At 72.8% G+C, this 57,671-nt stretch carries 47 protein-coding genes and 1 pseudogene (1 of these 48 running past the window's edge); 23 read left to right on the forward strand and 25 right to left on the reverse strand.

The genetic code is table 11. The features are described 5' to 3' along the window. Nucleotides 1–461 precede the first annotated feature (461 nt). From ABD52_RS08240 to ABD52_RS08290, 11 genes are all read right to left on the reverse strand, one after another. Nucleotides 462–938 carry a DNA starvation/stationary phase protection protein gene (locus tag ABD52_RS08240; RefSeq protein WP_347405037.1) on the reverse strand — a complete coding sequence of 159 codons (477 nt, stop codon included), beginning with the start codon at nucleotides 936–938 and terminating at the stop codon, nucleotides 462–464. A 28-nt stretch (nucleotides 939–966) separates the two neighbouring features. Next, on the reverse strand, nucleotides 967–3,606 hold the full coding sequence (clpB, locus tag ABD52_RS08245; RefSeq protein ID WP_047891403.1) for an ATP-dependent chaperone ClpB: 2,640 nt from the start codon (nucleotides 3,604–3,606) through the stop codon (nucleotides 967–969). A 3-nt stretch (nucleotides 3,607–3,609) separates the two neighbouring features. Continuing rightward, the gene (locus ABD52_RS08250; RefSeq protein WP_053065328.1) at nucleotides 3,610–3,924 is read right to left on the reverse strand and encodes a chaperone modulator CbpM; all 315 of its coding nucleotides are present in this window, start codon (nucleotides 3,922–3,924) and stop codon (nucleotides 3,610–3,612) included. Beyond that, nucleotides 3,924–4,919, reverse strand: coding sequence for a DnaJ C-terminal domain-containing protein (locus ABD52_RS08255; protein ID WP_047891404.1), 996 nt, complete (start codon nucleotides 4,917–4,919; stop codon nucleotides 3,924–3,926). The genes ABD52_RS08250 and ABD52_RS08255 overlap by 1 nt, the downstream gene beginning before the upstream one ends. A 12-nt stretch (nucleotides 4,920–4,931) precedes the next feature. After that, on the reverse strand, nucleotides 4,932–5,462 hold the full coding sequence (locus ABD52_RS08260; protein ID WP_047891405.1) for a nucleotide exchange factor GrpE: 531 nt from the start codon (nucleotides 5,460–5,462) through the stop codon (nucleotides 4,932–4,934). A gap of 24 nt (nucleotides 5,463–5,486) precedes the next feature. Continuing rightward, nucleotides 5,487–7,391, reverse strand: a complete 1,905-nt coding sequence (gene dnaK / locus ABD52_RS08265; RefSeq protein WP_047891406.1) for a molecular chaperone DnaK — start codon at nucleotides 7,389–7,391, stop codon at nucleotides 5,487–5,489. Nucleotides 7,392–7,522: 131 nt separating this feature from the next. Then, nucleotides 7,523–8,047: a thioredoxin gene (gene trxA, locus ABD52_RS08270; RefSeq protein ID WP_235437401.1), complete on the reverse strand. Its 525-nt coding sequence runs from the start codon at nucleotides 8,045–8,047 to the stop codon at nucleotides 7,523–7,525. A 202-nt stretch (nucleotides 8,048–8,249) separates the two neighbouring features. Then, nucleotides 8,250–9,320, reverse strand: a complete 1,071-nt coding sequence (locus ABD52_RS08275) for a hypothetical protein (RefSeq protein WP_047891408.1) — start codon at nucleotides 9,318–9,320, stop codon at nucleotides 8,250–8,252. A gap of 34 nt (nucleotides 9,321–9,354) precedes the next feature. Then, complete coding sequence (locus ABD52_RS08280; protein WP_082171248.1) at nucleotides 9,355–10,218, reverse strand: neutral zinc metallopeptidase; 864 nt, start codon at nucleotides 10,216–10,218, stop codon at nucleotides 9,355–9,357. A gap of 204 nt (nucleotides 10,219–10,422) precedes the next feature. Continuing rightward, nucleotides 10,423–11,067: a hypothetical protein gene (locus ABD52_RS40130; protein WP_047891409.1), complete on the reverse strand. Its 645-nt coding sequence runs from the start codon at nucleotides 11,065–11,067 to the stop codon at nucleotides 10,423–10,425. After that, complete coding sequence (locus ABD52_RS08290; protein WP_235437402.1) at nucleotides 11,064–14,054, reverse strand: Tn3 family transposase; 2,991 nt, start codon at nucleotides 14,052–14,054, stop codon at nucleotides 11,064–11,066. The genes ABD52_RS40130 and ABD52_RS08290 overlap by 4 nt, the downstream gene beginning before the upstream one ends. A gap of 413 nt (nucleotides 14,055–14,467) precedes the next feature. On the opposite strand from ABD52_RS08290, the gene ABD52_RS37400 reads away from it, so the two are divergent. The 3 genes from ABD52_RS37400 (at nucleotide 14,468) to ABD52_RS08315 (ending at nucleotide 23,073) form a co-directional block, all read left to right on the forward strand. Further along, nucleotides 14,468–15,268, forward strand: coding sequence for an RNA polymerase sigma factor (locus ABD52_RS37400; protein ID WP_053065330.1), 801 nt, complete (start codon nucleotides 14,468–14,470; stop codon nucleotides 15,266–15,268). Nucleotides 15,269–15,553: 285 nt separating this feature from the next. Then, entirely contained in the window at nucleotides 15,554–15,733 is a 180-nt protein-coding gene (locus tag ABD52_RS08300) for a hypothetical protein (protein WP_047891410.1), read from the forward strand. After that, entirely contained in the window at nucleotides 15,730–23,073 is a 7,344-nt protein-coding gene (locus ABD52_RS08315) for a hypothetical protein (RefSeq protein ID WP_082171250.1), read from the forward strand. Before ABD52_RS08300 ends, ABD52_RS08315 begins: the two co-directional genes overlap by 4 nt. 434 nt (nucleotides 23,074–23,507) lie before the next feature. Here ABD52_RS08315 and ABD52_RS08320 read toward each other — a convergent pair whose 3' ends face one another. Then, nucleotides 23,508–24,008 (reverse strand): hypothetical protein, encoded by a 501-nt coding sequence (locus ABD52_RS08320; RefSeq protein ID WP_047891412.1) that lies wholly within the window; start codon nucleotides 24,006–24,008, stop codon nucleotides 23,508–23,510. Beyond that, on the reverse strand, nucleotides 23,998–24,939 hold the full coding sequence (locus tag ABD52_RS08325) for a hypothetical protein (RefSeq protein WP_053065332.1): 942 nt from the start codon (nucleotides 24,937–24,939) through the stop codon (nucleotides 23,998–24,000). The genes ABD52_RS08320 and ABD52_RS08325 overlap by 11 nt, the downstream gene beginning before the upstream one ends. Before the next feature lie 148 nt (nucleotides 24,940–25,087). Between ABD52_RS08325 and ABD52_RS08330 the strand changes: the two genes are divergently transcribed. From ABD52_RS08330 to ABD52_RS08355, 6 genes are all read left to right on the forward strand, one after another. Next, complete coding sequence (locus ABD52_RS08330) at nucleotides 25,088–25,276, forward strand: hypothetical protein (protein WP_047891413.1); 189 nt, start codon at nucleotides 25,088–25,090, stop codon at nucleotides 25,274–25,276. A 202-nt stretch (nucleotides 25,277–25,478) separates the two neighbouring features. Beyond that, on the forward strand, nucleotides 25,479–26,174 hold the full coding sequence (locus tag ABD52_RS08335; RefSeq protein ID WP_235437403.1) for a hypothetical protein: 696 nt from the start codon (nucleotides 25,479–25,481) through the stop codon (nucleotides 26,172–26,174). 9 nt (nucleotides 26,175–26,183) lie between these two features. Next, entirely contained in the window at nucleotides 26,184–27,293 is a 1,110-nt protein-coding gene (locus ABD52_RS08340; RefSeq protein ID WP_047891414.1) for a Xaa-Pro peptidase family protein, read from the forward strand. Further along, nucleotides 27,290–28,432, forward strand: coding sequence for an acyl-CoA dehydrogenase family protein (locus tag ABD52_RS08345; RefSeq protein WP_013286268.1), 1,143 nt, complete (start codon nucleotides 27,290–27,292; stop codon nucleotides 28,430–28,432). Before ABD52_RS08340 ends, ABD52_RS08345 begins: the two co-directional genes overlap by 4 nt. A 9-nt stretch (nucleotides 28,433–28,441) precedes the next feature. After that, nucleotides 28,442–28,657, forward strand: a complete 216-nt coding sequence (locus tag ABD52_RS08350) for a DUF433 domain-containing protein (protein WP_013286269.1) — start codon at nucleotides 28,442–28,444, stop codon at nucleotides 28,655–28,657. Nucleotides 28,658–28,716: 59 nt separating this feature from the next. Next, complete coding sequence (locus tag ABD52_RS08355; protein WP_013286270.1) at nucleotides 28,717–29,220, forward strand: Lrp/AsnC family transcriptional regulator; 504 nt, start codon at nucleotides 28,717–28,719, stop codon at nucleotides 29,218–29,220. Here the strand turns inward: ABD52_RS08355 and ABD52_RS08360 are convergent. Together ABD52_RS08360 and ABD52_RS08365 are read right to left on the reverse strand one after the other, a co-directional pair. Further along, nucleotides 29,153–29,764 carry a histidine phosphatase family protein gene (locus ABD52_RS08360; RefSeq protein ID WP_047891415.1) on the reverse strand — a complete coding sequence of 204 codons (612 nt, stop codon included), beginning with the start codon at nucleotides 29,762–29,764 and terminating at the stop codon, nucleotides 29,153–29,155. The genes ABD52_RS08355 and ABD52_RS08360 overlap by 68 nt on opposite strands. A gap of 55 nt (nucleotides 29,765–29,819) precedes the next feature. Then, a complete protein-coding gene (locus tag ABD52_RS08365; protein ID WP_082171251.1) occupies nucleotides 29,820–30,788 on the reverse strand; it encodes a DMT family transporter in 969 nt (322 codons plus the stop codon). 73 nt (nucleotides 30,789–30,861) lie between these two features. Here ABD52_RS08365 and ABD52_RS08370 point away from each other — a divergent pair, with 73 nt between their 5' ends. Further along, a complete protein-coding gene (locus ABD52_RS08370) occupies nucleotides 30,862–31,779 on the forward strand; it encodes a LysR substrate-binding domain-containing protein (protein WP_047891417.1) in 918 nt (305 codons plus the stop codon). Between the two features lie 123 nt (nucleotides 31,780–31,902). Continuing rightward, nucleotides 31,903–32,097 carry a CsbD family protein gene (locus ABD52_RS08375; protein ID WP_013286274.1) on the forward strand — a complete coding sequence of 65 codons (195 nt, stop codon included), beginning with the start codon at nucleotides 31,903–31,905 and terminating at the stop codon, nucleotides 32,095–32,097. Between the two features lie 66 nt (nucleotides 32,098–32,163). Here ABD52_RS08375 and ABD52_RS08380 read toward each other — a convergent pair whose 3' ends face one another. Continuing rightward, nucleotides 32,164–33,570, reverse strand: a complete 1,407-nt coding sequence (locus tag ABD52_RS08380; protein WP_047891418.1) for a KamA family radical SAM protein — start codon at nucleotides 33,568–33,570, stop codon at nucleotides 32,164–32,166. A gap of 143 nt (nucleotides 33,571–33,713) precedes the next feature. Between ABD52_RS08380 and ABD52_RS08385 the strand changes: the two genes are divergently transcribed. From ABD52_RS08385 to ABD52_RS08410, 6 genes are read left to right on the forward strand one after another with little or no spacing between them, the layout of a single operon-like run. Next, nucleotides 33,714–34,775 carry a hypothetical protein gene (locus tag ABD52_RS08385; RefSeq protein ID WP_036311047.1) on the forward strand — a complete coding sequence of 354 codons (1,062 nt, stop codon included), beginning with the start codon at nucleotides 33,714–33,716 and terminating at the stop codon, nucleotides 34,773–34,775. A 4-nt stretch (nucleotides 34,776–34,779) separates the two neighbouring features. Then, nucleotides 34,780–36,351 carry an amidohydrolase gene (locus ABD52_RS08390; RefSeq protein WP_047891419.1) on the forward strand — a complete coding sequence of 524 codons (1,572 nt, stop codon included), beginning with the start codon at nucleotides 34,780–34,782 and terminating at the stop codon, nucleotides 36,349–36,351. Next, the gene (locus tag ABD52_RS08395) at nucleotides 36,348–37,907 is read left to right on the forward strand and encodes a lysine 5,6-aminomutase subunit alpha (protein WP_047891420.1); all 1,560 of its coding nucleotides are present in this window, start codon (nucleotides 36,348–36,350) and stop codon (nucleotides 37,905–37,907) included. Before ABD52_RS08390 ends, ABD52_RS08395 begins: the two co-directional genes overlap by 4 nt. Further along, on the forward strand, nucleotides 37,904–38,656 hold the full coding sequence (locus tag ABD52_RS08400; protein WP_047891421.1) for an OAM dimerization domain-containing protein: 753 nt from the start codon (nucleotides 37,904–37,906) through the stop codon (nucleotides 38,654–38,656). The genes ABD52_RS08395 and ABD52_RS08400 overlap by 4 nt, the downstream gene beginning before the upstream one ends. Continuing rightward, nucleotides 38,656–39,048, forward strand: coding sequence for a hotdog domain-containing protein (locus ABD52_RS08405; protein ID WP_013286280.1), 393 nt, complete (start codon nucleotides 38,656–38,658; stop codon nucleotides 39,046–39,048). The genes ABD52_RS08400 and ABD52_RS08405 overlap by 1 nt, the downstream gene beginning before the upstream one ends. Nucleotides 39,049–39,106: 58 nt before the next feature. Then, entirely contained in the window at nucleotides 39,107–40,450 is a 1,344-nt protein-coding gene (locus ABD52_RS08410) for a glutamate mutase L (RefSeq protein ID WP_047891422.1), read from the forward strand. 435 nt (nucleotides 40,451–40,885) lie between these two features. Here ABD52_RS08410 and ABD52_RS08415 read toward each other — a convergent pair whose 3' ends face one another. The 4 genes from ABD52_RS08415 to ABD52_RS08430 form a co-directional block, all read right to left on the reverse strand. Further along, complete coding sequence (locus ABD52_RS08415) at nucleotides 40,886–41,668, reverse strand: ABC transporter permease (RefSeq protein WP_013286282.1); 783 nt, start codon at nucleotides 41,666–41,668, stop codon at nucleotides 40,886–40,888. Beyond that, nucleotides 41,665–42,639 carry an ATP-binding cassette domain-containing protein gene (locus ABD52_RS08420; RefSeq protein ID WP_047891424.1) on the reverse strand — a complete coding sequence of 325 codons (975 nt, stop codon included), beginning with the start codon at nucleotides 42,637–42,639 and terminating at the stop codon, nucleotides 41,665–41,667. The genes ABD52_RS08415 and ABD52_RS08420 overlap by 4 nt, the downstream gene beginning before the upstream one ends. A 68-nt stretch (nucleotides 42,640–42,707) precedes the next feature. Then, entirely contained in the window at nucleotides 42,708–45,818 is a 3,111-nt protein-coding gene (locus ABD52_RS08425) for a BTAD domain-containing putative transcriptional regulator (RefSeq protein WP_047891425.1), read from the reverse strand. Nucleotides 45,819–45,869: 51 nt separating this feature from the next. After that, nucleotides 45,870–47,174 (reverse strand): low temperature requirement protein A, encoded by a 1,305-nt coding sequence (locus ABD52_RS08430; protein WP_235437404.1) that lies wholly within the window; start codon nucleotides 47,172–47,174, stop codon nucleotides 45,870–45,872. Nucleotides 47,175–47,298: 124 nt separating this feature from the next. On the opposite strand from ABD52_RS08430, the gene lnt reads away from it, so the two are divergent. Genes lnt through ABD52_RS08445 form a run of 3 tightly spaced genes read left to right on the forward strand, consistent with a single transcriptional unit; the run spans nucleotide 47,299 to nucleotide 50,310 of the window. Next, the gene (lnt, locus tag ABD52_RS08435) at nucleotides 47,299–48,903 is read left to right on the forward strand and encodes an apolipoprotein N-acyltransferase (protein WP_047891427.1); all 1,605 of its coding nucleotides are present in this window, start codon (nucleotides 47,299–47,301) and stop codon (nucleotides 48,901–48,903) included. Between the two features lie 22 nt (nucleotides 48,904–48,925). Further along, nucleotides 48,926–49,717, forward strand: coding sequence for a polyprenol monophosphomannose synthase (locus ABD52_RS08440; RefSeq protein ID WP_047891448.1), 792 nt, complete (start codon nucleotides 48,926–48,928; stop codon nucleotides 49,715–49,717). Between the two features lie 53 nt (nucleotides 49,718–49,770). Beyond that, nucleotides 49,771–50,310 (forward strand): FxsA family protein, encoded by a 540-nt coding sequence (locus ABD52_RS08445; protein ID WP_013286288.1) that lies wholly within the window; start codon nucleotides 49,771–49,773, stop codon nucleotides 50,308–50,310. 316 nt (nucleotides 50,311–50,626) lie between these two features. On the opposite strand, the gene ABD52_RS08450 is transcribed toward ABD52_RS08445, so the two are convergent. Beyond that, a complete protein-coding gene (locus tag ABD52_RS08450; protein ID WP_007070998.1) occupies nucleotides 50,627–50,968 on the reverse strand; it encodes an RNA polymerase-binding protein RbpA in 342 nt (113 codons plus the stop codon). A gap of 225 nt (nucleotides 50,969–51,193) precedes the next feature. Here ABD52_RS08450 and ABD52_RS08455 point away from each other — a divergent pair, with 225 nt between their 5' ends. Continuing rightward, complete coding sequence (locus ABD52_RS08455) at nucleotides 51,194–52,675, forward strand: peptide MFS transporter (protein WP_013476827.1); 1,482 nt, start codon at nucleotides 51,194–51,196, stop codon at nucleotides 52,673–52,675. 6 nt (nucleotides 52,676–52,681) lie between these two features. On the opposite strand, the gene ABD52_RS08460 is transcribed toward ABD52_RS08455, so the two are convergent. The 4 genes and pseudogenes from ABD52_RS08460 to ABD52_RS08470 form a co-directional block, all read right to left on the reverse strand. After that, on the reverse strand, nucleotides 52,682–53,272 hold the full coding sequence (locus tag ABD52_RS08460; RefSeq protein WP_030272309.1) for a pyridoxamine 5'-phosphate oxidase family protein: 591 nt from the start codon (nucleotides 53,270–53,272) through the stop codon (nucleotides 52,682–52,684). A gap of 60 nt (nucleotides 53,273–53,332) precedes the next feature. Continuing rightward, the coding region (locus ABD52_RS08465; protein WP_235437405.1) for a hypothetical protein at nucleotides 53,333–54,192 on the reverse strand (860 nt) is incomplete at its 5' end. Between the two features lies 1 nt (nucleotide 54,193). Next, nucleotides 54,194–54,535: pseudogene (locus ABD52_RS40685) on the reverse strand (hypothetical protein); the annotation flags it as partial. Nucleotides 54,536–54,547: 12 nt separating this feature from the next. After that, nucleotides 54,548–55,900, reverse strand: coding sequence for an MFS transporter (locus ABD52_RS08470; protein WP_047891429.1), 1,353 nt, complete (start codon nucleotides 55,898–55,900; stop codon nucleotides 54,548–54,550). Nucleotides 55,901–55,979: 79 nt separating this feature from the next. On the opposite strand from ABD52_RS08470, the gene ABD52_RS08475 reads away from it, so the two are divergent. Further along, nucleotides 55,980–56,636: a TetR/AcrR family transcriptional regulator gene (locus tag ABD52_RS08475; protein WP_013286293.1), complete on the forward strand. Its 657-nt coding sequence runs from the start codon at nucleotides 55,980–55,982 to the stop codon at nucleotides 56,634–56,636. Between the two features lie 54 nt (nucleotides 56,637–56,690). Then, nucleotides 56,691–57,671, forward strand: the 5' portion of a protein-coding gene (locus tag ABD52_RS08480) for an NAD(P)/FAD-dependent oxidoreductase (protein WP_047891430.1). The gene runs 327 nt beyond the window's last position; the window shows 981 of its 1,308 coding nt (coding positions 1–981); its start codon is at nucleotides 56,691–56,693; the stop codon falls past the right edge of the window.

A 57,671-nucleotide genomic window follows, 5' to 3' on the forward strand; every position in this document is an offset into this window, starting at 1 on the left:
GAGCACCGCCCGGCTCCGGTAGCAGCGGCGCGATCACCGCCCACGCCTCATCGGTCAACTCACCACGACGCACCACCGACACATCGTCAACGACCAACCCCTACAAGATCGGCAGGACACGCCCTAGCTGCCGGGCGCGATGACCGGAGCTATCGCCGCCGGGGGCACCTATAGTGACGCGCTGGCACTGGGCAGCAGCGCCGGTAGGGCAGGGTTATGTCGTTCCCTATCGCGTGCAGGGCCGTCATCGTCGTCGGTGCGATCGCCCGTACGCGGCGTTGTTCGTGCTCGCCGCGGCCCGGCCCGCCGCGCTGGTGGTGCCCAGCGTGTCCGCCATCGGTCTCGGCCGCCCGGCCATCGCCGGCGATCTCCTGCCGTCGGTGTGGTTAACCAGTCTCCTGGCCACGGTGGGCTGCGGCGGCCCGACCGTCGGCGCGGGCTCGGGCCGCCGCAGCATGGGGTTACTGTCGGCAGGCCTGGAACCGCCAGTGCTGCCGTTCCAGGTCGGCGATCACGGCGACCAGGACGTCACGCGTGACCGGGTCAGTGGCGGCCACGGCCGGGAGCCGGTCGCGGACCCCGGCGATGACGGTGGCGTGAGCGTCGATGATGTGGTCGATGACCAGGTCGTCGCGTTCCCAGCCGGGTGCCCACTGCGCGACGGCGCTGCCTGTCGCGACCGCCGCGGCGCGTCCGTCCGGCGCGACACCGACGGTGGCTGCGCGCTCCGCGACGATGTCGGCGTGCCGGCGAGCGACCTCGACCACCTCCTCAAGGTCCGGGCGCAGCACAGGAGACCGCGGCCCGATGATCGTCCAGCGAGCCTGCTGGCCGTCCAACGCCAGATCGATGAGGTCGACCAGGGTTTGCTGCAGCGCTTGCCCCGCGACTTGCCGCGCTTGGGTGTCCAGGACCGGTTCGATTCCCGTCACCTGCACAGCTGACCTCCTTCGTCGACGAGCACGGTCAGTCCGCCTGGGCGATCGGGTCGGGCGCCGTCCAGGTGACGGTGAGCCCTGCGTCGTCGGCGTAGTCGACCACCACGGTGGAGCCGTCGACGACGTCGCCGCTGAGCAGGGCGCGGCCGATGCGGGTCTCGACTTCGCGTTGCAGGTAGCGGCGCAGGGGTCGGGCCCCGTAGACGGGGTCGAAGCCTTCGGCGGCGACGTGCCGGCGCGCGGCTTCGGTCAGGTCCAGTTTGAGCTGCCGGTCGGCGAGCCGGTTGCGCAGGTCCTGCACGAGCAGGTCGACGACCCTCTCGATCTCCGGCAGGGTCAGCGGCTTGAACAGCACGATGTCGTCGACGCGGTTGAGGAACTCGGGCCGGAAATGGTTGCGGAGTTCCGCCATGACGGCGGTGCGGGCGTCGTCCTTGATCTCCCCGTCGCCGGTGACGCCGCCGAGCAGGTGCTGCGAACCGATGTTGGACGTCATGACGATGACGGTGTTGCGGAAGTCGACGGTGCGGCCCTGCGCGTCGGTGAGGCGGCCGTCGTCGAGCAGTTGCAGCAGGGTGTTGAACACGTCCGGGTGCGCCTTCTCGACCTCGTCGAAGAGCACCACCGAGTACGGCTTACGGCGGACGGCTTCGGTGAGCTGCCCGCCTTCGTCGTAGCCGATGTAGCCGGGCGGTGCGCCGACCAATCGGGAGACGGTGTGGCGTTCCTGGTACTCGCTCATGTCCAGGCGGACCATGTTATCCTCGGTGTCGAACAGCGCCGCAGCAAGCGTCTTGGCGAGTTCGGTCTTGCCGACGCCGGTGGGGCCCAGGAACAGAAACGAGCCGATCGGCCGGCGCGGGTCCTTCACTCCGGAACGGGCCCGGATGACCGCGTCCGCGACCAGTTGCACGGCCTCGTCCTGCCCGACGACGCGTTCGTGCAGAATCTCGTCCAGGCGCAGGAGTTTCTGCCGCTCTCCCTCGACGAGCCGGGAGACAGGGATGCCGGTCCAGCGGGCCACGATGCCGGCGATCTCGTCCTCGGTGACGACCTCGCGCAGCAGCCGGCGTTCGCCCTGCTTGCTGTTGAGCCGTTCCTGCTCCGCGGCCAGGCGTCGTTCGAGCTCGGGCAGCTTGCCGTGGCGCAGTTCGGCAGCGGTGTTCAGGTCGTAGTTGCGCTCGGCGGCCTCCGCCTCCAACCGAACCTGCTCGATCTCCTCGCGCAGGGCCTGCACGCGACGGATCGCCTGGCGTTCGGCCTGCCACTGCGCGCGCATCGCGTCGACCTCACCGCGCAGGTCCGCCAGTTCTTTGCGCAGCTGGTCCAGCCGCGCCTTCGACGCCGGGTCGTCCTCCTTGGCCAGGGCCGCTTCCTCGATCTCCAGGCGCATCAGCCGACGGCTGGCGGCGTCGAGTTCGGCGGGTTGCGAGTCGATCTCGGTGCGCAGCATCGCGCACGCCTCGTCGACCAGGTCGATGGCCTTGTCGGGCAGGAACCGGTCGGAGATGTAGCGGTGCGACAGCGTCACCGCGGCGACCAGGGCGGCGTCCTGGATGCGTACGCCGTGGAACACCTCGAGGCGTTCGCGCAGGCCGCGCAGGATGCTGATCGCGTCCTCCACGCTGGGCTCGTTCACGACCACTGGTTGGAAGCGGCGCTCCAGGGCGGCGTCCTTCTCGATGTGCTTGCGGTACTCGTCCAGGGTGGTGGCGCCGATCATGTGCAGCTCGCCGCGGGCGAGCATCGGCTTGAGCATGTTGCCGGCGTCCATCGCGCCCTCGGAACCGCCACCGGCACCGACGACGGTGTGCAGCTCGTCGACGAACAGCAGGATCCGGCCCTCCGCGGCGCGGACCTCGGACAGCACAGCCTTGAGGCGTTCCTCGAACTCGCCGCGGTACTTCGCCCCCGCCACCAGCGAGCCCATGTCCAGCGAGAACACCGTCTTGTCGCGCAGGCCCTCCGGGACGTCGCCGTTGGCGACGCGCTGCGCCAGGCCTTCGACGATGGCGGTCTTGCCGACGCCGGGGTCACCGATCAGCACCGGGTTGTTCTTCGTCTTGCGCGACAGGATCTGCACCACACGACGGATCTCGTCGTCGCGGCCGATCACCGGGTCCAGCTTGCCCGCGCGGGCGTCGGCCACCAGGTCGCGGCCGTACTTGTCGAGGGCCTCGTAGGCGACCTCCGGGTTGGCGGAGGTGACCCGCTGGTTGCCGCGGATGCCGGTCAACGCGCCCAGCAGCCGGTCGCGGGTCAGGCCCTGTTCCTTGAGGGCGCGCCCGGCCGGGCTGGAGCTGCCCTCTTCCACGAGGGCGAACAGCAGGTGTTCGACGGAGACGTACTCGTCCTTGAGCCGCTTGGCCTCCCGGTCGGCGGCGTCCAGCAGCCGCGACAGCCGTTGGGTGACGTACACCTGCCCGGGCTGCGCGCCCGGCCCGGACACCCGGGGCCGGCGGCCGAGTTCGCCTTCGACGCTGTTACGCAGCTGGTCCGGGTCGGCGCCGGCCTGCGACAGCAGCCGCGGGGTCAGGCCGTCGGGCTGGTCGAGCAGGGCGAGCAGCAGGTGTTCGCCGTCGACCTCGACGTGGCCGAAACGCAGCGCCTTGGTCTGCGCGTCGTGCAGGGCTTCCTGCGACTTCTGGGTCAGTCGGTTCGGGTCCATACGTCACCTCCGAGGAGCGCGGCCGGCCGCGCGAAGTTGCTGTTCCAGGTGATCGATGCGGGCGAGCAGGTCCAGGACGAGCCCGAGCGCGGTGTAGTTGAGGCCGAGACCGGCGCGTAGCCGCACGATCGCGGCGGCGCGGGTCAGTTGGGCGGCGGGCAGCCACATCTGCCCGGTGGGGTCGGTGGCGGCTTCCAGCAGGCCCAGGCGGACGAGCCGGAGCACCATGTGGGTGTCCATCCCGGCGGCCGTGGCGAACTGCGGCAGCGGCCACGCCCCGTCCGCGCGGGACACATGGGTGATCGGGTAGTGGCGCATCAGATCCTCCCGGTGCGCGCGCCGCGCGGGTCGAAGCTCGACGTGTCGGCCAGGCGCTGCCACAGCTCCCGTTCGGTGTCGGTGAGCCGATCCGGGACCATGACCTTGACCTCGGCGTACAGGTCACCGGCGCCGCCGCGCGGGTTCGGCATGCCGCGCCCACGCAGCCGTAACCGGCGCCCGGACGACGACCCGGCCGGGACCTTCACATCGACGCGGCCGGCGGGGGTGTCGACCGGCACGCCGGCGCCCAGCGCGGCCTCCCACGCCGCGACGGGCAGCTCGACGGTGATGTCGCGGCCGTCCATCCGGTAGCGCGGATGCGCCGCCAGGCGCACCACCAGATACAGGTCACCGCGTTGCCCGTCGCCGAGCCCCGCCGCGCCCTGCCCGGCCAGCCGGATGCGTTGCCCGTCGGTGACGCCGGCCGGGATGGTCACGTCGTAGCTGCGTGACCCGCTGGAGGTCTGCAGGGTGATGCTGCGCCGACCGCCGCGGTAGGCGTCCTCGACGGACAGTTCGATCTCGGCTTCGGTGTCCGCGCCGGGCGCGGACATCCGGGCGCCGAAGCCGCCGGAACGGCCGGCGCCGAACAGGCCGCCGAGCAGGTCCTCGACATTCACCCCGCCCACAGCGGGGTCGTCGACCCCGTCGGCGTCGACGTACACCCGCCGGCCGTTGAACGGTCCACCGCCCGCACCGGGCCACGCACCGGCGCCGCGGAACGGGCCGGCGCCGGGCATCGGGCCGTCGTAGTCCTCCGGGACCTGCCGCCACGCCTCGCCGAACCGGTCGTAGCGGGACCGCTTCTTCGGGTCCGACAGGGCGTCGTACGCCTCGTTGATCTGCTTGAAGGTGTCCTCGGCGCCGGGGTCGGAGTTGATGTCGGGGTGGTAGCGGCGGGCCAGCTTGCGGTACGCGCGTTGGATCTCGTCCTGGCTGGCCGACCGGTCCACACCCAGGATCTGGTAGTAGTCACCTGTCGTCGTGGCCACCGGTTCTCGCTCCTAGTCGTCGTTGCGGGCGACCGCCACCACCGCCGGGCGCAGCAGGGTCCCGTCCCGGTCGGTGTAGCCGGGGCGCAGCACCGCCGCCACGGTGCCGGGCTGCACCCCGTCGCCGGCCGGTACGGCTTGGGCGGCCTCGTGCCGGGCGGGGTCGAAGCGTTCCCCGACGGCGTCGATGCGCTGGTATCCGAGCCCGGCCAGAGTGTGCACGGCCTGTTCCCGCACGGCCTGCACACCGGCGACGATGCTCGCCGGGTCCGCGGCGGCGTGCTGCAACGCCAGCTCGAGGTTGTCGAGCACCGGCAGGAACGCCGCCGCGGTGCGGGCCCGCTCCGTACGGGCCTGCTCGGCCAGCTGCCGCTCGTAGCGCTTGCGCAGGTTGTCGAGGTCCGCGACGGCGCGGCGCCACCGGTCCTGCAGCTCGGCCGCGGTGGGGCCGGCATCGGCCGGTGAGTCACCGGTCGTTGCCGTGGTCGGCTCGTCGCCGCGCCCGGTGTCGTGCTCCGGCGTGGTGTCCGAGGGGGTGCTCATGTGCTGTCACCTCATCCGCGGGGTTCAGCTGGTGGGGGTGTAGTCGGCGTCGATCACGTCGTCGTTGCCTCCCGACGTCCCGCCCGTGCTCGACGCACCGCCGCCCGCGGCCGGTCCGTACCCGCCCGACCCGGCGCCGCCGGAGGCGGTGAGGCCGTGCAGCATCTGCTGCAGGTCGGCGGTCAGGCCGCGGATGCGGTCCAGCGCCGCCTCGTCCTTGATTGCCTGTCGGGCCTCGCCGACGAGCATCTCGGCGCGGGCCTTGTCGTGCACCGCGACCCTGTCGCCGAGCTCCGACAGCTGGCGCTCGACCTGGTACGCGGCGGAGTCGAGGGTGTTGCGGGCCTCGACCGCCTCGCGCAGCCGGGTGTCATCGGCGCGGTGCCGTTCGGCGTCGGAGACCATGCGCTGCACCTCGGACTCGTCCAGGGTGCCGCTGCCGGAGATGGTGATCTGCTGCTCGGCGCCGCTGTCCTTGTCGCGGGCGGAGACGTTGAGGATGCCGTTGGCGTCGATGTCGAAGGTGACCTCGATCTGCGGCACCCCGCGCGGCGCGGGTCGGATGTCCTCCAGCCGCAGCCGGCCGAGCACCCGGTTGTCCGCCGCCTTCTCCCGTTCGCCCTGCAGCACCACCACGTCCACGGCGGGCTGGTTGTCCTCGGCGGTGGTGAACGTCTCGCTGCGCCGGGTCGGGATGGTGGTGTTGCGCTCGATCAGCTTGGTCATCAGCCCACCCATCGTCTCCACGCCGAGCGACAGCGGGGTGACATCGAGCAGTAGCACGTCCTTGACCTCGCCCTGCAGCACGCCGGCCTGCACCGCGGCGCCGAGCGCGACGACCTCGTCGGGGTTGACCGTCATGTTCGGGTCCTTGCCGCCGGTCAGCCGGCGCACCAGCTGCTGCACCGCCGGGATCCGGGTGGAGCCGCCGACCAGGATCACCTCGTCCAGGTCGTTCGCGCTGACCTGGGCGTCGGCCAGCGCCTGCCGGACCGGGCCCAGGCACCGCTCCACCAGGTCCGCGGTCAGCTGCTCGAACGTCGCCCGGGTGACCGTGGCGACCAGGTGCTTCGGGCCGGTGTTGTCCGCGGTGATGAACGGCAGGTTGATGCTGGTCTGCGCCACCGACGACAGCTCGACCTTGGCCTTCTCCGCCGCCTCGTACAGCCGCTGCAACGCCTGCGGGTCGTTACGCAGATCAATGCCGTGCTCACGCTGGAAACCCTCGGCCAGATGATCGACCAGCCGGCGGTCGAAGTCGTCACCGCCCAAGTGGGTGTCGCCGGCGGTGGAACGGACCTCCACCACCCCGTCGCCGACGTCCAGGATGCTCACGTCGAACGTGCCGCCACCCAGGTCGAACACGAGCACGGTCTCGTGGCCCTTGCGGTCCAACCCGTAGGCCAGTGCCGCGGCGGTCGGCTCGTTGATGATCCGCAACACGTTCAGCCCGGCGATGCGGCCCGCGTCCTTGGTGGCCTGCCGCTGCGCGTCGTTGAAGTACGCCGGCACCGTGATCACCGCGTCGGTGACCTTCTCCCCCAGGTGCTTCGCCGCGTCGTCGACGAGCTTGCGCAGCACCTGCGCACTGATTTCCTCCGGCGCGTACTGCTTACCGCGCACTGTGAACCGCACCGCGCCATCCGGCCCGGACGTCACGTCGAAAGAAACCTGGTCGGCCTCGGTCTTGATCTCGTCGAAGCGGCGGCCGATGAACCGCTTCGCCGAGGAGATGGTGCCCTTCGGGTTGAGCACGGCCTGCCGGCGGGCCAGCTGCCCGACGAGGCGCTCACCGGTATCGGTGAACGCCACCACCGACGGGGTGGTGCGCCCACCCTCGGTGTTGGCGATGACCGACGGCTGCCCACCCTCGTACACCGCCACGACGGAGTTGGTGGTTCCCAGATCGATACCTACGGCGCGTCCCATGTCCCGGTCCTCCTCGGTGTTCTGCGCGTTCGGCTATGGTAACCGGTGCAATCATCGATAAACATTCAGCGACTGCGCGGGTACAAATCGTTCCGGTTTTGCCTTCGTCCGGGTGATAGCCGCGGTGGCGGTCAGCGTGCGGCCGCGAGCGCCTGCTCGACCCAGCGGCGCAACGCGCCCGCCGGCGCGGCGCCGGACCGTCGGGCCAGCACCCGGCCCCCGCCGAGGATCATCAGCGTCGGCACCGCCTGCACCTGCAAGCGTTGCGACAGGGCAGGCGCCGTGTCCACGTTGACCTTGACAAGTTTCACCTTGCCTGCCAGGTCACGCGCCACCTGCTCCAATGCGGGAGCCACCGTGCGACACGGCCCGCACCACGGCGCCCACAGATCCACCACGACCGGCGTCTGCGACTGCTCGGCCACGGCAGCGAAGGTGTCGTCGGAAGCGGCGACGATCCACGGCAACGGTTGCCGGCACGTGCCGCACACGGGGGTACCCGACGCCACCGGCTGTACCCGGTTGCGCTGCCCGCAACCCGGGCAGGTGACGATCTCTGCTGTCATGGAGGGCCCTCCACCGTGCGATTTCGCCGCTTCGTCCGCCGGCCCGGCGGGGCTTGCCTTAGTACAGACGCTTTCCGGGACCGCCTCCATTCCCGGAGTTGAGCACTTTCCACTCGTCGGACCTCGATGCTCTACCCGCCAGCCTCGCGGTCATGCACCACCACCGGAAACTCCGGCAGGCCGAACTGGTGAGCGCCACGGTGGCGGCGGCGGCCGCTCCTGTTGGTTCGTGTCCCGTCATCGGTGTGCGCGCGCCGGCACGGCACGGTGAGTCGGTCGCCGTGGCGTGAACTCAGTCGGCGGAGCCGTGGTAGGTGTAGGCGGCCTCTCGTACTGCTTCGTCCGTTTCCAGTCCGGCGCCCAGTGCGCCTCCTACTGTCGCCAGTGAGCTGGTGAACCAGGCCAGCTCCAGGTAGTCGACCGGGTGGACCGGGTGCTCGAGGGTGCCGGCGAGCAGGTCGGGGACGACCAGCGCCGCGGCCAGGACGGCGGCGAGCAGGAACAGCGCCGCGTACAGGGTGGCGACGCCGATGACGACGGTAGCGGTGGTGGCGAGGTTGAACAGGGCGATCTGTCGGCGCTGGCTGGGCTGCTCGGTTCGTTCCCACAGGTGGCCGCCGGCGATGAGGGTGACGGTGATGGCCAGCACGGCGACGATCGCCAGCGCGGTCAGCCGGAGCGCCCCGAAGGCGTCGGCGAGCCGCCAGATGTCGGAGGTGACGAGGGCGAAGACACCGGCCGCGACGGCGGCGGTCAGCGCCCGGGACAGGCCCACGGCGAGCCGCCACGGACGGTTGGCCCGGACCATGCCGGTCAGCAGCCGCAGGTTACCGGTGAGCAGGCGGGCGGTGAGGCGCACGACGGGCGCGCCGGCGTCGTCGGTGTCCTCGGCCAGTTCCCGTAGTCGTCGCGTGACCCGCTGCCGGCTTCGCTGGCCGGCGTCCGACGTCGTCGTCTCTCCGACGAGACCGTCCACCAGTCGCAGCACCGTGTCGCGGGCCCGGCGGTGCACCCCGACGGCCCCGAGCGCCGGTACTGACACGACGGCGACCCCGTGCACCGGGCTGGCATGGGCGACGACCGGGCGATGCGCCACCCGCAGCGGCAGGTCGGTCAGGCAGACTGCCACGTCCCAGCCGCGCTCCAGCAGGCGCTGCCGGGCGGCCGCGACGATGTCGGCGTCGGCCGCCGGCGGCTGTACCAGCCGGTCGTTGAGCACCGGCAGCCGCCACGCCAGCCCGGGATGGCGGCGGCTGAGCTCGGGCCCCAGCTCGTCGGCCAGCGCGCCTGCCAGGTCGGCCGGGGCCCCGGGGCCGGCGACCAGCCCGACGACGACCTCGGCCGGTGGCGCCTGGTGTGTCACCGCGGCATGCCACCGGCCGCGTCACGTCGCGTACTCATGACCGGCCGATCAGCCACTTCTCGCCGGGCGCCGGATAGCAGGACTTCGCACCCGACTCGAACCCGTCGCCGAAGGCCCGGGTGCGTTCGAAGCCACTGCCGTGCGCCGCCGGGTCCGTCCACGGAGTGCCCGGCACATCGCGGGCGATGAACACCGCCAGAGTCGCCTCGTCGAGGTCCCCCGCCTCCAGCAACTTCTGCTGCGACACCCAGCCCGCCCATGCCCCGGCGAAACAGTCCGCCTGCAGCTCACGCAGCACCCCCAGCTCCTCCTGCCGGGGCAGCCGGACCTGCATGGCGTGGCCGAACTCGTGCGCCAGGACGAACGACGCGGCGAAATCGCCGCCCTGCACGTAGTACGGGATCATCAACCCGGACTCGTCCCAGGCGATGAAGTCCCCGGCCGGGCAGTAGAAGGCGTTGTTCGGCGGCGCCGCCTCCTGCCCGCACGCCGGGCCTTGGCCCTCGTCGGAGCGGTAGTACGTGTACCCCTTCGGGCTGGTGTAGGGCGCGCCGAGCGTCGGCAGCGTCTGCGACCAGTACCGCTCGAGCAACCCCAGCGTGCTCTTCAGCGTGTTCTGGTACTGGTCGTAGTTGAACGACCTGTTGCCCTCGGTGCCGATCGCGGCGCCGGCCTGCTGGTCGCCCGAGGTGTTACCCGAGCGTTCCCGCTGCCGTTCCTTCGCCTGCTCGATGGCGTCTCGCACGATGTCGGCGAGATCCCGGCCGTCGCCGCCCTCGCCGCTCTGCGAACCCGTGCAGCCCGCACCGCCCAGCAGCAGCCCGCACACCACAATGGCTGCGACCGCCCGCCGCGCATCGGTGAACCACCGCCATCTGCGGAACCTCGCATGCGTCATGGCGTCTACGATACCGCCACCGGGCAACAGCTACACGCCCACAGCAGGCTAGGCGGGGCATCACCGCCGCGACGCGGGCAACGCCGGCGCGGGCGCAGCCACGAACAGCGCCGGATGACCGGTTCGTCGATGCGTCGGCCGCCGCCGTGCGGTCCCCGCCACCCCGGGCGCTGGGCCCGGCGCGTACCGGGCCCAGGCCGCTCATCAGCGCAGCGGCTGCAGGTCGTTTTCCTCTTCGTCGGCCGGGTTCTCGGCGTTGAGGGTGAGGGCCTCGCGCAGCCAGCCGAGTTCGTCGGGGTGCCGCACCACGGTGGTCCACCGGCGGATGGCCGCGCCGTCGTCGAGGTCGTCGTCGCCGTCGTAGGCGCCGGGCAGCTTGACGGCGATCCAGACGTCGTCGCCGAGCAGCTGCGCTGCCGCGCGCAGCTGCACCACGGCGGGGTCGATGGTGAGGCTGTGCTGTGCGTCGAGGTCGTCGAGGTCGATGCCGTGTTCGCCCAGCATGTCGTGTGCGACGGCCAGCCCGGCGGTGCAGACCACGGCCAGGTGCGGGCGCTGCTGCGCCGGCGAACGCGCAGTGCCGGCCAGGTGGGCGTAGGTGTCGAACGCCGCCTGCGGATGCAGATCCAGCAGGTCGCCGATCTGCCACCAGTCCAGACCGGCGGCCAGGGCCTCCCGCACGACGCTGTGCTGCAAACGCTGCGCGTCGTCGATCACCCGCCGGGCGTGGGTGAGCGCCCGGACGAAGTCGCCGGCCGCGGCGGCCGCGCGCGTCGCGTCGAGGACCTCGGGCAGCGTGGTGTCGCGCTGGTCGCAGATCACGTCGGTGTGGGCACGGACGCGGGTCATTGGGGCCGTCCCTCGCTGATCTCGGTGGCCGGTGCTGTGCCGGGGCCATCATCGCCGGTCGTGGTGGCCGCCGCGCGCAGAGCGAGCCGGTTGTTCATGTTGAGCCGGACCTCGCCGTACGGGGAGATGTTGGACCAGAACAGCGGGGTCAGGCCGCGCCGGTCGGCCGGGGCGAGTTCCACCAAACCCTCGGCCAAGACGTCCTGGACCATCAGAGTGTTGACGTACACGACGGCGGCCTGCAGCACCCGCAGGCACAGCACGGACAGTTCCTGCTCGTCACGGCGGTTGGCGGGGATGTCACCGCCCTTGCCGAAGTAGATGATCGAGTTCCCTGCGTTCCACGACTCCGACACGTTCAACCCCGAGGTGATCTCCCGCTGCAAATCCCGGTCACGTAGATAACGGGCCACAAAAATGCTGCGCTGCGCACGGCCGACCTCCAACATGGCCTGATACGTAGGATGCATGAGGTTGGTCTGCTGGAAGCGGCGAAGGATCGCCGCGGTCTGCGCCGACCGGGTCCGGATCGCCGTCGCGTACTTGATCATCTGGTCGTACTGGTCGGCGATCAAATGCCAGCGGATCGGCCGGTTCATCATCGCCGCGCCCAGCTGCGGGTAGGTGTCGTTGGCGCTGGCCCGGTAGAGCCGGACCCGGTTGATCGCCTTGATCCGCGGGAGCAGGTCGAAGCCGAGCAGCCGGGTGAGTCCGAACCCGATGATCGACTGGCCGTGGGTATCGGTGTAGTTGGCCTCGACGTCCATCGCGGCGCCGTGGTGCATCGCCCCGTCGATCATCGCCGCGACCTCCGACGCCGAGCAGTTGATGACCTGCGAGTGAATCACCATGGACTTGCGTTCGACGTGCCAGTAGATCAGCACACCACGCCCGCCGTAGCGGGAGTGGTACTCGGTGAAAATGTTCGCGTCGAACGCCCCGAAGTGCGTCGAGTCCGATGCCACAGTGGTCGACCCGGCGCCCCAGATGCTCTGCCGGCGGGCGCCGAACGTGGCGTTGGCGATGTCGATCGCAAGGGCTCGGACGAGTTCCGGGTTGAGGTAGCGGCGCCGCACGTAGTACAGCTCTTCCTCGCGGTGGCCGTGCTCACCGGCCGCCACCGCGCGGATCCCGGTATTCGTGCCGTAGGCGTAGAGCACCAGCAGCAGCCGCTCGAGCAACTGCCCGCCGGCGGCGTCCGCGCGGCCGAACATGGACCCGATCGTGGTGCCGCAGTCCGAGCGCAGCACCGCCTCTTTGAGGACGTCGATCAGCGGGACCGTGCCCCACCGGCCGGTGATGACCTTCTTGAGCCGGCCCAGGTTGGTCGGCTCGGGCAGTGCGTCGAGCGGGCTGAGCTTGACCGAGCCCTGGTTACCCGGCCGGGGCCGGATCTCCAGCCAGTCCAGCGGCATCGCGTCATTCAGCGCGCCCAGCTCGGCGCGCATCTCGCTCCGCAACGCGTCGATGAACATTGCCGGGTCCAAAGGTTTGCGCAGCGCCTGGTAGTGCTCGGTGCGCCGCACCTCGAAGTCGCGGGGCAGGTCCTCGTCGGGGTTGCGGAACTCCATCGCCCCGACCACCCAGACGCCTTTGCACTTGAGCTGGTCACACAACGCCTCGAAGGTGCGGATCTCATACACCGTGCGCACCGCGCGGCGCCGGCCGCGCCCGTCAACCCGGTACGCCAGCTCCGCCCAGTCCCCGGTCAGCCCGGGGTGCGTCGGCACCGTCTCCCTAGCCGGGTAATAGGTCAGGTCGGTCTGCGACCGGTAGCGGCGTACCAGATGCAGCGCCTCCAGCACCGGCCGGTGCGAGTTATCACAGCGGAACTCCAACACCTCCAGCAGCGCGATCAGGCCCTTGCGATAGTGATGCGAGTACGACGCCCGATACGTGGTCTGCACCGTACGCCGGTACGTCGACCCCGACGCCTTGTACTCGGCCACCAGATGGCGCAGGTTGTCCTCCCCGACGACCGGGAACACCACCTGCCGCACCGTGTCGTCCGGGCAGGCCGTGGCCGCCTCCGCCACGCGGAACAGCAGGTTCTCCTTACCCTGCACCCGCCGGAACTCCGCCACCAGCTGCTTGGTCACCCGCCGGTCCGCGCGGGCCTCGATCGCGTGGACCGTGCGCAGCAGCAACGTGACCAGCGCGTCGGTGATCTCCCAGCTGCGGCAGTGCACCAACGCCGCCAGCAGCGTCAACGTCACCTCCACACTGTGCGCGCGCAGGTGCGACGGAGACTCCACCGCCGCCCTCGCCCGCCACGCGACGAGAACCTTCGGCGCGACGTCAGCGAACAACCCCGCCGGCAGGCCGATCGCCCGGACCGCCTCCAGCCGGGAGATCTCCGTCAGCATCGACGACAAGCTCACGTTCCCCGTCGCGGCCTTGATCAGCGCCAGCACGCTCGGATCAGCATCGTCGGCGTCGGTGTCCGCCACCGCGACCAGCAACAACAGCCGGGCCCGTACCTCGGCCGGCAGCCGGCCGGCGATCTGCTCGGCCAGGATCTTCTCCGCCTGGTGCAGACCCGACCGGATGATCCTGTCCACCCGGTCCGGCGCCGGAGGCTCGATCGACCGCGCTCGCAGCTCGGCCAGCACCGCATCCTTGGCCAGCTCGAACCGGCGTTCCTTCTGCGCGTAGTCCCCGGCCAGCCAGTCCGTCAGCTTCTCCGCGTCGACGACCGTGCACTCCCGGAACCCCAGATGAGCGCGGATCTCGGCCCGGTGCCGCTTGATCGTGCGCCCAGCCCACTCGTAGAAGCCCAGCGAGCCTGCCTCCACACCCAGTTGCCGGGCGACGAACTCCACCACGTCCTCATGCAGCTCCGCCCGGCCGCGCGGGAACCGGCCGAACCGGCCGTAAAACCTCAGCAACAGCGCAAAGCCGAGCTGCGTATCGCGATGCTTCGCCGCGACCAGGTCCTGCTCAGCACCGACCAACGTCCAGTGCTCAACCAGGTCCCCAAGACTCATCAAAGGACGTTTCACAGCCGGAGATCATTCCGACGCCCAACACACCCCGACAGCCCTCACACCTAGATCATCATTTCGGCCCCTGGTGTCGTGGTTCTTACCAACACCCCGATTGGCGGTAAAGGAATTCGCGACCTAATGCCACGTACCGGGTGTACGGCCGACCCCACCCGGGGACCAACGGCCCCAGCGGAAGGTAGGTCGCCTCGATGATGGACCCCGTGACCCTCGTCCTACTGGGCATCTTCGCCCAGGCAGCGGCGCAGCTCATCGCCGCGTTGGCGGTGGCTAACGATGCGCGCCCGCGCCGAACTGACCCGGGCCGCCGCCGGCCTTCCCACAGGTGTCCAGGTGTCCGCGCGCGACTCCGGCGGTCCCTGGGCGGCGCGCCGGGTTGTGGTAAAGGGGCGACAGTGAGCCCACCGATCAACCCACCGGACGAACGTCTGACCTACGAGCAGGCGTATGCCGAGCACCGCGAACCGCTGGTCCGCTTCACTCGCCGGCTAGCCGTCCGGTACGGGTTGCCTGATCCGCACCGCGACGCCGAGGACATTGTCCAAGCTGCCTTCGAAGAGGCGCTCCCGCAGTGGTCATCGTTGGACAGCCCTGTTCGCTGGCTGTACACCGTGGCGCGGCGCAAGGTAACGAAGGCGGCAAGCCAGGCGGCCCGCCGCGGTGTGCTGAGGGACGGCATTGACCTCGACCTCATCAAGACCCGCGGCTGGACTTCGGTGGCACTACGCCCCGTGCCGGACGACAGCATCCTGGCCCGGCAGGTGATGGACGCCATCGCTGAACTACCCCACCGCCAACGCACCGTGACCTATCTCCGGCACGTTCAGGGCTGGACCGTGCAGGAGGTCGCTGACCTACTCGACTGCGCTCCAGGTACCGTCTGGGCCCACACGAACCACGGCGTCGTAGTGGTTCGCCAGCGGGTGGGAAACGTTTACATCAATGCCGGCCGAAAGGCCTCGCGCTCCATCCGCTACCGCCGCCGTAGCCGGCTCCTGCCCCTACTTGTAAGCAGCCTCTCGGCGGTGCTCCTACTTGTTGGTGGCCGCCTCGTATACCGCGCTGTGCGGGCCGGCTGGGTGCCATGGCGAGAGGTGGGCCTGGGTGTGGCCACGCTGACCTTGCTGTTTGTTGTGACGGTGGTCGTTCGCCTCAGTATCAGGTGGTGGCAGCGGCGCCGGTCCTGTCGATCCTGATCGCTCCATGGTCGCTGCCGGGTCGTCGTGCGAAAACACCGCCGGCGACCCGGCAGCCGCGGAGCCGCCGCTCCGGTCGTCGCGGACGCTGCCGAACTCGATCATCTTCGCTGGGGTGCCCGCACATCGCGGCGCCGCTGAAGCGCGGGGTGACGCTGCTCGAAAACGTGCTCGGTGACCAACAGCCACGGAAACCGTTCAGCTTCACCTCGGCATCCCATCTACCTCGACGTGGCGTGCCGGGCTGACTACCGTGGGCGGGGAGTCGATCACTACGGGGGCACGATGACCGACGAAGCTGCGCTGCCTGCACCGCCGCGAACTGTGGACAGCACGATCGCGGCCTTGCAGGACCAGATCGACCAGCTCACGTCCACGCTGGAGCACCATCAACGGCTGTTCGAGCGGTTGCGCGCGCAAGGGGTGCTGGCAGCGGGTGAGCCCGACGACGAGCGGGCTTCATGACGATGCCTGACCGCAGCGACGACCAGGTCGCGGCTGAGGTCGCCGAGCGGGTCGACGTGGCCCGCGACCGGGCTGCGGCCTTGGCGCTGCGCGCGGCATCCCTGGACGCCCAGGTCGCACCCCGGCCTCCGACGCGGTCCCGGGTGACCACCGCCGAGCAGGACCGTCTACTGGCCGCGCAGGACCTCGCAGCCCGCTTCTACCGGGCGCAGCTCGACGGGCCGGGCGGCGCGGGACCGCGCCGCTGGCTGGCCGGGCAGGGCGTGCCGGTCGACGGCCGGTGGATGCTCGGGTACGCGCCGGGTCGCCCGACGGCGCTGGTCAACGAGCTGCGCCGGGCCGGCTTCACCGACACCGAGATCCTGGCCTCCGGGCTGGTCTCGACCGGCCGGGGCGGACTGCTGGTCGACCGCTTCCAAGACCGGGTCGTGGTCGGCGTACGCGATCCCCAGACGCACGCCGTGGTCAGCTTCGTCGGGTACGCGCCACCCGGCGCCGATGAGTCGGTGCCGGCGGTGCTGCACGGCCCTGCCACGGCGATCCACCGGCCGGCCGACGCGCTGGTCGGGCTCGCCGAGCAGCCGGAGCGGACCGGCCGGCCGGTGGTGGTGGCCGCCACGGCGCTGGAGGCGATCGCGCGGTCCGCGACGGCCGGCGAGGATGCCCCTGTGGTGGTCGCACCGTGCGGGCCGACGCTGACACCCGGCCAGGTCGCGGTGCTCACCGAACAGACTGACGTCGCCGCGGGCGTGACCGTGGCCATCGGCGCCGGCGAGGCCGGCCGGCGCGCGGCCGAGCGGGCCTACCACCTACTCGCCCCCGCCGTGCAGGCCCACCCCACGACGCCGGGAGCGCTGCGGGCGATCGGCCCCCGGCCGCAGGACCGTGCTCGGCCGTTGCTGGAGGCCGTGGTCACTGCCCGGGTCGAGTGGGCGGCACGCACCTACCAGACGCCCGCGGGCCGCGTCGGGGTCGCCCGCTCGGCGCGGTCGCTGCTGCGCTACCAGGTCGGCGCGAGCGGGGTGGACATCGCCGCCCTGGAGGCGTACGTCGCCCGGCACCTGGACCCGGAGCCTGCCCCCGAGGTGCAGCCGGCCACGCCCGTGGTCGACGTGCCGGCTCCCGCTCCGGCCGTTCTGGACGGTGCGGCCACGGCGCACGCTCCACCGGTGCTCGACGCGGGGGAGGAGGCGACCGCCGACCCGCCCGCCGACGGTGACCAGGACGGCCCGGCTGACGCGGAGGAGACGGATGAACCACTACGGGGCGCAGGCCCAGAAGCACTGGCGGACGTACCTGCCCCAGCGGTACGCGACCATCGAGGACCCGAGCAGCTTCTTCTCGACTTTGGGGGAGCAGGCAGCGGAGCAGATCGAGCAGCGGACGCGGGAGCTGGCCGGTCCGGATCAGCCGGGCGAGGGGTACCTCGGCAAGCTCGGCCGGCTGAACGCGGCGAAGCAGATGGCGGAGGAGGAGATCCTCCCCGAGCTGATCCTGATCGACCCGAACGCCGAGCAGCCAGCGGACGAGACACCGACCGGGTCGACAACGCCGGCGGCCAGCCCGACGTGGACGCCGCTGGTGGAGGACCCGAACGACCCGTGGTGGCAGCGGGTCGCGCAGGAGGAGGCCGACGAGGACGAGCCGCAGACCCCGACCCGGTAGCCGGCCCGGCCGAAGAGACCGGCGACACCGCTCCGGACCAGACCACCACAGCGGACGCCGACGCCGCCGCGGGTGATGCCGCGGAATCGTTCCGCCCCGGCGGGCAGCAAGACCTGGCACCCGCCGGCGAGATGGCCAAACTCCGCGCGAACCTGGCCGCCCTGCGGACCCTGCGCCAAGTGCAAGCCGCTGGCCGCCCTGCCACGAGCCAGGAACAGGCCGTGCTCGCGCGGTGGGCGAGCTGGGGCGCGGTGCCCGGGGTGTTCGAGTCCCGCACCAACCACCCCGACTACGCCCGGTTCGCCCAGCAGCGCGCCGAACTGCGGGAGCTGCTGTCGCCGCAGGAGTACGCCGCGGCGGAGCTGACCACCCTCAACGCCCACTACACCGACGCGGCGTACGTGCGCGCAATCTGGGACGCCGTGCGGGAGCTCGGCTTCGACGGCGGGGCGGTCCTCGAACCGGGCTGCGGGTCGGGCAACTTCATCGGCCTGGCCCCGCCGCAGGCACGGATGGTCGGCGTGGAGCTGGACCCGGTGACGGCCGGCGTCGCCGCCGCCCTGTACCCGCACGCCGAGATCCGGACCGAGAGCTTCGCCGACACCCGGGCCCCGTCCGGCGCGTTCGACCTGGCCGTGGGCAACGTGCCGTACGCCGACGTGCGGCTGACCGACCGGCGGCACAACCCCGGCCGGCACAGCATCCACAACCACTTCATCATCAAGTCGCTGCACCTGACCCGACCCGGGGGCCTGGTCGCGGTGCTCACCTCCCGCTACACCCTGGACTCGGCGAACCCCGCCGCCCGGCGGGAGATGGCGGCGCTGGCCGACCTGGTCGCCGCGGTGCGCCTGCCGTCGGGAGCGCACCAGGCCACCGCCGGCACCCAGGCCATCACCGACCTGCTGATCCTGCGCCGGCGCGAGCCGGACCGCGAGCCCGGGCCGATCGCCTGGGAGCAGACCCGCCCCTTGGACCTGGACACCGCCGCCGAGCAGGCCGACCAGGTCAACGAATACTTCGCCGACCGGCCGGAGCGGGTGCTCGGCGAGATGACGCTCGGGCGGGGCATGAACCGCGACGGCGAGCTGATCGTCCGCGCTAGCGACAACACCGGTGAGGCCCTGACCCGGGTGCTGCGCGACGTCGTCGACGAGGCCCGCCGGGAGGGCCTGACCATGACGCCGCGCGTCGACGGCGACCGGCCGGCCGAACCCCTGACGGTGCTCGCGCCCACCGACCGCGCCGAGGGCCACATCGAGGCTCAGGACGACGGCACCTTCACCACCGTCGCCGACGGCCAGGTGGTGCCGCACGAGGTGCCTGCCAGCCAGGCCGATGAACTGCGGGCGCTGCTCGGGCTGCGCGACACCGTGACCACGCTGCTGTCGGCGGAGGCCGCCACCGTCGACGACGGCGACGAGCACGGCGGCCCGCCCGCGCCGGGGTCACCGGCGGCACTGCGCGCCGAGCTCAACGACCGGTACGACGCCTACGTGACCGCCCACGGGCCGCTGCACCGCTACACCCTGCGCCGCACCGGCCGGACCGACCCCGAGACGGGCGAGCCGAAGATGGCTCGAATCAACCCGCCGATGGGCCGCTTCCGGCAGACCGACCCGCACGCCGCCACCGTGTTCGCCCTCGAGCACTTCGACGACACCACCCAGACCGCGACCAAGGCCGACATCTTCGCCCGCCGGGTGATCCTGCCCAGGGCGCCGCAGCTCGGCGCCGACACCCCAGCCGACGCCCTGGCCATCTGCGTCGACACGCACGGCGACGTGCGGCTGCCCGAGGTCGCCCGGCTGCTCGGCGTCAGCGAACCCGAGGCCCGCGCCGCGCTCGGCGACCTGGTCTACGACGACCCGGGCGCAGGCCGGCTCGTGGAGGCCCCGGAGTACCTGTCGGGCAACGTGCGCGTGAAGCTGCGCGCCGCCCAGGCCGCCGCCGAGACGGACCCGCGCTTCGAGACCAACGTGCGCGCCCTGCAACGGGTGATCCCCCGCGACCTCGGACCGGGAGAGATCGACGCGGCGTTCGGCGCCCCGTTCCTGCCCGCCCCCCTCATCCAGCAGTTCCTCCAGCAGACGCTGCGCGACCCGGAGCTGCGGGTGGAGCACGTCGGCGGGTCCGACTGGCGGGTCCGCGGCTCCCGCGCCGGTGTCCTGGCCCGCTCGACCTGGGGCACCCCCGGGATGGCCGCGCCCGACCTCGCGCAGCGGCTGCTGACCAAAACCCCGATCCGGGTGTTCGTCGAGGTGGAGGAGGGCAAACGCGCCCTCGACGTGGAGGCCACCGCCGCCGCGCAGGCCAAGGCGATCGAGCTGGAGGAACGCTTCGGCGCGTGGGTGTGGGAGGACCCGGACCGCGCCGAGCAGGTCGCCACCACCTACAACGAGATGTTCAACGCAACCGTGCCACGCAGCTACGTCGGGGTGACCCGGTCGCTGCCCGGCATCGCGGTCGGCTTCACGCCCCGCCCGCACCAGGTGGAGGCGGTCGCCCGCATCGTCGCCGAGCCGGCGGTCGGGCTGTTCCACGCCGTCGGGGCCGGCAAGACCGCGGTGATGGCCATCTCCGCGATGGAGCAGCGCCGCCTCGGCCTGGTCAACAAGCCGGCCATCGTGGTGCCCAACCACATGCTGGAGCAGTTCACCCGCGAGTTCCTGCAGATCTACCCCCGGGCCCGGCTGCTGGCCGCCGGCCGCGACGACATGAGCACCGACCGGCGCCGCCGGTTCGTCGCCCGCTGCGCCACCGGCGACTGGGACGCGATCATCATGGCCGCCTCGTTCTTCGAGCGGCTCTCGCTGTCCCCGGACGAGCAGAGCCGCTTCCTCGACGAGGAACTGCAGGAGCTGCGCGACAAGATCGTCCGCGCCGGTGAGCAGGCCATCGCCAACGGCGAGGACGCCAAGCGCTCCAGCAGCGTCAAGCGCCTGCAAAAGGCGCTGCTGCGCAAGGAGGAGCGGGTCAAGGAGAAGCTCGACAAGGCCCGCGACCCGGGCGTCACGTTCGAGCAGACCGGCATCGACTACGTCTACCGCGACGAGCTGCACGAGCTGAAGAACGACACCATCACCAGCTCCATCCCCGACGCCGGCAACGACGGCTCCGACCGTGCCGTGGACTTCCGGATGAAGCTGTCCTACCTGCGCCGCCAGCGCGGCCAGCGGGTGGTGTGCGGGGCCACCGCCACCCCGATCGCCAACTCGGTACGCGAGCTGTACGTGGTGACCCGCCAACTCCGACCCGACCTCCTGCAAGCCACCGGCACCACGGACTTCGACACCTGGGCGGCCACCTTCGCCAAGGTCGTCACCGCCATCGAGGTGTCCCCGACCGGGCAGGGCTTCCAGATGCGCGCCCGGCTGGCCAAGTACGCCAACGTGCCCGAGCTGTCGCTGATGATGCGGACCTACGGCGACGTCCGCACCCCCGAGGACCTGGCCCTGCCCACCCCGCAGTTGACCCAGCGCGACGACGGCGAACGCGCCCCGCACATCGTCACCCTCGACCCGTCCCCGGAGCTGGAGGAGTTCATCTCCGGACTGGACGAGCGCGTCGAGCGGATCCGCAACCGCCAGGTCGAACCCGAGCAGGACAACATGCTCAAGGTCAGCGGCGAGGCCCGCGCCGCCTCCCTGGACCTACGGCTCATCGGCGAGCAGCAGACCGCACCCGGCAAGATCGACGCCGCAGCGGAGCGGATCGCGGCGATCTGGCGCGACACCCGCGACACCATCTACCTGGTCAACCCCGACGCGGCCGACCCCGTCGCGCACCCCACCCCGGGTGCGCTGCAGATCGTCTTCTGCGACCAGTCCACCCCGAACCCCGAGCGCTGGAACGCCTACGACGCCCTGGCCGAACTACTCGTCGAGCGGGGGATGCCCCGGGAGAAGATCCGCTACATCCACGAGGCCGACACCGACGCCAAGAAGGCCAGCCTGTTCAACGCCTGCCGCTCCGGCGACGTCGCCGTACTCATCGGCTCGACCGCCAAGATGGGCGTCGGCACCAACGTGCAGGCCCGCGCGATCGCCCTGCACCACCTCGACTGCCCGTGGCGCCCGGCCGACGTCACCCAGCGCGAGGGACGCATCCTGCGCCAGGGCAACCAGAACCCCGAGGTCAGCATCTACCGCTACGTCGTCGCCGGCAGCTTCGACGCCTTCTCCTGGCAGACCGTGGCCCGCAAAGGCACCTTCATCGACCAGATCATGCGCGGCACCTCCGCCCGCGAGATCGAGGACGTCAGCGACGAGACCCTGCAAGCCCACCAGATCAAGGCCATCGCCACCGGCAACCCGCTGCTGATGGACCGCGAGCAGGTCGCCCAAGACCTCACCCGCCTCGAACGCGCCGACCGTACCCACCACAACACCCAGGCGGCACTACGCCGCCAAGTCGGCGAGCTGAAGGCGTGGATCACCAAAGACACCCGCCGCGTCGAGGTGCTCGACGACGTCATCGCCCGCCGCCAGGACACCCGCGGCGAGAAGTTCGCCATGACCGTCGCCGGGCACCGGTTCACCAAACGCGCCGAGGCCGGCCGAGCCCTGCAACACGCCCTGACCGCCACCGCGCAAGGCGTCGCCTCCACCGACCGACGCGAAGCCGCCGGCATCGCCCAGCTCGGCGGCTTCGGCGTCGACGCGGTGTTCTGGTCCGGCCGCGACGGCATGCTCGTCGCCCTGCGATTCGACGGAATCCCCGACTCCTCCACCACCATCGGCCTCACCTCCGCCGTCGAGGGCGACCCCACCGGCCTCGTCCGCCGCCTCGAGAACCAGCTCACCGACCTGGACAGCACCCGGGCCACCGTGCAGGCCCGCATCGCCGGCCAGCACGAAGAGATCGCCCGCGCCACCGAGCAGCTCGACCAGCCGTTCCCCCGCCGCGACGAGCTGCTCGACACCCGCCGCCGGCTCCGCGCGATCAACGCCGTCATCGACCTCATGGCCGACACCACCCCACCGCCGTCGGCCGCCCCGCCCGCCGTACCCGTCACGGTCGGCAACTGGATGCCGACAGACCTGCGCGACAGCCTGACCCCCGACGAACAGGCGTGGCTGGACCGGCGCGTGCAGCACGTCGCCGGCGGCGGCGTCGTCCAGGACGCGGCCTGCACCAGCGACCTGGCCGCCTTCTCCGCACCGTTCGACAAGGCGCTCACCCACGCCCTCGCCGACCCCGGCAACACGGAGATGGCCGTCGCGGTGATGCTCAAGTGCGACGACCCCGCCTGGCGTCAGGCCCTCTACAGCGCCGCCGGGCAGGCCGTGCACCAGGCAGTACGCGACGCGCCCTCGCCAGCCTCGGCGGGCCCGTCTACGCAGCGCGATAGCCGCGCGGACCAGTCCGAGGTGATCAGCCCGCTGGCGCCGGTCGCCATCGTCGCGGCCACGACGCCGGCGGATCGGGCGCTGCTCGACGCCTGCACTCAGCAGGCCCTGCGCGTCGACGCCGTCCAGGCCGCCGCGCGCGCCGGTGACCAGACCGCCTTCAGCACGACGTTCGCCGCCGCGATGACCACCGCCATCGCGCAGCTCGACGACCCCGCCGACGTGGTCCGCCTCGCCGACCTCCACGGCGATCAGGCGTTCCGCCAGGGCCTGACCAACCTGGTCTGGGACAAGCTCACCCCCCGGCCAGCAGAGCCGCCGTAGAGTGGCGCCGGCACGCGCCCCGTCCACGCGGCTGCGGTCGCCGCCACGGCGTTCGTGCCTGCGGCCGGCACCGGGGCGGCAGCACCTGTCTCACCTGCCCCCGCCACTCCCCAGCGGGTCGCCCACCACGCCCAAGTACCCGAGCGGTGATTCCGTACCGACGCGGGCCGCGGCCCTCTTTCTCCTGAGCGCCATGGTTGCCGTCCGTGTCCGGTTAGGGTGACGTCCCGGCGTGCTCGCGTTGGCGCGGCCAAGGTGCCGGGTCGTCACTCGGTGGTTGCTGTCCGGGCGTGGCGGTGTATTCCCGATGGCCCGCCGGTAGTTTCCGGACCAAAAACAACTCCAACGCTGGTCAAGGGCATGTTGGAGATCCAAGCTCCCGCGCGTTCGTACGGTGCTGCGGCCAGGGCTGGCGTTGTTTTCGGTTTGGGGAACTACAACGAGAACGGGGAGGGAGGTCCGTCTGCGTGCGGGCCTTTCGGTCGTTCGAGTTCCTCTCCGCCGGCTACCGGGCCTTGCGGCCCCGGGCTTCTCGGAGTGGCACCACGGCCGTCGTCGAGGGTTTCGGCGGACGGGGTGAGCTTCGAGCGGGCCGCGTCGACGTTGCGCGGAGTGGCACCACGCTGGCCATTGGGGCTGATCGGTCCAGGCGAGACGTCCCCAGTGCTGGACGTGAACTGGATGGCCGGCTGGAGCAACTCCTGCAGTACAGCTGCCGCTTGACCGTGATACCCCAGCTCGGTCAGGTACGAGATCAGCTCGGCGGCGGCTGCGGAGGTCCCTAGAGCGTCGCCGTGCGCCATCTGGTTGCGCAGGTCGGCGATGCGCCGGGTCAGGACGACCTGGTCGTGGGGGACCCGGGCACGCAGTTGGCGTGCTCCCCGACTGCCGAGCGACGACTGCTCGAGTAGTTCCTCGAATTCATCATTGCCCATTGCGCTCACCTCCTCGACGCGCGGCGGTTTTGGCCTTGTCCCGCCACCGGTACAAGATCCCCTCGACGGCCCGGTCGGACGGTAGGCCGAGCAGTTCGGCGATCTCGTCCTGGCTGTAGCCGTCGATGGTCAGGGCGACCACGGCGGCAGTGCGCTTGTCCAAGCCAGCCATGTCGTCCAAGACCCGGATGTTGCCCATCGCGATCACGGCGGGGTCACGCGCCGGCTCGGTGACCGGCGGGTAGAGGGCGCCTTCGCGCCAGGCGGCCTGGTCGTGCCGCCGTTCGTACTTGCTCCAGGAGCGGAACTGGTTCGGGAACCCGTGAACACAGGCGCCCATAAAGTAGGTGGGCACGCTCGCCCCACCGTCGACGTGCCAGCCGCCGCCGATGAGGGCCTTGTCTCGAAACCCGGGAAGAGCCAACGCCACCGTCATGTTCGCCAGTTCTTCCCGGACGTCAGACATGCGGACCAGGCGCTCGAGCTCCCACTCGGTGGGGTGGAGGCTGCGCCCGCGGGCGGCGGTGAGCTTGAAGATGTAGCCCGAGTGCATCCAGCCCCGCATGACTGAGATCCCGTACGCGGCCAGCTCCGACACGAAGCGGTCGTAGCGAGGGCCGGCGAAGCCGTCCGACGCCAGGACCCGCAGCAGCTTCTGATCGGCGAGGCGGCGCTGCAGATTCTCATGTCGGCGCCGGGCCTCCTCCCCGAGTTCAGGATCGGTGCTTTCCAGGATCGCGGCGCTCGGCACCGGCTTGTCCAGCTCGGACTTCTCATCCCAGCAGTCAGGTTGTATCGAAGCAGCATCGTCGTCGGCTGCGGGTCGATAGCCCGCTGCCTCGCCGTCGCTGCCTACCACCGCCGCCGCCCTTCGGGTCGTCTGGTCTCGCTCTCCCGACCACCAGTTAGCCGAGACGAACAACCGATCCACAGAATGAACTTTCCTAGGTGCGGTCGCGGCGGCCACCCCACGGACTTTCTCAAGATTCTTTCCGGCGGGGCTCAGCGGGTGGATTTCGTGGGGTGGCGCGGATTTCGAGACCTACCAGCCCCATCTGCTTCACCACCTGGAGGTCCCCGTGAGTACCCCCCCGCCGCCGCTGCTGACCGTACGCGCCGCCCTGGTCCTTCTGGCGGCCCTGCTGGTCGGCGTCCTCGCCGTGGCACTCTCGCTGCTCGGCGGCGCCTCCGTGCCGTCGGCTGTACTGTTCGCCGGCGGGGCCACCGGCGCTGCTCTGCTGCTGTTCCACACCATCATCGGGCGGTAACGCCCGGCCGGTGGCGGCGCCCGGGCCGGGCCGACCCCGGCGTGGTAGCGCTGTCCCGAGCCGGCGGCGTCTTAACATTTCGCCGTGAGCGATGCCGGTGCCCGGGTGGAAGAGTGGGAGCCCGGCTCAACCTGGACGACGTCGCCATTACCGCCCACACGGCTGAATCCGGCTACACGGCAAGGGCCACGAGGTCCGCTGGGTGGCACTACCCGCGGTCGTTCTCGAGCGGATTTCGGCATGGATCGACCTGCGCGGCCGGACACCCGGCCGGCTGTTTCGCTGGCCAGCGCGAGGGTCTTCGGGCAGTAGCCCTAGATCAACTGCTTGGCGTTGTTCTTGGTCCGGAAACTACGGGCGGGCCGGGGCGGCGGAGGCGTCGCTGGGCCGGCTGGAGGCGGCCGAGGTCGAGCGGAAGCAGACCACCGAGATCGTCGCGGCGGCCCGGGAGGTGACGTCGCTGTCGCCGTGGCGGTGGCGGCGCCGGGCCCAGTTGCGCCGCTACGAGAACGCCGCCGTCCACCTGGAGCTGGCGTACACGAACAGCCGCAACATGGTCCGCCGGGTGGTCGCGTTGCTGGAGGCCCGGGAGCCGGTTCCCCCGGCCCTGCCGGCCGGGGTCGAGGCGTTCGGGCAGTCGCTGCGGCTGCTGCACCGTGACTTCCTGGCCGGGCGGCCGCCGGACATCGCCCGGGCGCGGGCACGGGAGGCCGCGCAGGATGCCGGCCGGGCGCGGGCGGCGGGGCTGGGTTTCTCCGGCACGATCGTGGCCTCGCAGCTGCTCATCGTGGTCGGCGAGTTGCTCCAGGCGTCCGGCATGACCAAGATCGAGGCGGACCGGACGGCCGGTGTCTGCGAGCATCGCCCGGACTCCCGCCCGGACCCAAACGACCGTTAAGCTTCGGGGGTGGGAATCGAGGAACTGTACCCCGCCGGGCGTCTCGTCGCGGCCCAGCGCGCCGCCGCCGCTGCGGGCCTGGACGCGCTGCTGCTCACCCCGGGTTCCGACCTGCGCTACCTGACCGGCTACGACGCCCGGGAGGGGGAGCGGCTGACCTGCCTGGTGCTGCCCGCCGAGGGTGAGCCGACGCTGATCGTGCCGGTGCTGGAGCGGCCGGACGCCGAGGCCGCGCCCGGCACCGGGTACCGGATCGTCGACCACGCCGACGGCACCGACCCGTGGCCGCTGGTTCGCGCGGCGCTGCCCGGCCCGGTCCGCGCCGTCGGGCTGGCCGACCGGATGTGGGCGCAGCAGGTCCTCGCGCTGCGCGACGCGCTGCCCGGCGCGGCCCAGCGACTCGCCTCCGACGTGCTGCGGGAGATGCGGATCCGCAAGTCGCCGGCCGAGGTGGCGGCGCTGGCCGAGGCGGGCGCCGCGATCGACGCGGTGCACCTGCGGATGGGGGAGTGGCTGCGCCCCGGCCGCACCGAGCGGGAGGTCGCCGCCGACCTCGCCGCCGCGATCCGGGCGGCCGGGCACGCCGCCGTCGACTTCGTCATCGTGGCCGCCGGCCCGAACGGCGCGAGCCCGCACCACGGCACCTCGGACCGCCCGATCGGCGTGGGCGAGCCGGTCGTGGTCGACATCGGCGGCACCATGCCGTCGGGCTACCGCTCCGACTGCACCCGCACGTACGTCGCCGACGGTCCCGCCCCGGCCGGGTTCGTGGACTACTACACGGTGCTGCGGGAGGCGCAGCGCGCCGCCGTGGCCGCCGTCGCGCCGGGCGTGACCGCCGAGGCCCTCGACGCGGTCGCCCGCGACGTCATCACCGCCGCCGGTTTCGGCGGCGCCTTCCTGCACCGCACCGGTCACGGCATCGGCCTCGACGGCCACGAGGAGCCGTACGTGGTGACCGGCAACCCCCGGCCCCTTCAGGCCGGCATGGCTTTCTCGGTCGAACCCGGGATCTACCTCGCCGGGCGGCACGGAGCCCGGATCGAGGACATCGTCGTCTGCACGACGGACGGCGGGCAACGGCTCAACACCACCCCCACGGAGCTCATCGCGCTATGAACGTCGACCGGATCCTGCCCACCGACGAGGCCCACGACCTGCTGGACCTCGCCACCGAACTCGCCGACCGGGAGCTGGCCCCGGCCGCCGCCGGTTTCGAGGCCCGCGCCGAGTTCCCCCGGGAGGTGCTGCGCACCCTGGGCCGGGCCGGCCTGCTCGGCCTGCCGTACGCCGAGGAGCACGGCGGCGCCGCCCAGCCGTACGAGGTGTACCTCCAGGTGCTGGAGATCCTCGCCAGCAGGTGGCTGGCAGTGGCCGAGGCGGTCAGCGTGCACACGCTGTCCTGCTACCCCCTGGCCCAGTTCGGCACCGACGAGCAGCGCAAACTGCTGCCGGACATGATCGGCGGGGAGCTGCTCGGCGCGTACTGCCTCTCCGAGCCGCAGGGTGGTTCGGACGCGGCGGCGCTGACCACGCGGGCGGTGCGCGACGGCGACGCGTACGTGGTGACCGGCACCAAGGCGTGGATCACGCACGCCCGGGTGGCCGACTTCTACAACATCTTCTGCCGCACCGGCGGTCCGGGCCCGAAGGGCATCTCCTGCCTGCTCGCGGACCGGTCCACGGCGGGCATCCACCCGCAGGCCGCCGAGCGCACGATGGGTCTGCACGCCTCGCCGATCGCGCAGATCGCCTTCGACGACGCGCGGGTGCCGGCGGAGCGGCTGATCGGCGGCGAGGGCGCCGGGTTCACCATCGCGATGTCCGCGCTGGACTCCGGTCGCCTGGGCATCGCCGCGTGCGCGGTGGGCCTGGCCCAGGGCGCGCTGGACTACGCGGTCGGCTACGCCCGGGAACGCCGCCAGTTCGGCCGCGCGATCATCGACTTCCAGGGGCTCGGGTTCAACCTGGCCGACGCCGCCACCCAGATCTCCGCCGCGCGGGCGCTCACGCTCGCCGCCGCGCGGCTGCGCGACGCCGGCCGCCCGTACTCGATCGAGGCGGCCAAGGCGAAGCTGTTCGCCACGGACGTGGCGATGCGGGTGACCACCGACGCGGTCCAGGTGCTCGGCGGCGCCGGTTACGTCGCCGACCACCCGGTCGAGCGGTACATGCGGGAGGCCAAGGTGCTCCAGATCGTCGAGGGCACCAACCAGATCCAGCGGCTGGTCATCTCCCGCGCGCTGGCGAAGGGCTAGCCTGTCGCGGTGACCTTCCCCCGGATCACCGTGGACCCCGACGTCATGGGGGGTGCGCCCTGCGTACGGCAGTCGCGCATCCCCGTGGCCACCCTGCTGGCCATGATGGCCGAGGGCATGTCCGTCACGGACATCCTCACCGACCTGCCGTTCCTGGACGAGGAGGACATGGCGGAGGTGCTGAACTACGCGGCGGACGCGGTGCGCGACCGGACGGCGCGCTGAGCGTCACCGCGGCGGGCCGGGTGCGGCGTGGGAGCGCTTTTCCGGCTAGGGTGCAGCGCGTGGAGGAGATCGACCGTGCCATCGTCGCCGCGCTGACCGGGGACGGTCGGCTGTCGTACACGGATCTGGCCGAGCGGGTGGGCCTGTCGGTGTCGGCCGTGCACCAGCGGGTCCGCCGGCTGGAGCAGCGTGGGGTGATCAAGGGGTACGCCGCCCGGGTGTCGTTCGAGGCGCTGGACCTGCCGCTGACCGCGTTCGTGGCGATCCGGCCGTTCGACCCGTCGCAGCCGGACGACGCGCCGGAGCGGCTGGCGCACCTGCCCGAGATCGACTCGTGCTACTCGGTGGCGGGGGAGGACTTCTATCTCCTGCTGGTGCGGGTGGCCGGTCCGGCCGACCTGGAACGGGTGCTGCAGGAGATCCGTACCGCCGCGAACGTCACCACCCGCACGACAGTGGTGCTGTCCACGCCGTACGAGAACCGGCCGCCGAAGATCAATGGCGAGCTGACCGGTCGGGGACGTCCCCGACCGTCGGCGGAGCCGGCAGGTTCCACCGCCTGATCACCCGCCGGCCGTGCTCGTGACCGAGCACGCTGAGCGTGGCGGTGTCCAGCCGCAGCAGCGCACCGGCCGAGGGCGGCAGCCCGATCCAGCGCGCCCCCAGCACCCGCAGGCTGTGCCCGTGCCCGACGAGCGCGACGTCACCCTCCTCCAGCAGCGGCGCGGCCCGGTCCAGCACGCGGTCCAGGCGGGCGCCCACCTGCTCCGGTGACTCGCCGCCGGGGCCGCCGTCGGTCCAGATCGACCAGCCGGGCCGTTCCCGCTGGATGTCCGCGGTGGTGCGGCCCTCGTACTCGCCGTAGTTCCACTCGGCCAGGTCCGGCTCGATCGCGTCCACTGTGAGCCCGGCCAGGGCGGCCGTGCGGGTGGCGCGCTGCCGAGGGCTGGACAGCACCCGGGCGAGGTGCCGGCCGGCCAGCAGAGGAGCCAGCGCGCGTGCCTGCCGCTCGCCGTCGAGTGTCAGGTCCAGGTCGGTGTACGAGGTGTGCCGGTGGGCGGCGCTCCAGGTGGTCTCGCCGTGCCGGATCAGCAGGATCTCGTTCACCGGCCCAGTCAACCATGATGAGGCGGGTCGGGCCCGCCGACGGTTTGCGCCGGCGCTACCGGGCCGCCGGCGCCGGTTCGGTGTCGCGCGCCGGTCCCGGTCGGCCGGTCGGCTGTTCCCGGGACCGTACGCGGCCGGGACGCAGTTGCAGGACCGCGACTGAGGACAGCACCAGCGCGCCGCCGGCGAGCTGCGCGAGCGTCAGGGCCTCGCCGAGCGCGAGCGTGGCCAGCGCGGCGGTGACCACGGGTTCGAAGGTGGACAGGATGGCCGCGGTCGACGGCCCGGTCCGCCTCAGGCCGGCGAAGAAGGCCAGCATCGCCACGACCGTGGAGACCACGGCGATGGCGGCCAGCCAGAACCATCCCCGCCACCCGAAGCTCAGGTCGACGCCGCCGGTGACCAGGGCGCGAGCGCCGAGGGTGCCGGCGGCACCGGTCATCACCAGCGCCGACAGCGCCACGGGTGCCAGCCGGTGCACGACGGAGTCGGAAACCAGGATGTAGACCGTGTAGGTGACGGCGGCGGCGAAGGCCAGCAGCGCCCCGAGCGGGTGGAAGCCCGCGCCACCGGCGCCGAGCAGGACCAGCAGCGTTCCGCCCGAGGCGGCCACCAGGGCCGCGCCGCGTCCCGGGGTGAGCCGGTCCCGGCCGAGCAGGACCGCGGCCACTGTCACCATGACCGGGTACGTGTAGAGGATCAGCGCCAGCAGTGACGCGTCCATCAGCTCCAGCGCGGAGAAGAACAGGCTCGCCTGCGTGGCGTACCCGATCGCGCCCAGCCCCAGGGCGACGGCCACCACCCGCCCGCGCCTCGTCGCCGGCCGCCCACCGCCGGCGTCGCCCGGCGCCGCGCGGCGCAGGCCCGGCCGGGTGAGCAGCACGAGCCAGAGCAGTGCGGCGGCCAGCCCGAAACGCACCAGCAGCAGAGACGTCGGGGAGACACCGGCGTCGTACGCGAGCTTGCCGAAGACGGCCATCGCGCCGAAACAGGCGGCTGACAGGAGACACAGTGCGGCACCCACGCGCCAAGGATCACCGGAGCCGACTGCACAGGTCCAGCGATGAATTCCGCAGGTGAATCATTAGGATTTCCGCATGATCGAGCTTGACCTGCGGCGGTTGCGCTTCCTGCGGGAGTTCGAGGAACGCGGCACGATGGCCGCTGTCGCCGCGGCTCTGGGCTACAGCCCGTCGACTGTCTCGCAGCAACTGGCCCTGCTGGAGAAGGAGGCAGGTGTCCGGCTGCTGGGCAGGGCCGGCCGCGGCGTACGGCTCACCGAGGCCGGGCACGTGCTCGCCCGGCACGCCCGGGTGCTGCTGTCGGCGGCCGAGGCGGCGGAGGCCGACCTGGCCGCCCTCGACTGTGACGTCCGGGGGAGCGTCCGGGCGGGCGGCCTGCAGTCGGCGGCGCGCCGCCTGCTCGTGCCGGCCGTGGCCCGGATGAGAGCCGAGCACCCGCGGGTCCGGGTGGAGATCTTCGAACTGGAACTCGAACAGTCCCTGCCGGGCCTGCGCCTGGGCACCGTCGACCTGGTCATCGGCGACGAGTACGACAGCCAGCCCCGCCCCCGCCCGGCGGGGCTCCGTTTCACGCTCCTGCTCGAGGAGCCCTTGCGTCTCGTGCTTCCCGCTGCGCACCCGCTCGCCGGGCCCGGGGGACACGTCGCGGTCACCGACCTGCGGTCCGAGGTGTGGACCGCCTCCGCCGAGGGCACCGGGCACCACGCCATGGTGGTGGGGACGTGCCGTCGTCTCGGCGGCTACGAACCGGACCTGCGGCACCGTTCCAGCGACGCGGACGTCCAGCTGGAACTGGTCCGGGCCGGGGCGGCGGTCGCTCTGATGCCGGCCCTGACCCTGCCCGACGCCGACCCGGCGCTGGCGGTCCGGGGTATCGCCGAGACCGTCCTCCGGCGCCGCCTGGTCGCAGTCACCCGGGACACGCCGCCCGGGCCCGCCCTCACCGCGTTCCTGGCCGCCGTCACGGAGCGGGTCCGCGACCTCGGCCGGTAGGCGCACACCTTCAACCTATTATCCTAGGACGCCTTACGCGATGTGCGCCGGTCAACGGCGTTTGCACCGACACTCACCGGAGACGCGACAAGGGCAAGGCGTAGCCGGACGAGGGAGGGCGACATGAGCTTCACCGACAAGGCGAAGAACAAGGCCCAGGAGATGAGCGGCATGGCCAAGGAGCGGATCGGCGACGTGACCGACAACGAGCGGTTGCGGGCCGAGGGCGCCTCCGAGCAGAGCACGGCGCGTGCCAAGCAGGCCGGGGAGCACGCCAAGCAGGCGGGCCGCGACGTCAAGGACGCCTTCAACAAGTGAGTACGCGAACGGCGGGCCACCTCATCGCAGAGGTGGCCCGCCGTCGTACGCCCTGAGGGCCGGGGGTCAGTCGTCGCGGTGTGCGAGCCACCAGGCCTGGCCGGCCTCGGGCAGCGTGTCGATCGGGTCGTAGTAGGCGTAGCGCTTGTTCAGCGCCTCCAGGTCGGCCGACTCGATCGAGGTGCGGTAGTTCTTGGTCCAGTACGAGATGCCGCGCTCACGGTCGTAGTCGGTGAGCATGTGCACCCAGCGCTTGCCGACGAACGGCACGTCGCAGACGATCCGCGGGGTGGCGTAGCCGGGCAGGTAGCCCATGATGTCGTGCTGGAGCTGCTGGGCGTGCCAGACCGGGACGCGCCAGTGCTCGGCGTTGGGGATCATGTCGCACATGTAGAAGTAGTACGGCAGGATGCCCGCCTCGCCCTGGAGCGCGAAGCAGAGGTCGAGCAGGTCGGCGCTGGTGGCGTTGACGCCGCGCATGAGCACGCCCTGGTTGCGCACGTCGCGTACGCCGACGTCGAGCGCGGTCTGTGCGGCCTTGGCGACCAGCGGCGTCAGTGACTGGGCGTGGTTGACGTGGGTGTGGATGGCCAGGTTGACGCCGCGGCGGGCGGCGGTGCGGGCCACTCGTTCGAGGCCCTCGACCACGTCGGGCTGGAGCCAGTGCTGGGGCAGGCCCATGAGCGCCTTGGTGGCGAGCCGGATGTCGCGGATCGTCTCGATCTCCAGCAGGCGCATCAGGTACGACTCGAGGTTGCGCCACGGCACGTTGGCGACGTCACCGCCGGAGACGACCACGTCGCGTACGCCCGGGTGGGCCTTGAGGTAGGTGATGTGGGCGTCGTAGCGGTCGACCGGCTTGAGGGTGAGCTTGAGCTTGTCGACGGCGGGGGTGGAGTTGCCGACGAGGTCCATGCGGGTGCAGTGGCCGCAGTACTGCGGGCAGGTGGAGAGCAGCTCGGCGAGGACCTTGGTGGGGTAGCGGTGGGTGAGGCCCTCGGCGACCCACATGTCGTGTTCGTGGAGGCTGTCGCGGCTGGCGTACGGGTGGGACGGCCAGTCGGTGCGCCGGTCGGAGGCGACCGGGATCATGTAGCGGCGGATCGGGTCGGCGAGCAGCGCCTCGGTGCTCATCGGTTGATGCGGCACCATGGTGTTGAGCATCTGCGGCGGCACCAGCATGGACATGGTGGCCAGCGCCTTCTGGTCGGCCTCCAGGTCGGCGTAGAAGGTCTCGTCGACGGTGTCGCCGAGGACGGCGCGCAGCTGCTTGATGTTCTTGACGCAGTTGACCCGTTGCCACTGGGCGCTCTTCCACTGGTCGCGGGTGATGTGGCGCCAGCCGGGGAAGCGGGTCCAGTCGGGTTCGACGAGGGGCGCGCGGCGGTATTCGTAGGGCTGTCCGGCGGTCGGAACGGCGACCGGCGCGGGGCGGGGCGTCGGGATGGTCTCCACCGGTTGGGTCTGGGTCACGGCCCCTCCTCGTCAGTGTGCGGGTTGATCAACGAATGCGTAGGCTACTGGAAAATCTGCGGTGAAGAAATTAGTCTGCCGGAAGTTTTCCCGCGACGCGAGCCCTGACCGGGGGTTCGGGCGGCTGGACATAGGGGGTCGGCGTGACGTCACCGGTGGGTCTGCACCGAGTCGTGGAACCGGCGGGGGTGCTTCCGCAGGCGGCCTGGCGGCTGGACCCCGACCCGCGGATCGCGGCGAACGAGGTGCGGATCCGGGTCGAGCGGCTGAACCTGGACGCGGCGAGTTTCCGGCAGCTGGCGGAGAAGCACGGCGGCGACGGGGAGAAGGTCCGCGCCGAGGTGCTGGAGATCGTGTCGGCCCGGGGGAAGATGCAGAACCCGGTGACCGGGTCCGGCGGCATGCTGATCGGCACGGTCGAGGAGGCGGGCCGCCGCTCGCCGCTGGGGCTGAAGCCGGGTGACCGGGTGGCGACGCTCGTGTCGCTGACGCTGACGCCGCTGACGATCACCGACGGGCTGGCCCGCTGGGACGGGCGCAGCGAGCAGGTGCCGTGCGACGGGTACGCGATCCTGTTCGCCCGGTCGATCGCGGCGGTGCTGCCGCCGGACCTGCACCCCGAGCTGTCGCTGGCGGTGCTGGACGTGTGCGGGGCGCCGGCGTTGACGGCGCGGGTGGTGGCCGAGCAGGTGGCGCGGCGCTCGCGTGAGGGTGATCCGCGTCCGGTGTCGGTGGCGGTGATCGGCGGGGCCGGCAAGAGCGGGTCGTTGTCGCTCGCGGCGGCGCGGCGGGCGGGCGCCGCCCGTACCGTCGGGGTGGTTCCGGTGGTCGCGGAGCGGGACGCGCTGACGGCGGCCGGGCTGGCCGACGTGGTGGCGCTGGCCGACGCGCGGGATCCGGTGGGGTTGTCGACGGCGGTGACGACGGCGCTGGGTGTGCCGGCGGACGTGACTGTGGTGTGCGTGGACGTGCCGGGGTGTGAGCACGGTGCGGTGCTGGCCACGGCGGACGGCGGTACGGTGATCTTCTTCTCGATGGCGACGAGCTTCGCGGCGGCGGCGCTGGGCGCGGAGGGCCTGGCGGCGGACGTGACGATGCTGGTGGGCAACGGGTACGTGCCCGGGCACGCGGCGCTGGCGCTGGATCTGTTGCGTGCCGAGCCGGGGGTGCGCGGTCTGTTCGAGGCTCGTCTGGCGGCAGACTGAGACCATGACGAACCCCTCGACGCTGTATCGCGGTGGAGTGCTGCACTGTCCGGCGGACCCGAGCGCGACGGCGCTGCTGGTGCGGGACGGGCGGATCGCCTGGTTGGGTACTGATGCGGAGGCGCCGCGGGCGGACCGGGTGGTGGAGCTGGGCGGTGCGCTGGTGACGCCGGCGTTCGTGGACGCGCACGTGCACGCGACCGATACCGGGTTGGCGTTGTCGGGGCTGGATCTGTCGGCGGTGCGGTCGGCGGGTGAGCTGCTGGACGGGGTGTCGGCGTTCGCGGCGGGTCTGCCGGGTGACGCGGTGGTGCTGGGGCACGGCTGGGACGAGTCGGCGTGGGCGGATCGGGCGTTGCCTGATGCGGTGGCGCTGGGCCGGGCGGCCGGTGGGCGGCGGGTGTATCTGTCGCAGGCGTCGATCCATTCGGCGCTGGTGTCGGCGGCGTTGCTGGCGGCGTGCCCGGAGGTGGTGTCGGCGGCCGGCTACGACGCGTCGGGGTGGCTGCGGCGCGACGCGCATCACGTGGTGCGGGCGGCGGCGTTCGCGTCGGTGACGCGGGCGCAGCGGGTGGCGGCGCAGCGGCGGGCGCTGGAACACGCGGCGTCGCTGGGTGTGGCGGCGGTGCACGAGTGCGGTGGTCCGGACATCTCCGACGAGGAGGACTTCACCGGGCTGCTGGCGATCTCGGGGGCCGGGGTGCCGGAGGTGTACGGGTACTGGGGTGAGCTGCTGGGTGCGGCGAAGGCCCGGGAGCTGGGTGCGGTGGGCGCGGGTGGTGACCTGTTCGCCGACGGGGCGCTGGGGTCGCGGACGGCGCACGTGTCGGCGGCGTACCTGGACGGTGAGGCGGGGGCGTGCGGGCACGGGTACGTGTCGGCGGAGCAGGTTCGTGATCATCTGCTGGACTGCGCGGCGCACGGGTTGCAGGGCGGGTTCCACGCGATCGGGGACGCGGCGATCGGGACGGTGCTTGAGGGGTTCGGGCTGGCGGCGCGGTCGCTGGGTGTGGACCGGTTGCGGGCGGCCCGGCACCGGGTGGAGCACGCGGAGATCATGAGCAAGGCGTTGATCGCCGGGTTCGTGGAGTACGGGATCGTGGCGTCGATGCAGCCGGCGTTCGACAGGTTGTGGGGCGGCGCGGGCCGGATGTACGAGTCGCGGCTGGGGTTGGCCCGGTCGCTGGAGTCGAATCCGATGGGTGCGATGCACGGGGTCGGTGTGGCGTTGGCGTTCGGGTCGGATTCGCCGGTGACGCCGGTCGATCCGTGGGGGTCGGTGCGGGCGGCGGCGGCGCATCACAACCCGGCGCAGCGGATGAGTGTGCGGGCGGCGTTCGCGGCGCACACGCGCGGCGGGTGGCGGGCGGTGCACCTGGACAACGAGGGTGTGCTGGCGTTGGGGGCGCCGGCGACGTTCGCGGTCTGGGACACCCCGGCGGGCGTGGAGCGGGGGCTGCCTGTGGTGCTGGCGGAGGATCCGGAGTTGCGGGGTGCGGACGATCCGACGCCGCTGCCGGTGTGCCGGGCCACTGTGTTGCGCGGTGACGTGATCTATCAGGAAGGGTCTTCGTGACAGGGAAGCTTGGGCTGGATCCGGCGCTGGTGGCGCGGGCGCGGGAGTTGGCGCGCCGGGCCGGGCAGCCGGTGGTGGATCTGGCGCGCAGCCACACCACTGTGTCGGTGGAGCGGGCGGTGCTGCGGCTGGCCGGGGTGACCGGCGCGGACCCGGACGGCATTCCGTGGGTGAACCGGCTCGTGGACGCGGTGGTCGCGGACGTGGGGCTGGGGCACGGGGTGGCGGCGCCGGTGTTCGACGCGCTGGCTCGTGAGGGCATCGCGGATGTGACGTTGCTGGCGCAGAAGGCGGCGGCCGGGTCGGTGCGGTTCGCGCAGCCGTCGGGGAAGGCGGCGACTGCGGCGCGGCGGGCGTCGCGTAAGGCGGTGGCGGCGGGGATCCGCAGCATCGACCGGCGGCGCGCGGAGCGGGACCGGCTGGTGAAGCGGTTCGGGGATCCGGAGCGGCGGCCGTGGATCTACCTGATCGTGGCGACTGGTGACATCTACGAGGACATCCCGCAGGCGCAGGCGGCGGCGCGGGCCGGCGCTGACGTGATCGCGGTGATCCGGTCGACGGGGCAGTCGCTGCTGGACTACGTGCCGGAGGGGGCGACCCGGGAGGGGTTCGCGGGCACGTACGCGACGCAGGAGAACTTCCGGCTGATGCGGGCGGCGCTGGACGAGTCGTCGCGGGAGCTGGGCCGGTACGTGCGGTTGACGAACTACGCGTCGGGTCTGTGCATGCCGGAGATGGCGACGCTGGCCGGGTTGGAGCGTCTGGACATGATGCTCAACGACTCGATGTACGGGATCCTGTTCCGTGACATCAACCCGATCCGCACGTTCGTGGACCAGCGGTTCTCGCGGCAGGTGCACGCGCGGGCGGGGATCATCATCAACACCGGTGAGGACAACTACCTGACCACCGCGGACGCGGTGGACGAGGCGCACACGGTGACGGTGTCGCAGCTGCTCAACGAGTTCTTCGCGCACGAGGCGGGGCTGGCGGACTGGCAGCTGGGGCTGGGGCACGCGTTCGAGATCAACCCGGATGTGCCGGAGTCGTTCCGGTTGGAGCTGGCGCACGCGTTGCTGGCGCGGGAGTTGTTCCCGGACGCGCCGTTGAAGTGGATGCCGCCGACGAAGCACATGACCGGTGACGTGTTCCGGGGCAACCTGCTGGACGGGTTCTTCAACCTGGTGGGCACGATGACCGGGCAGGGCATCCTGCTGGTGGGGATGATGACCGAGGCGGTGGTGACGCCGTGGCTGTCGGACCGGGACATCGCGCTGCAGAACGTGCGGTACGTGCTGGGCGCGGCGGGCGGCCTGCACGAGGACTTCGTGCCGGCGCCGGGCGGGTTCATCCAGGAGCGGGCGCACCGGGTGCTCGGTGAGGCGGTGGACCTGCTGGAGCGCATCGGGGACCAGTCGTTGCTGACGGCGATCGCCGAAGGCACGTTCGGGATCATGAAGCGGCCGGCGGACCGGGGCAAGGGCCTGTCCGGGGTAGCGCGGCACGAGGCGGACTACTACAACCCGGCCACGGAGATCCTGGAGCAACCCTCATGAGTGAGAAGACGGTCGTGCGGCCGTACGGGGACACCACCGGTGACGGCATGGTGCAGGTGTCGTTCACGTTGCCGGTGCCGCACGACAAGCGGGCCGAGGGCGCGGCGGTGCAGCTCGCAAACAAGATGGGCATGGACCCGGCGATGCTGGTGCACGCCAAGCCGATCGGTGACGGGTTCACGTTCTTCGTGGTGTACGGGCGGGTGAACCACCTGGTGGACCTGTCGAAGGTGCAGGTGGTGGAGCGTGACTATCCGCTGCTGTCGGCCAAGGAGGTCAACGCGGTGGTGAAGCGGCGGCTGCGCCGCAAGCTGTCGGTGGTGGGCGCCTGCATCGGCACGGACGCGCACACCGTGGGCATCGACGCGATCCTCAACGTCAAGGGCATCGCCGGCGAGAAGGGCCTGGAGTACTACCGGGAGCTGAAGGTCACGAACCTGGGCGCGCAGGTGAGCGTGCCGGAGCTGGTCGAGGCGGCCCGGCGGGAACGCGCCGACGCGGTGCTGGTGTCGCAGGTGGTGACGCAGCGTGATGCGCACCTGCACAACACGCGGGAGATGTCGGCGGCGTTCCGGGAGGCGATGCCGGCCGGGAAGCGGCCGCTGCTGATCGTCGGCGGGCCGCGGTTCGACGAGACGATGACCGGCGAGCTGGGCGTGGACCGGATCTTCGGCCGTGGCACCACCCCGGGCGAGGTCGCCAGTTACCTCATCCACGCTTTGATCACCTCCAGGAAGGCGAACGCCTGATGAGCGATCCCCGTGTCGGTCTGACAGTCACCCACCGCCGGTACGTGCCGTACTCCCACGCCCACTACGCGGGCAACCTGGTCGACGGGGCGTACGCGCTGGGCTTGTTCGGGGATGTGGCCACCGAGGTGTGCATCCGCACCGACGGCGACGAGGGGTTGTTCGCCTCGTACTCCGACGTGCAGTTCCGGGCGCCGATGAAGGCCGGTGACGTGCTGGAGGTGACGGCGACGGTGACCCGGGTGGGCACCCGCAGCCGCACCGTCGACTTCGCCGCGACAGTGGTGTGCCGGGGCCGCCCGGACAAGGGCGAGTCGGCCGCCGAGGTGCTCGACGAGCCGATCGTGGCGGTCACCGCGACCGGCACGGTGGTCGTGCCGCCAGCACCGTGAGCGCGAGGAGCGAGCCGGTGTTGCGAGCCCCGCAGTCGCGAACGAAGGACAGCCCGGCGTGAGCGCGAGGCCGGTCGTCGTCTGCGCCGACGTCGGGTCGACGTACACGAAGGCCGCGGTGGTGGACCTCGACGGCGGCCGTCTGGTCGCGGCGGCGTCGGCGCCCACCACGGTGGGCACGGATGTGCTGCACGGCCTGGACGCCGCGGTCGGTGCGGCCACCGCGTCGGCCGGGGTCGCTGAGGTGCCCTGGTACGTGTGTTCGTCGGCGGGGGGTGGGCTGCGCCTGGCGGTGGTGGGTTACGAGCCGCTGGTGACCGCTCAGGCGGGCCGGCGGGTCGGTCTGTCGGCGGGCGCGAACGTGGTGCACGTCGCGGCCGGGCGGCTCGGTGGGGTGGACGTGGCGGCGTTGCGGGCGGCCCGCCCGGACGTGGTGCTGCTGGTGGGCGGCACCGACGGCGGCGACGCCGAGACGGTGACGCACAACGCGACGCGGCTGGCGAAGGCCCGCTTCCGGGTGCCGGTGGTCCTGGCGGGCAACGCCGACGTGCGTGCCGACCTGCACGCGCTGCTGGCGGGCGCGGGTGTGCCGGTGACGGTGGCCGACAACGTGCTGCCGCGCATCGGGGTGCTGGAGCCGGCGTCGGCGCGGGCGGCGATCCGGGAGGTGTTCCTGCGGCACGTCATCGGCGGCAAGAAGCTGTCCCGGGGTACGCGGTTCGCGCGGCTGGTCCGCGCGGCCACCCCCGACGCGGTGCTCACCGGCGTGGAGGTCCTGGCCGGGACGCTCGGCGGTGACCTGGCAGTGGTGGACGTGGGCGGCGCGACCACCGACGTGTACTCGGTGCTCACCCCCGACGAGCGGGACAGCGGCCCGAGTCAGGAGGTCGCCGGGACGCTGTGGCGGGCCCGCACCGTCGAGGGTGACCTGGGCATGCGGTGGAGCGCGCCGGGCGTGGTGCGCGCCGCGGTGGAGGAGCGGCTGCTCGACGCGGCCGAGGAGGCGGAGCTGACGGTCGCGGCGGCGGTACGGGCCGCCGAACCGGGGTTCCTGCCCGCCGGTGACGGCGAGCGGGCCGTGGACCGGCGTATCGCCTCGTTGGCGGCGACTGTGGCGTTGCGGCGGCACGCGCGGGGTGCGGCGACGGGGGAGCGGGCCGGGCGGGACCTGCGGGAGGTGAAGCTGCTCGTCGGCTCCGGTGGGGTGCTGCGGCACGCCGACCCGGGCGACGCGGCGGCGGTGCTCGACGCGGTGCTGACCGACCACGCCGGGGGGTGGGCGTTGCCGCGGGCGGCCCGGCCGGTCGTCGACGTGGACTACGTGCTGGCCGCCGCCGGGCTGCTCGCCGAGGAGCATCCGGGTGCGGCGGCGGCGATGCTGCGGCACCATCTCGGCGCCTGAACCGCGCTTAGGAATCGAGACGCGCCGACGCGACACGCCGTGTCGCAACACACGACAGGCCCGGGTGGGTTGACAGCGGCGGGGGTCTACGCCGTACCGTCTTTGAGTCCTACCACGGGAAGCGGCTGTTGTTCGCTTCGTCCCTTCGTCCGCTGGCCGAGCGACCGGAAGGTTGCGGCGGCCAGGTCCAGCGGGCGGGGGTCGGCGGGGCGGCGCGAACCGGCCGCGGTTACCGGTGTACGGGCAGGGTGAGAGGCACGGCCAGTAGACAACGGCCAGGCGGGGGCAGCCAGTCCACGTCGGGTCGGTCCGAAGGTCGGCGCCGATCGTCTTCGCCCCACCGGCCGGGAAGGGCCTGGGAGCATCGGGGCGCGGCTTAGGCCGCGCCCCGATTTCATCCCCCCGATGTTCCCCGTGTCAGCGGCCGAGCCCTTGTCAGCGGCCCAGCCGCCGGTAGCGGCGCACCGCCGCCGGGGCGGCCACCGCGATGAGCGCCAGCGGCCAGGCGACCGCCAGTTCCAGCGCGTGCCGGGCCGGCCACGAGTCGCCGCCCAGGCCCGGGTTGCCGAACAGGTCCCGGGCCGCCGCCACTGTGGCCGACAGCGGATTCCAGGCGGCGATCGCGCCCAGCCAGTCCGGCATCAGCTCCGGCGCCACGAACACGTTGGACAGCGCGGTCAGCGGGAATGCCAGCGGGAACACCACCACCGCGACCGTGTCCGGGTTCGGCACGAGCAGCCCGAACAGGATGCCCACCCAGGTCATCGCGACGCGCAGCAGCAGGATCAGCGCCACCGCCGCCAGCGCCGGGCCGACGCCCTCGCGCCACTGCCAGCCCACCAGCAGCCCGCACACCACCAGCGTGGTCATCTCCAGGCACGCGCGTACCAGGTCGGCGCTCGCGCGGCCGGACAGCAGCGCCGAGCGGGCCATCGGCAGCGACCGGAACCGGTCCACCACGCCCCGGCCGGCGTCCACAGCGATGGCCGACGCGGTCGCGCCGAGGCCGTAGAGCATCGTCATGACGAACACGCCCGGCAGCAGGAACTCCCGGTAGCTGCCGTCGCCCGGCACGGACATGCCGCTGCCGAACACGTAGCCGAACACCAGCACGAACATGATCGGCAGGCTGAAGTAGAGGATGATCTCCTCCGGGGCGCGCACCACGTGCCGCATGTTCCGCCCGGCCATCAGCCACCCGTCGGCAAGCGCCCTCACGACGCCACCCCCACCCGCTGCGCGTCCGCGTGACCGCCGGTGAGCCGTAGGAACGCCTCGTCCAGCGTCGGGCGGCGGACCAGGACGTCCTCCACCGCGATCCCGGCGTCGTCGAGGGCCCGCAGCACGGCGGTGAGCACGGCGATCCGGTCGGCCACCGGCGCGTCGACGCGCCGCAGCTCGACGTCCACAGTCGCGGTCGCGCCGGTGGCGCGTTCCACCACCGCTGCCGCCGCGGGCAGGTCCGCCGCGTCGTGGACCACCAGTTCCAGCCGGTCGGCGCCGATGCGGGCCTTCAGCCGCTCCGGGGTGCCCTCGGCCACGACCCGGCCGGCGTCGATGACGCACACCCGGTCGGCGAGGTGGTCGGCCTCCTGAAGATATTGGGTCGTGAGCAGCACAGTGGTGCCGTCGGCGACCAGTTCCCGCACCGCCGTCCACAGGCCGTTGCGGCTGCGCGGGTCCAGGCCGGTGGTCGGCTCGTCGAGGAACAACACCCGCGGCGGCACCACCAGGCTGGCCGCCAGGTCCAGGCGGCGGCGCATCCCACCGGAGTAGCCGCCCGCCGACCGGTCCGCGGCCTCGGTCAGACCGAACCGGTCCAGCAGCTCCTCGGCGCGGCGGCGGGCCCGGCGCGCGGACAGCCGCCGCAGCCGCCCGAACAGCACCAGGTTCTGCCGTCCGCTGAGCACCTCGTCGACCGCCGCGTACTGGCCGGTCAGGCTGATCGCGGCACGCACCCGGTCCGGGTCGGTGGCGACGTCGTACCCGGCCACCCTGGCCCGGCCGGCGTCGAAACGCAGCAGCGTGGTGAGGATCCGCACCGCCGTGGTCTTGCCCGCCCCGTTCGGGCCGAGCACCCCGTACACGGTGCCGGCCGGAACGGCCAGGTCGAAGCCGTCCAGGGCGGTGGCGCGTCCGTACGTTTTTCGTATCCCGTCGGCCAGTACGGCCGTCGCGTCGTCGGTCATGGGCGTCAGCGTCACCGGCGGCGCTGACCGGGCGCGTACCGCGCGCGCACCGGGCGGCGTCGCGCCGGTCAGCGCCCGTCGACCAGCGCCAGCGCCCGCTGCCGGGGCAGGTCCGCGCCCCGGGCGTACGCGGTGGCGAACGCCGCCTCACCCAGGTGTTCCCGCAGCGTGACGGCGGTGGGTGTGCCGGCCGGGGCGTCTGCCGCGCCGGTGCCTGCGAGCAGCGCCGCCGCCGCGCCCAGCAGCCGGGCCGCCGACTCGTGGTCGCCGTCGCGCAGCAGCGGCCCGGCCAGCCCGTCCGCGGCGGCGGCCACCACCGGCACGTCCCACACGCCGACGCCGGCGGTGAGGACCTGCCGGTAGTGGGCGCGGGCCGCAGCCGGGTCGCCGGTGGCGTCGGCGAGTTGCCCGAGCGTCACCAGCGCCGCGAGCCGCACCACATCGGCGCCGAACCAGCCCGACGGGCATTCCGCGACCGCCCGTTCGCACAGCGTCCGCGCCCGCTGCGGGTCGCCGTCGCGGCGGGCGATCTCGCCGAGCCCCAGGTACGCGGCGGCGACCAGCTCCGGCGCGCCGGCCGGCCCGGCGATGCGCCGCACCCGCCGGAAGTCCTCGGCCGCGCCGGTCAGGTCACCGGCTGCCAGCCGCCCGTCGGCGCGGGTCCGCAGCAGTTCCGCCAGGTCCAGCGTGGAGCCGAGCTGCTCGGCCAGCTCCAGCGCCTCCGCCATCGGCGCGGCCGCCGACGCGACGTCACCGGTGCGGTAGGCGGCCTCGGCGTGGGTGGACAGCGTCACGATCATGCCCCAGCGGTCGCTGAGGGCCCGGAAACCGGCAAGCGCACCGTCGAGGTCGGCGCGGGCCTGGGCGTGACGGTCGTGCAGCAGACTGACCATGGCGGTGCCCAGCAGGCCCAGTGCCCGGCTCCACGGGTCGGTGCCGAGCAGCCGGTCCCGGACGGCCTGCTCGTGCAGCGCCGCCGCGTCCTGCGGCGACGGGGGACCGCTGGCCATGCCGGACAGGTACAGCAGGAACGGATGCCGGGGCGGCCGGGCCAGGGTCCACAGGATCCGCGACGCGGCGTCGACCTCGCTGCGCTCGCCGCCACCGGCGAGCGCAGCGATCAGCAGGCCCAGCGCGTACTCCTCGGCCACGCCGTCGGGCGGGCCGTCGAGCCGGTCGACCAGCCGCCGGGCCAGCGCGGCGCCCTCCCCGCGCAGGCCCCGCAGCCACCAGTAGAACGCCAGAGCCGCGACCAGCCGCAACCCGGTGGTGGTTTCGGCGTGCCGCAGCGCCGCGTGCAGGTCGTCGCGGGCGGCGTCGAGGCGGCGCAGCCACCGTTCCTGGCCGCCGCCGCGCAGGGCCACGTCGCCGGCCTGTGCCAGGTCCAGAAAGTACGCGGCGTGCGCGTCGCGCACCCGGCCGGTCTCGCCGTGCTCGGCCAGCCGGGCCGCCGCGAACTCGCGGATCGTCTCCAGCATCCGGTAGCGCCCGCCGGTGGCCTCCACCAGCGACTTGTCCACCAGGCCGGTGAGCACGTCGAGGACGTCACCGGCGTCCGGCGCGCACACCGCCTGCACCGCGGCCAGGTCGGCGGCGCCGGCGAACACGCTCATCCGGGCGGCCAGCCGCCGCTCCGGCTCGTCGAGCAGGTCCCAGCTCCACCCGACGACCGCCTCCAGCGTGCGGTGGCGGGGCGCCGCGGTGCGGTCACCGCGGCGCAGCAGCCGGAACCGGTCGTCCAGCCGGGCCGCGACCTGCGTCACCGGCAGGGCCCGCAGCCGCGCCGCGGCCAGCTCCAGGGCCAGCGGCAGCCCGTCGAGGGTACGGCAGATCCGCAGCACCGCCGGGGTGGTGGCGTCGTCGAGGGTGAACCCGGGCGACACGTCGGCGGCCCGGTCGGTGAACAGCCGCACCGCCGGGTACGCGGCGGCCGCCGGCGGTGCGGCCGGCCCGTCCGGGGCGGGCAGCCCGCCGACCGGGCACAACGCCTCGCCGGTGAGGCCCAGCGGTTCCCGGCTGGTGGCGAGCACCCGCAGCCCGGGCGCGGCGGCGAGCAGCCGGCCGGTCAGCCGGGCCGCGTCGTCGATCACGTGCTCGCAGTTGTCCAGCACCAGCAGCAGCCGCCGGTCGGCCAGCGCCGCCACCAGCCGGCCGGTCAGGTCGGCGGGGCCGCCGGGGGTGCGCAGGCCGGCGTCGCGCAGGTCCAGCGCGGCCAGCACCGCGGGCGCGACCGGCGCGCCGGGTGCCACAGCGGCCAGCTCCACCAGGCACACCGGCCCGTCGTGGCCGGACGCGACGGTGGTGGCCAGCCGGGTCTTGCCGGCGCCGCCCGGGCCGTGCAGGGTGACCAGCCGCGCCGCGCCCAGCAGCTCGTGGACCCGCCGCAGTTCCGGTTCCCGGCCGACGAAACTGGTGAGCGGGCTGGGTAGCCGGGCGGGCGGTGCGGCGTCGTCGCGCAGCAGCGCCGTGTGCAGTGCGACCAGCTCCGCCGACGGGTCGGTGCCCAGTTCCTCGGCGAGCACGCGGCGGGCGTCGGCGTAGACGGCAAGCGCCTCGGCGCGGCGGCCGGCGCCGTGCAGGGCACGCATCAGCTGCCCGTGCAGCCGTTCCCGCAGCGGATGCGCCGCCACCAGGTCCCGCAGCTCGGCGATCAGCGGCGCCCCGGCCGGCGCCAGCGCCAGCTCCGCCTCGACGCGGTCCTCGACCGCGGCCAGGCGTGCCTGGCGCAACCGGGCGGCCTCGGCGTCGGCGAACGGCGCGTCCGTCACGTCCGCGAGGGGTTCGCCGCGCCACAGGCCGAGCGCGTCGCGCAGCAGCGCCGCCGCGCCGGCCGGGTCACCGGCGGCGAGTGCGGCCCGCCCGGCCGCGGCCAGCCCGGTGAACCGGTGCACGTCCACCCGCTGCGGATCCACCGCCAGCCGGTAGCCGGCCGGGCCGAACTCGATGTGCGCGCCCGGCAGCAGCCGCCGCAGCCGCGACACCTGGGACTGCAGCGCGTTCGTGGCCTGCTCGGGCGGCCGGTCGCCGTACACGCCGTCGACGAGGCGCTGCGGCGCAACGGTGCGGTCGGCGTCGAGGAGAAGCAGCACCAGCAGCGCGCGCAGCCGCCCGCCGGCGACGGGCAGCACGCTGCCGTCGGCCGCGTACGCCTGGGTCGCGCCCAGCACACCGAACCGCATGCGCCCGATTGTCGCCTGTCGCCGGTGACGCCCACACTCCCCACCCGCCGGTCACAGGTGGTGCCGCCGCCATTCGGACTGCTCCTGCTCGGCGGCTACCTGCTCGTCCAACGCGGTCCGGCGCACCCGGCTGCGCCACGGGTCACTCGAACGCAGGCCCAGCAGGACCACCGAGACGCTGGCCACCGCCAGGATCGCCAGCGCGGCCACCGCAGGCAGCCGGCCGGCCCACGGCAGTCCCACAGCCATCGCGACCACCACGGCGGTGGGTACCGCCGAGATCCGGTGCGTCGCGCGCACCCCCAGCGCCAGCAGCCCCGACACGTAGATGACCAACCCGGCGAACAGCACCCGGTTGTCCAGAGCGGCGGCGTGTTCCCGCCAGGGATCACCGCGCGGGTGGGAGATGACGGCGAGGTAACGCTTGAGGCCGAGGGCGAACAGGATGATCCCGGTGATCAGCGGCAGGTGCAGGTAGGCGTAGGCGTCGCGGGCGAGCGCCGCCCGTGCGCGGACGTCGCGGGTGCGATGCAGCCGCTGCTCCAGCGCGGGCGCCAGGCTGTCGAAGTACAGCCACCACAGCGCCGCGATGATGGTGACGCCGAGCACCGACGCCACGATCACCGGCCACGTGGCCGGCAGGCCGGCGCTCAGCTTCGGCCCCAGCCCGAGCGAAATGATCGACTCGCCGAGCGCGATGAGCAGGATCAGGGCGTACCGCTCCGCCCAGTGGGCGGCGGACACGACTGTCAGCCCGGCGCTGGGGGCGAGGCCCCCCGAGGTGTACTCGATGCAGAGCGCGGCCAGCCACAACGCCAGCGGCAGCCACGTCGCCCAGGTCTGCCGGGGCGACTCGGGCAGGGCCGCGGTGGCGAGAATCAACGCCACGCTGATCAGCGGCGGCAGGCCGAGGCGCACGGCGGTCCGTCCGCGGTGGCTGCTGCGGCTGAGGAACACCAGCACCTGGGCCGCCCGGATGACGAGATAGCAGCAGGCGAACAGGACCGCGGCGGGTGGCCCGGACTGCCGCTGCGCCGGCCCGTCGGCGAACGCCGCCGGCATGGCCAGGGTCAGGACGAACAGGGCTGCCGCCGTCACCGCGCCGACGAGCGGCATCACCCCCTGGTCGGTACGGACGACGTTGCCCAGGGCGGCGAAGGACACCCAGCACCACCACAGCAGCAACAGCAACACCAGCCCGGCCAGCAACGACCTGCCGCTCAGGGTTTCGGAGAGCACGTTGGTGACGTTCAGGAACGCGAACACGAAGACGAGGTCGTAGAACAACTCGACCCGGGTGACGCGGAAGCCGGGCGCGGTCGGCAGGATGCGACCTCGTCCCCGCTCAGCGCTCATGCTGCCGAGCATGGCAGCGGGCTCCGCCCGCCGGGGCGCTGTTGTCCGATCGGCGGCGCAGGGGCGCGGGCCGGCGACCGGTACGGGCGGGTAGCCTTCGGCCCGTGATCGTGGGGAGAAGCCGGTGACGACGCTGGACCGGGAACAGCCGCGTGCCACCGACGGGGCACCCGGTGACGGCGGCGCGCGTCCCCTGCCGCTGACGTTCGCCGTGCCGGCCGCCGTGCTGGCCGGGGTGGCGCTGCTGCTGGCGTTCCCGCCGTACGGGTGGTGGCCGCTCGCGCCGGTCGGTGTGGCGTTGCTGGCCGCCGCGGTGCACCGGCGGCGGCTGCGCGCCGGCGCGGGGCTGGGCTTCCTGACCGGGGTGGCGTTGTTCGCGCCGCTGCTGGAGTGGACGAACCTGCACACCGGCTACCTGCCGTGGGCGCTGCTGTCGCTGTTGCAGGCCGCCTATCTGGCGCTGCTGGGCGCCGCCACCGCCTGGGTGTCGCCGCTCGCCGACCGGCACCGGGCGGCGTGGCCGCTGCTCACCGGTGTGCTGTGGGTGGGGCAGGAGGCGCTGCGTGACCGTACCCCGTTCGGCGGGTTCCCGTGGGGGCGGCTGGCGTTCAGCCAGGACACGTCGCCGCTGCTGAAGCTCGCGGCGCTCGGCGGCGCCCCGCTGGTCACGTTCGCCGTCGCGGTCGCCGGTGGGCTGCTGGTCACCGCCGCGTGGCGGGACTGGCGGCGTGCGCCCGGGCAGTGGCGGCCCGTCGCCGGGCTCACCGCCGCGCTGGTGGCGCTGCTCGCCGCCGGTACGGCCGTGCCGACCGGGGTACGCGGCGCGGGCGACACCGTAACCGTCGCGATCGTGCAGGGCAACGTGCCGCGTCTCGGGCTGGACTTCAACGCGCAGCGGCAGGCGGTGCTGAACAACCACGTCGACGCGACGCTGGAGCTGGCGCGTCGGGTCGCCGAGGGCGGGCAGGACCGTCCGGACGTGGTGGTGTGGCCGGAGAACTCCAGCGACATCGACCCGTTGCGCAACCCGGGTGCGGGGGAGCGGATCTCCCAGGCGGCCGACGCGATCGGCGCGCCGATCCTGGTCGGTGCGGTGCTGGTCGGGCCCGGCCGGGGTGAGGTGCGCAACGCGGGGCTGCTGTGGCGGCCGGGCACCGGCCCGGATCTGAACCAGGTGTACACGAAACGGCATCCGGTGCCGTTCGCCGAGTACGTGCCGCTGCGCTCCGTCGCCCGCAAGGTCAGCTCCCAGGTCGACCGGGTCCGGTCCGATTTCGTCCCCGGTGACCGTCCCGGCGTGCTGAACACCGGCCCGGCGGTCCTCGGCGACGTGATCTGCTTCGAGGTCGCCTACGACGGCATCGTCTGGGACACCGTCACCGGCGGCGCGCAGCTGCTGGTGGTGCAGACGAACAACGCCACGTTCGACGTGGCCGAGGCCCGCCAGCAGCTGGCCATGGTGCGGCTGCGGGCCGTGGAGCACGGCCGGGCCGCGTTGATGGCCTCCACGGTCGGTGTGTCCGGGTTCGTTTCCCCGGACGGGCGGGTAGACGGTGCGACCGGGTTCAACACCGCCGCGGTGGTGGTGCGGCAGATGGAACTCGGTAACGGGCGTACCCCGGCGACCACTGCCGGGGTGTGGCCGGAGGTGGCGCTGACGGCGCTGGCGGTCGCGGCCCTGGCCGGTGCGGCCGTGCTGCGCCGCCGCCGGGAGGCCGCTCCCGGCTGAGCCGACGAGAGGCGGTGCGACGGTGGGCGTGGCAGCCGACAGGCGGACGGTCGGCCGTCCCGGGGTGGGGCGGGTCCTGGTGGTCATCCCCACCTACAACGAGGCCGACAACGTCGGGCGCATCGTCGCCCGGGTACGCGAGGCGGCACCGGCGGTGGACGTCCTCGTCGCCGACGACAACAGCCCCGACGGCACCGGCGCGATCGCCGACACGATCGCCGACGGCGACCCCCGGGTGCACGTGCTGCACCGGGCCGGCAAGGAAGGACTCGGCGCGGCCTACCTGGCCGGGTTCGCCTGGGCGCGCACACGCGGCTACGACGCGGTGGTGGAGATGGACGCCGACGGCTCGCACGCCCCGGAGGACCTGCCGGCGCTGCTGCACGCCACCCGCGACGCCGACGTGGTGATCGGTTCCCGGTGGACCCGCGGCGCGCGGGTGCTGAACTGGCCGTGGCGGCGGCTGCTGCTGTCCCGGGTGGGCAACCTGTACGCGCGGCTGGCGCTGGGCATGCCGGTCAGCGACGCCACCGGCGGCTACCGGGTGTACCGGGCCAGCGCGCTGGACGCGATCGACCTGGGTTCGGTGCGGTCCCAGGGGTACGCGTTCCAGGTGGAGCTGTCGCGGCTGGCGCACCGCGCCGGGGTGCGGATCGTGGAGGTGCCGATCACATTCGCCGAGCGGGAACACGGCGACAGCAAGATGAGCCCGCTGATCGTGGCGGAGGCGCTGTGGCGGGTCACCCGCTGGGGGGTGCGGGACCGCCTGGCGACCGCGTCCGCCCGCCCGGATGCGCTCGCGCGCTGGCCTTGAGCGAGGGCGTGTCATGCTTGAGGGGCGTGATGACCCCGGGCTGATGAGGTGAGATGCGCCGAGGACTGAAGTACGTACCACCGGCCCTGCTGCTGCTCGCGCTGCTGGAGCTGACCGTTTTCGTGCTGGTCGGCCGGGCCGTCGGGTTCGGCGTGGCGGTGCTGCTGGTGTTCGGGGCGTCCCTGCTGGGTCTGGTGCTGCTGCGCCGCGAGGGCATGCGGGCGTGGCGCGGCTTCCGCGCGGCGGCGCAGGCCGGCCGGCCGCCGGGCCCGGAGGTGACCGATGGGCTTGTCGGTCTGCTGGGCGCGCTGCTGCTGGCGCTTCCGGGCCTGGTCAGTGGCGTGGTGGGCCTGCTGTTGCTGGTGCCGCCGTTGCGCCGGCTGGCCGGTGGCGGGGTTCGCCGGGCCACCGAGCGCCGGGTGTCGTCGATGGTCGCCGGTGACCTGTTCGGGCCGCGCCGGGTGCGCGTGTACCGGGGTGCGCCGCAGCCGACCCCGGAGCCCGCGCCGGCCCCGTCGCCTGGTCCCGCGCCGTCGCCGCAGCCGGTCACCGACCCGGGCAAGGCCATCGAGGGCGAGATCGTCGACCGCTGACGCGCCCCCCCGCTGCGCCGTCAGCTTGATCGACTTCACTTCGCCGAGGTGGTGCCATCAGACCGCGCCCGACCCCGCCACCTCCCCGAGCTGGCGGCCCGTTCACCGGTCCGGCACCCGGATCGGCCCACGCGCGGCGGATCAGCCACCCACAACCAACCCGCCCTCCCATGATCGGCACAAGTTCGGGGAGGTGGCGCCATCAAGGCACGCTTGATACCGCCACCTCCCCGAAGTGGCGGGGCCGTGCCTGCCCGGGCAACGAAAAACGCCCCCGGGTGATCCCGGGGGCGTTTTCGGTCATTGCGGGAGATGCTCAGGCACGACCGCGGCGGGTGCGGACCTCCTGGAGCCGCTCGGCGAGGATGTCCTCCAGCTCGGCGATCGAGCGCCGCTCCAGCAGCATGTCCCAGTGGGTACGCGGCGGCTTGGCCTTCTTCTGCTCCGGCTCGGTGCCGTCGACCAGACGGGCCACGCTGCCGTCGAACTTGCACTCCCAGGTCGTCGGGACCTCGGCGTCGACGGCGAACGGCACCTCGAACTGGTGGCCCTTGGCGCAGAGGTACTCGCGGGTCTGGCGCGGCGCGAGCTCCGTGTTGCGGTCGGACTCGTAGCTGACCGCTCCCAGCCGGCTACCGCGCAGCATGCGCTCGCCCATGATCGACTTCCCCTCGTTCGTGGTGCTGGTCTTCAGGTGTAACGACCGGTCACCGCTCGCCCATTCCCCGGCCCGCGGCGGCAGGGCCGTACGCGGGTCGGGAGTGTCAAGGGTAACCGGCCATGACAGCTGCCCGGCGGGGTCGTCCCCGGCCGGGCCGAATCGGTGGAGTGTTTCGCCTGTCAACGGGGATGTTACCCACCTGTTTGCGTGCCGGAGGTGACGATGAGCAGTGACGCGCCGGTCGGGGCCCGACCACCAGCCGGGAAGACCTTCTTCGGTCACCCCCGCGCGCTGTCCACGCTCTTCCTCACCGAGATGTGGGAGCGGTTCAGCTTCTACGGCATGCGGGCGATCCTTGTGCTGTACCTGACCGCCGCGGTCGCCGACGGCGGGCTGGACCTCGGCGAGTCCAGCGCCAACGCCGTGTACGGCACCTACAACGCCATGGTCTACCTGATGGCGCTGCCCGGCGGCTGGGTCGCCGACCGGCTGATCGGCGCGCGGCGCAGCGTGCTGTGGGGCGGCGTGGTGATCGCCGCCGGTCACTACGTGATGGCGATCCCCACCGGGTGGAGCGTGTTCGCCGGCATGGCGCTGATCGTGCTCGGCACCGGCCTGCTCAAACCGAACATCTCCACCATGGTCGGTGACCTGTACGAGCGGGACTCGCCGCGCCGCGACGCCGGGTTCTCCATCTTCTACATGGGCATCAACCTGGGTGCGTTCATCGCGCCGCTGATCACCGGCTTCCTCGGCGAGAAGATCAACTGGCATCTGGGGTTCGGCGCCGCCGCGGTCGGCATGACCTTCGGCGTGCTCCAGTACGTGCTGGGCCGCCGCAACCTCGGCGAAGCCGGCGCCCGCCCGGCGGACCCGCTACTCGGCGCCGACCGGCGGCGCGCGCTGACCCGCGTCGGCGTGGCGAGCGTCGTGGTGCTCGCCGTCCTGCTGGTGCTGCTGGTGGCCGGCTGGTTCACCGTCGACACGGTGGTCAACCTGCTCACAGTGGTGACGGTGCTGGTGACAGTCGGCTACTTCGCGCGGATCCTCACCGACCGGGAGATCAGCGGCACCGAACGCAGCCGGATGAAGGCGTACGTGTGGCTGTTCCTGTTCGCCGCCTCGTTCTGGCTCATCTACGACCAGGCCGGGTCGGTGCTGAACATCTTCGCCGCCGACCAGACCGACCGGTCGGTGGGCGGGTTCACGTTCCCGGCGTCCTGGTTGCAGTCGGTGAACCCGATCCTCATCATCATCGGCGCGCCGCTGGCCGCCGCGCTGTGGCTCAAACTCGGCCACCGGGTGTCCACGCCCACGAAGTTCGCCGTCGGCCTGGTGCTCAACGGCCTGTCGTTCGTGCTGATGGCCGCCGCCGCGCAGGCCGCCGTCGGCGGCGACCTGGTCTCACCGCTGTGGCTCGTCGCGGTGTACGCGATCCAGGTCGCCGGTGAGCTGTCCCTGAGCCCGGTCGGCCTGTCCGCCACCACGAAACTCGCCCCGGTCAAGTACGCGAGCCAGATGCTGGGCCTGTGGTTCCTCGCCACCGCCGTCGGCGACGCCATCGGCGGTCAGGTGGCCCGGCTGGCCGGCACCTGGTCCCAGCCGGTCTACTTCCTGACCTTCGGGCTGGCCTCGGTGGTGCTGGGCCTGGCCGCGGTGATGTTCACCCGCCAGATCCGGCACCTGATGGCCGGCATCCACTGACAGCGCTCACCCCGCCGGGGTCGGCGGCAGTGGCAACGGCAGGCCGGGCAGCCCGTCGATGCTGGTGGCGACGTGGTCCTTGCCGGCGAAGTACGCGCTCAGCGACGCGTCGTCCTCCCGGGCGAACCGCCGTTCGTGCAGGTCACGGTCGGCGTCGTAGGTCATGAACGGCACCGCGTAGCCGCAGGTGTCGCGGACCAGCTCGGCGCGGACCACGATGATCGCCCGCAGCCCGTGCGGACCCGGGTCGATGTCGGGGAAGTGGGCCAGCAGGCCGGGCCAGCGCGGGTCGTCGCGGAACACCGGCTCACCGCGCCCGTGCACCCGCACGATGTTCGGCGGGCCGGCGAACGCGCACCACATCAGCGTGATCCGGCCGTTCTCCCGCAGGTGGGCGATGGTCTCGGCGTTGCTGCCGGCGAAGTCCAGGTACGCCACGGTGTGCTCGTCGAGCACCGCGAAGCAGCCGCGCAGCCCTTTCGGGGAGAGGTTGACGGTGCCGTCACCGGACAGCGGGGCGGTGGCCACGAAGAACATCGGCTGCGCCTCGATGAAGTCCCGCAGCCGCCCGTCGATGCGCTCGTACGTCTTTCCCATGCCCCGATCCTCGCCGCCCGACCGGGTGCGGCGCTGCCCCGTTCCCAGCCCGTGGCCGCCTCAGCCGGTACGCGTGCCGAGCCGTGCCAGCGCCGTCGCCAGATCGCTCACCTGGTCGGCGAGCTGCCCGGCCCGGCGCTGCGCGGCGTCCCGGTCGGCCTCGATCACCGCCGTCCGCGCGGCCAGGTCGGCCGCCCGGGCCTCGGCGGCGCTCGCGGCCCGCCGCGCGTCGGCCAGCTCCGCGGCGAGCGCGTCCCGCTCGGCGGTACGGGCCGTAGCCTGCTCCACCGCGGCGGCCATGTCGGCACGGGCGCGATCGACGGAAGCGGCAGCCTCGGCACGGACGGCCTCGATCGCCGCGCTCGCCTCGGCACGGGCTCGTTCCAGCGCCGCCTCGGCGTCGGCGCGTGCCGCGTCGGCGCGGTCCCGCTCGGCGAGGGCCTGCCGCGCGGCCGCAACCTCGGCGTCGGCACGTTCGGCGGCGGTCCGGGCCGTGCGCTCCGCCTCGGCGGTCCGCCCCTGGGCGGCCTGCGCGTCGGCGCGCGCCCGGTCGGCCTCGGCGCGGGACTGTTCGGCCCGGTCCAGGGCCTCGGTGGCGGAGCGGGTGGCCCGCTCGGCGTCGGCCCGGGCGGCGTCCCGCTCGGCGGTCAGCTCGGCCGCGCGGCGGCGTTCGGCGTCACGTTCGGTGCGTACCGTGCGCAGTTCGTGCCGGGCCGCGTCGCGGTCGCGTTCGGCCTGCACCCGCAGCGCCTGCGCGGCGCCCGCCTCGGCGCGCGCGGCGTCGCGGGCGTCCTCGGCCGCGGCGGCCCGCTCGGCGGCGGCGGACGCGGTGGCCTCCGCCCGTTCGGCGCGGTCGGCGGCGGTGTCGCGGTCGGCGTACGCGGCGCGGGCCTGCTGCCGGTCGCGGGCCGCCGCGGCGGNCGCGTCGCGTTCGGCGTGCGCGGCGGCGACCTGCGCCGACGTCTCCGCGCGCAGCTCGGCGAGCTGCCGCTCCACGCCGGCCGGTGACAGTTCGGCGTGCAGCGCCTCGGTGAGCGTCTCCACGATCTGGTCGAGCCGGTCCACCGCCTCCCAGGTGCGCGCCACCTGCCCGGGCAGGCCGGGGAAGTTGCGGTGACGCATCCGCGAGTTGCGGGCGGCCCGCTGGCAGGCGCCGTCGTTGTCCCGGCAGTAGCGGAACGGGCGGCCCGCGCCGACGCGCTGCGGCACGTCGCGTCCGCAGTGGGCGCAGGGTCGGGTGTCGGTGGCGGGCTCGGCGTCCATCGGGGGCGAAGTCTAGTGGGCTGCGTCCGCGCGGGCCGCGCCGTCGAGGGTGTAGCGGCGTTGCAGCAGCACGGCGACCACCATCACGGCGGCGGGCAGCAGCCCGAAGCCGTAGCGCAGCGCGTCCAGCGCGGCCGGGGACTGGGTCACGGTCTGCCCGGCGGTCGAGGCCACGAACCCGCCGGCGGCGAGGCACAGCGCGTACGCGTAGGGGCCGAGCGCGGCGCCGGTGGCCTCGGTGGCGGTCCACACCCCGGTGTACGTGCCGGCCCGCTCGGTGCCGCCTGCCGCGCGGATCACGTCGGGCAGCATCGAGAACGGCAGCAGTTGCATGCCGGCGAACGCCACCCCGAGCACCGCCACGGCGGTCACCAGGACCGGCAGTCCGGCGGGGCGGCCGATCGCCAGCACCAGCGACCCGGCGGCGAACGCGGCCTGCCCGGCGAGCAGGGCACGTTGCTTGCCGATCCGCCGCGCCACCGCCAGCCAGCCCGGGGTGACCAGCAGCGCGGGTGCGACGATCGCGGCCACCAGCACTGTGGTGAGTCCGGGGCGGCCCAGTTCGTACTCGGCGTAGTAGGGCACCCCGGCGAGCACCAGGTGGGTGGTGGTGGACATGGCCAGGTACGCGCCGACCAGCCAGCGGAACTGCCGGTCCCGCAGGCTCGCCGCCAGCGCCCGCCACCCGCCCGGGCCGTGCGGCGGGACCGTGTCGGCGGCGGTGCGGCGCAGCCGGCCGATCCCGGCGACGCCGACCAGCATCGCGGCGAGCATCCCTGCCGCCAGCACCACGCCCATCCGCAGGTAGCCGTCGCGTGTGGCGTCGTCGCCGCCGGCCAGCAGCGGCGCGAGCAGTCCGGAGACCAGGATGCCGAGCGTCAGCACCACCATCCGGAACGCCATCAGCCGGGTCCGCTCGTGGTAGCCGATCCGCAGGTCCGCCGGGGTCGCCAGGTAGGGCACCTGGTACGCGGCGAACAGCAGGTTGCCGGCGACGAAGAACACCGCCACCCAGCCGGCCGCGGCGGCGCCGGTGAGGCCGCCGGGCACCGCGAACAGGGCGGCGAACGCCAGCGGCAGCACGCATCCGGCCAGCAGCAGCCGGCGGCGGTGGCCCCGGCGGGCCTGCTCCACGTCGCAGCGGTGCCCGATCCACGGGTGCAGCAGCACGTCGGCGATCTTCGGCAGCAGCAGCGTGAGCCCGGCGAGCCACGGCGCGACCGCCAGCACGTCGGTCAGGAAGTAGAGCAGCAGCAGCCCGGGCACGGTGACCCAGACGCCCATGCCGAGTGAGCCGGTGGCGAACCCGACGAGCGGGCCGCGCGGCAGGGTGACCGCGTCGGAGCGCTGATCCAGCCCGGTCATGGCGGTCTCCTGTCCTCGGGGCGCGCCGCCCCCAATCCAACGGTTGCTGGATTGTAGGGGTAACAATGGCCGGATGACCATGCCTCGCCGCCGTCCGGGCCGGCCCCGCCGCGACGACCAGCGGCCGACCCGTGACCTGGTGCTCGCCGCCGCCACCGCCTTGTTCGCCGAGCGGGGCTTCGACGCGGTGAGCGTCCGCGACGTCGCCGCCGCGGCGGGCGTGGACGCGGCCACCGTCGTGCACCACACCGGCACCAAGGCGCAGCTCTACGACGCCTGCTTCGCCCGGGTGTTCAGCGCCGAGCGGGAGGTGATCGAGGCAGCAGGGGAACGCGCCCGGGCGGCCCTGGCAGCGGGCCCGCAGGACGCGCTGCGGGCGCTGCACGACCTGGTGGACGTGTTCGTCGACTTCCTGGAGGACCGGCCGGAGACGACAGCGCTGTGGCTGCGCCGCTGGCTGGAGCCACAGCGGCACGGCGAGCTGGACCGCCGCTACGCCGCCCCGCTGTACGGGCTGGTCGAGGAGCTGCTGGTGGCGGCGTCCGGGGCCGGCGCGCTGACCGAGCCGACCCCGCACGTGACTGTGCGTTCCCTGGTCTGGGCGGTGCACGGGCACGTGGTGGCGCTCGCCGCCGGGACCGGCTCGGGGGCGCGGGAGCGCCGGGAGTTCCGGGCGTTCGTGCACCGGTTCCTCGACGCCCTTTACGCCGGCGGCCCGGGAGACACCCGCCCTTGACGCCGGCCCGCGCTCCCGGGATTATCCATCAATCGTTGGATTAAGGAGGCGGGTATGGCCACACCCAGGGTCGCTGTCGTCGGCGCCGGAGCCGCCGGGCTGGCCACGCTCAAGGCGCTCGCCGACGCCGGTGTCCCGGCGGTGGCGTTCGAGGCGGCGGACACGCTCGGCGGCCTCTGGGTGTACGGCGCCCCCGGCTCGCCCGCGTACCGGACGCTGCACCTGAACACCAGCAAGGGGCGCACCGAGTTCGCCGACCATCCGATGCCCGCCGACTGGCCCGACTACCCCGACCACGCCCGCGTCGCCGGCTACCTCGGCGACTACGCCGACCGGTTCGGGCTGCGCGAGACGGTACGGCTGCGGCACACCGTCGAGCGGGTCACCCGCACCGGCGACGGCTGGCGGGTGCGGGCCACCGGCCCGGACGGCCCGGTCGAGGTCGACGTCGAGGCGGTGGTGGTCGCCAACGGGCACAACCGGGTGCCGAAGCGACCCGAGCCGTACCCGGGCGAGTGCACCGCCGAGCAGATGCACAGCCATGACTACCGCGGCCCGGAACAGCTCGCCGGGCGACGGGTCCTCGTGGTCGGCGGCGGCAACTCGGCCATGGACATCGCCGTCGACGCCTCGTACGCCGCCGAACGCACGCTGCTGTCGCTGCGCCGCGGCGTGTGGGTGGTGCCCAAGTACCTGCTCGGCCGCCCGTCGGACACGCTCAACGGCGCGCTGGCCCGGCGGCTGCCCTGGCGGCTGCGGCAGCGGATCAGCCAGACCATGATCACCACTGCGGTCGGCCCGCCCACCCGGTACGGGCTGCCCGCACCGGCGCACGGCTTCCTCCAGGACCACCCGACGCTGTCCGACGCGCTGCTGTCCCGGATCACCCACGGCGACATCCAGGCCCGGCCCGGCATCGCCCGCTTCGACGGCGACCGGGTCGAGTTCACCGACGGCCGCCACGACGAGATCGACCTGATCGTCTGGTGCACCGGCTACCGGGTCGAGGTGCCGTTCCTCGACCCGGCGCTGCTC

Source organism: Micromonospora sp. RV43, from assembly GCF_001029515.1.
GTDB classification, from domain to species: Bacteria; Actinomycetota; Actinomycetes; order Mycobacteriales; family Micromonosporaceae; genus Micromonospora; species Micromonospora aurantiaca.

Bases quoted from the DNA above. Each gene is read 5' to 3' on its own strand.
- ABD52_RS08250 (WP_053065328.1), bottom strand. From the start codon at position 3,924: ATGCGCCACTACCCGATCACCCATGTGTCCCGCGCGGACGGGGCGTGG.
- ABD52_RS08375 (WP_013286274.1), top strand. From the start codon at position 31,903: ATGAGCTTCACCGACAAGGCGAAGAACAAGGCCCAGGAGATGAGCGGC.
- ABD52_RS08425 (WP_047891425.1), bottom strand. From the start codon at position 45,818: ATGCGGTTCGGTGTGCTGGGCGCGACCCAGGCGTACGCGGCCGACGGC.
- ABD52_RS08280 (WP_082171248.1), bottom strand. From the start codon at position 10,218: ATGACGCATGCGAGGTTCCGCAGATGGCGGTGGTTCACCGATGCGCGG.
- ABD52_RS08460 (WP_030272309.1), bottom strand. From the start codon at position 53,272: ATGGGAAAGACGTACGAGCGCATCGACGGGCGGCTGCGGGACTTCATC.
- ABD52_RS08400 (WP_047891421.1), top strand. From the start codon at position 37,904: ATGAGTGAGAAGACGGTCGTGCGGCCGTACGGGGACACCACCGGTGAC.
- ABD52_RS40130 (WP_047891409.1), bottom strand. From the start codon at position 11,067: ATGACCCGCGTCCGTGCCCACACCGACGTGATCTGCGACCAGCGCGAC.
- ABD52_RS08315 (WP_082171250.1), top strand. From the start codon at position 15,730: ATGACGATGCCTGACCGCAGCGACGACCAGGTCGCGGCTGAGGTCGCC.
- ABD52_RS08405 (WP_013286280.1), top strand. From the start codon at position 38,656: ATGAGCGATCCCCGTGTCGGTCTGACAGTCACCCACCGCCGGTACGTG.
- ABD52_RS08475 (WP_013286293.1), top strand. From the start codon at position 55,980: ATGCCTCGCCGCCGTCCGGGCCGGCCCCGCCGCGACGACCAGCGGCCG.
- ABD52_RS08455 (WP_013476827.1), top strand. From the start codon at position 51,194: ATGAGCAGTGACGCGCCGGTCGGGGCCCGACCACCAGCCGGGAAGACC.
- ABD52_RS08445 (WP_013286288.1), top strand. From the start codon at position 49,771: ATGCGCCGAGGACTGAAGTACGTACCACCGGCCCTGCTGCTGCTCGCG.
- ABD52_RS08390 (WP_047891419.1), top strand. From the start codon at position 34,780: ATGACGAACCCCTCGACGCTGTATCGCGGTGGAGTGCTGCACTGTCCG.
- ABD52_RS08290 (WP_235437402.1), bottom strand. From the start codon at position 14,054: ATGAGTCTTGGGGACCTGGTTGAGCACTGGACGTTGGTCGGTGCTGAG.
- ABD52_RS08300 (WP_047891410.1), top strand. From the start codon at position 15,554: ATGACCGACGAAGCTGCGCTGCCTGCACCGCCGCGAACTGTGGACAGC.
- ABD52_RS08370 (WP_047891417.1), top strand. From the start codon at position 30,862: ATGATCGAGCTTGACCTGCGGCGGTTGCGCTTCCTGCGGGAGTTCGAG.
- dnaK (WP_047891406.1), bottom strand. From the start codon at position 7,391: ATGGGACGCGCCGTAGGTATCGATCTGGGAACCACCAACTCCGTCGTG.
- ABD52_RS08420 (WP_047891424.1), bottom strand. From the start codon at position 42,639: ATGACCGACGACGCGACGGCCGTACTGGCCGACGGGATACGAAAAACG.
- clpB (WP_047891403.1), bottom strand. From the start codon at position 3,606: ATGGACCCGAACCGACTGACCCAGAAGTCGCAGGAAGCCCTGCACGAC.
- ABD52_RS08320 (WP_047891412.1), bottom strand. From the start codon at position 24,008: ATGGGCAATGATGAATTCGAGGAACTACTCGAGCAGTCGTCGCTCGGC.
- trxA (WP_235437401.1), bottom strand. From the start codon at position 8,047: ATGGAGGCGGTCCCGGAAAGCGTCTGTACTAAGGCAAGCCCCGCCGGG.
- ABD52_RS08430 (WP_235437404.1), bottom strand. From the start codon at position 47,174: ATGAGCGCTGAGCGGGGACGAGGTCGCATCCTGCCGACCGCGCCCGGC.
- ABD52_RS08470 (WP_047891429.1), bottom strand. From the start codon at position 55,900: ATGACCGGGCTGGATCAGCGCTCCGACGCGGTCACCCTGCCGCGCGGC.
- ABD52_RS08345 (WP_013286268.1), top strand. From the start codon at position 27,290: ATGAACGTCGACCGGATCCTGCCCACCGACGAGGCCCACGACCTGCTG.
- ABD52_RS08260 (WP_047891405.1), bottom strand. From the start codon at position 5,462: ATGAGCACCCCCTCGGACACCACGCCGGAGCACGACACCGGGCGCGGC.
- ABD52_RS08450 (WP_007070998.1), bottom strand. From the start codon at position 50,968: ATGGGCGAGCGCATGCTGCGCGGTAGCCGGCTGGGAGCGGTCAGCTAC.